The sequence below is a fragment of the Streptomyces dengpaensis genome (assembly GCF_002946835.1).
GTDB lineage: Bacteria > Actinomycetota > Actinomycetes > Streptomycetales > Streptomycetaceae > Streptomyces > Streptomyces dengpaensis.
Genome location: NZ_CP026652.1, coordinates 5,084,543 through 5,142,213, shown reverse-complemented (window position 1 = coordinate 5,142,213; position 57,671 = coordinate 5,084,543). Strand labels below are relative to the sequence as shown.

Genomic DNA, 57,671 nt, shown 5'->3' with positions numbered 1-57,671 from the left:
AGCGTGGTCATGCCGTACGAGAACCGCTCGGCCTGCCAGACGCGGCGCAGACAGGTCGCGGAGTAGCTGTCGAGCAGCTTGCTGGAACCGGTCTCCTTCTCGTGCGACAGGGCCCGCGCGAGGGTGACGACGTCGCCGACGGCGAGGTTGAGCCCCTTCGCGCCGGTCGGCGGCACGATGTGCGTGGCGTCCCCGGCGAGGAAGACCCGCCCGTGCCGCATGGGCTCGTGGACGTAACGTACCGCAGCTCGATCCCGTCGTGCCGCAGCCCTTCCCGGTCCATCCGCTCACCGGCCCCGGCGGCCCGCAGTACGTCCACGGTTCCCTGCTCCAGGATCCCGGCCCGCTGCCGCTGCTCCACATACACCCGGTCCCGGCTCTCCAGCACGACGAACGCGATCCCCGCGTTGTGCAGCAGGCGCGCCAGCAGCAGCCCGGCCGGCCCGGCCCCGATGATCCCGACGGTGGTACGCATCGGCACGCTCCTTCGCGTTCCTCTGTTCGTACGTATAGTGAAATTTACTTCACTATGTGAAAGAAGCTTCCGACCGCACGCGCTCGCTGTCAACGGTCGGCGACGAGATCTCCTGGTGTCCAACAACACCCTGAGCTGCCGCTCAAAGGCCGGGGACGACAACGGCCCGCGGCGGGCTCCCCTCATCAGGGGAGCCCGCCGCGGGCCGTGTCCGGGCCCGTCAGGGCGTCAGAGCTGTCCGCCGATCTCACACGCCTGGCACGGCGGCCGGCCGCAGGTGCACTGCATGAGCGCTTCGAGGACATCGCGATCGTGGTACAGGCATTCATCCTTGCAGGTGTGGCGCGGAATGAATCCCGCGGGGATCTCGCCGGGCCACGGCTCGTGACCGTCCCGGCAGCGGACGAACCGCTCGGGGTCGCTGGAATGCAGCTCGTGCATGCTCGAGCGCGCCTCGTCCTCCAGCTCCCGCACCCGCTGCACCAGGTTCTTGAGCTCGTCGGCAAGTCCGACGTACCGGTCGGCGCCGGTCCGCACATGCGCGGCCCGCAGGGCCATCGCTGCGTTGCCGAGAAATCTTCCGGCATCCTGAAGGTCGGTCACGTGATGCATCTGAATGCCGTTCACGCCCCGTACCCACACGGCGTCCATGCTGCTCACTGATCCACCTTCCCGTCGTACGTCGCCTTGTTTTTGCTGCAAAGCAGTATGCGCGGCGCCGGTGCCTTCGCATAATGGAAAAATCAATCTAATTAAGGACGCTAAAGCTCCCGATCGCGCCCGTCCAGCGAAATTTGGCGTGACTCGGCTCACAGCAGGGCATGGGCCTGCGGCAGGCATAGGTGGATCTTCCGCGGAATCCGCTGCGGAATCCGCTGCTGATTTATCGTCCGCGGCTGTTATTCGTTATCCGGCGACCGTGTAGGAGCGCGCTCCGGTCCCGGCGAGACCGCCGCCGTCGACGATCAGGTACTCCGGGCGGATGGGACGCCCGTCGAACCAGCACTCCAGGATCTCCCGGGTGCCGGCGGCATAGCGTGCCTGCGCCGAGAGGGTCGAACCGGACACGTGCGGCGTCATCGCCTCGTACGGCATCGTGCGCCAGGGATGGTCGGGCGGTGGCGGCTGCGGATACCAGACGTCACCGGCGTACCCGGCCAGCTGGCCGCTGTTCAGGGCCCGCACGACTGCGTCCCGGTCGACGATGAGCGCGCGTGCCGTGTTGACGATGTACGAGCCGCGTTTCATCGCCCCGATCAGCTCGTCGTCGAAGAGGTTCTTCGTCTGCGGATGCAGTGGGGTGTGGATCGAGAGCACGTCGACCGCGGAGGCCAGCGAGCGGGCGTCGGGATGGTAGGTCAGCCCCAGCTCCTCCTCGACCTCCTTGGGCAGCCGGTGCACATCGCTGTAGTGCAGCCTGACGCCGAACGGCTCGAGGCGGCGCAGCACCGCCTGGCCGATACGGCCGGCGCCGAGGACGCCGACGTCCATTCCTTCGAGGTCATAGGCGCGCGAGACGCTGTCCGCGATGTTCCAGCCCTCCTTGGTGGTCACCCACTCGTGGGCGGGCATGTAGTTGTGCACCAGGGTGAGGATCTGCATGACGGCGTGCTCGGACACGCTGATGCTGTTGCTGTAGGTCACCTCCGCCACGGTCATGCCGTGGTCGATCGCGGCCGGCAGATCGACGTGGTCCGACCCGATCCCCGCGGTGATCGCCAGCTTGAGCCGGGGCGCGGCGGCGATCCGCTCGGGAGTCAGATAGGCGGGCCAGAAGGGCTGCGAGATCACCACGTCGGCGTCGGCCAGCTCGCGGTCCAGCACAGAGTCCGGGCCTTCCTTGTCGGACGTGACGACAAACGTATGGCCCCGCTCCTCCAGGAAGCGGCGCAGTCCCAGTTCTCCCGAAACACAGCCGAGGAGCTGCCCCGGGGTGAAATCGACGGCTTGCGGGGTCGGCGCGGTCTGACCGCCCGGGTAGCCGGTGATAGCGGGAATCTCGTCGCGGGCGTACTCGGGTGGATAACCGCCCACGGGATCCGGATAGAGCACCGCAAGGATCTTTGCCATGGCCGTCCTCCATCAGTGGGCCACCGCTCCGGTAAACCGGCAGGGCACCGGCAGACCGGTCAGGCTCCGATGATCTTGAGTTTAGTCGAGTGCGCGCCGGCGCTGCAATCCTCGGGGTAATGCGGGACGCACGTCAGTGGATAGGGATGCGGATACCCGATGAGGCTTGCGGCGGGAGTTCTGTGGAATGGACTCGCCCTGGCCGGGGCTCAACTCAACGGTGGCTCCGCGTGCTTGAGACACCACATCTGTGCATCGTCCTCGGCCGCCGTGGCGGTGGAGCGCTCCCTGCGGGCAAGTCGGCGGCACGGGCAAGCAGTTCACCCGCCATGCCGAGTTGCACGGGCTCCAGAGGTGGGGCAGCGGCCACACCAAAAGGTGGGCGTGCCTTGCCCGCACGTCCACGCATAGACGCGGCCAGTTACGCTGGTGAGCAGCGGCGGGACTCCGAGTATCAGCCCGGCGCGCGGCGGTGGGGCCCGCCGCACCCGAACTGCGGCAAAGAAGCCGCCAACGGTCCCTGCTTGCGATGGTGTGCACCCTGTGTATGGGTGCCCGGCGAGTAGGAGACGTACGTTCATGAAGGGCCCTGACTCCCTGAACAGCCTTGACTCCACGATGGTTGATGGATCCATGGACCCTGAAACCGACTCCGTACCCGGACTGTGGCGTGTTCGGCTACGGACGCAGGGGCCGGTCGTGGGGGTCGTGGCACTGGGGGGCGCGCTGGGCGCGTCGGTCCGGTACGGGGCGTCGCTGGTGTGGCCGGTCGGGGACGGCGGCTTCCCGTGGACCACGCTCGGGGTCAATGTCGTGGGCTGCGCCGTGATCGGCGTATTCATGGTGGTGATCACCGACGCGTGGGCGGCGCACAGGCTCGTGAGGCCCTTCTTCGGCACCGGAGTGCTGGGCGGGTTCACCACGTTCTCGACGTACGCGGTGGATGTCCAGCGCCTGATTGCGGACGGCCGAGCCCTCGCGGGACTGGTCTGTCTTGGGCTCACGCCGCTGGCTGCGCTGGCGGCGGTATGGATCGCGGTGTGGCTGACGCGCCGCGCACTGGCGTGGAGGCATGCATGACCAGACTGACAGGTCGCGCACTTCGCGTGACCATCTTCGTCGGAGAGAACGATCTGTGGCATCGCAAGCCGCTCTACACCGAGATCGTGCACCGGGCGCGCAAGGCAGGACTGGCCGGCGCTTCCGTCTTCCGCGGGATCGAAGGGTTCGGTGCATCGTCGCTGATCCACACCATGCGTCTGCTGTCCTTGAGCGAGGACATGCCAGTGGCGGTCGTGATCGTAGACACCGAGGAGGCGGTCAGGGGCTTCCTCCCACAGCTGGACGAGCTGGTGACCGAGGGGCTGGTGATCCTCGACGACTGTGAGGTCATCCGGTACGTCGGACGGGACAGGGGCAAGGCGAAGTGAACTGGCTCCTGGTGATCGCCGGTGCGGTGGTGGGTGCCCCGCTGCGCTATCTGACCGACAGGGCGGTGCAGCAGCGGCATGACACGGTCTTTCCGTGGGGAACCTTCGCCGTGAACATCGTCGGCTGCCTGGTGCTGGGAGTGCTGACGGGCGCGGTCACGTACACGGGCGCCTCGCACGCGGTGCAGCTGCTGGTCGGCACTGGGCTGTGCGGGGCGCTGACCACCTATTCCACCTTCTCCTACGAGACGCTGCGCCTGGCCGAGTCCGGGGCGAAGTTCCTGGCCTTGGTCAATGTGATCGGCAGCGTGACGGCGGGCTTGGGGGCGGTGTTCGTCGGTGTCACGCTGGCGGAGGCACTGTGGGGCTGAGGGGGACAGGCACGGGTTACCGCGTCGCCCCATAACCGTCTGCACATTCAGTTACGCATTGGTTCGCATGCGCGAAAAAGAAGGGCGGAACTCCTCGGAGAACGGAACTCCTCGGAGAAACCGCCCCGATGAGGCACCCAGCGAACGAGCCACCGTCTCTTCCAGGGGTTGACACGCGGATTTACGAGACGTCTCCTTGAAGAGGAAGTGAACTGCGATGTGCGCCGATCGGGGCGCGCCGCACACGCTCGGGTTAGCCAGCGTCCACCGGCATCCGGAGACTGCAGATGGCAACCTATGAATATCTATGCAGCCGCTGTGGGCCTTTCGACGTGAAGTTGGCGATCGGAACAGCGCCCAAAGCTTATGGCTGCCCTGTTTGCGCAGGTGCTGCAAGACGCGTGTACACCTCGCCCGGGTTCACATCGGCCTCACCAACGGTCGCTGCTCTCCATGAACGGGAGGAGCGGTCCCGCGACGCCCCGGCAGTGGTATCCGAAGTGCCGCCAGGCAGAAGGGTGCCACGGCGCCCGCACCCCGCGCTCTCGCGACTGCCGCGTCCCTGAGGGCGGTGGTCGACAAGGCGGAACGCCTCAGGCGGGTTTCGACCATTCCGTCCCCCACGCGGACTGAGGAGGTGCGTCCCCGTGGGCAACGTGGGACTGCTCTTTGTCGGTGCGGTGCTCTTCATCAACGGCTTGCTGCTTCTCAGAGTCGTCGACGGCAAATCCGCAGCGGTGTTCAACCTTTTCATAGGCGCACTGCAGGTACTGACACCGACTTACCTCATCTTCACCGCCGGCGATGACCAGATGAAGATTCTGGCGGCGTCCGGAATCTATCTGTTCGGCTTCACCTACCTCTACGTAGGTATCAGCCTGCTCGCCGGTCTCGACAACAACGGCATCGGCTACTACTCGCTGTTCGTGGCCGTCGCAGCCCTGGGATACGCGTTCGTCAATTTCCGGCTCTTCAAGGACCAGCCCTTCGGGGTCATCTGGCTCTACTGGGCATTCCTCTGGTTCCTGTTCTTCCTGCTGCTCGGTCTCAAGATGGACGGCCTGAGGACCTATACGGGCTGGGTAACCGCGATCGAGGGCTGGGTAACCGGAGTTATTCCCGCCGGGCTGCTGCTCTCCGGCTACTGGAAACACCCCACCGAGATCGCCATCGCCCTGGCGGTGTTCGGCGTCGTGGTGTTCGCGGCGCTGTGGCCGCTCACCAGGTCCCGGCAGCCGGCCCCCGCGGCCCCTGCGGCCGGAAGCGTGAGCGCACCAACGTGACCTGATAGGAAATGAGGAACTGTCATGCCCGAAGTCATCTTCCATGTGGACCAGAGGAAGTCGATGCGTGACCAGGATGTCCCCGGACACAACAGGTGGCATCCGGACATCCCCACCGTCACCACGGTCAAGCCCGGAGCCGAGTTCCGCTTGGAAACCCGTGACTGGACCGACTGCCAGGTCGGCAACAACGACTCCGCCAACGATGTACGCGACATCGACCTGGCCATCCCTCACATGCTCAGCGGCCCGATAGGCATAGAGGGCGCGGAACCCGGCGACCTGCTCGTCGTCGACATCCTCGACCTCGGCCCCGTTCCCCAGCAGACCGGCGACGCGGCCGGCGAGGGCTGGGGCTACACCGGTATCTTCGCCAAGGCCAACGGCGGCGGCTTCCTGACCGACTACTTCCCCGACGCCTACAAGGCGATATGGGACCTCCACGGACAGCAGGCCGTCTCCCGTCACCTCCCCGGGATCCGCTACACCGGCATCACCCACCCCGGGCTGTTCGGAACGGCACCGTCCGCCGAGATGCTCACCCGGTGGAACCGCCGCGAGCAGGCTCTCATCGACACCGACCCCAACCGGGTCCCGCCCCTCGCCATCCCCCCGGACAGCAACAACGCACTCGCCGGCACGGCCACCGGAGACCTCGCCACGCGTATCAACGCGGAAGGCGCACGCACGGTGCCGGCCCGCGAGAACGGGGGCAACCAGGACATCAAGAACATGACCCGCGGCTCACGGGCCTTCTTCCCCGTGTACGTCAAGGACGCCAAACTCTCCGCGGGCGACCTGCACTTCAGCCAGGGCGACGGAGAGATCAGCTTCTGCGGCGCCATCGAGATGGGCGGCTTCATCGATTTCCACGTCGACCTGATCAAGGGCGGCATGGAGACGTACGGCATCTCCACCAACCCGGTGTTCATGCCCGGCAACGTCGAGCCGCGCTACACGGAGTTCATCAGTTTCATCGGCGTCTCCGTCGACCACGACACGGACACCAACTTCTACATGGACGCGACGCTCGCCTATCGCCGCGCCTGCCTCAACGCCGTGGAGTACTTCAAGAAGTTCGGGTACAGCGGTGAGCAGGCCTACCTGCTCCTCGGCTCCGCCCCTATCGAGGGACGCATCAGCGGCATCGTCGACATCCCCAACGCATGCTGCTCGCTGTATGTGCCGACCTCCATGTTCGACTTCGACGTCCGGCCGTCCACCGCCGGACCGGTAAAGGCCGACCGCGGCAAGTGCGCGGTAGCCACCGCCTGACCGGACCGGACGACCACGGCCCCGCAGCCGGAAGGACTGCGGGGCCGTACGCTGCGTGGGCTCGCGCTGCGCCGCAGGTGCGGTGGTGCCCGGAACCGGACTTGAACCGGTACGCCCGCGAGGGGCAGCGAGGTTTAAGCTCGCCGTGTCTGCATTCCACCATCCGGGCAGGCCATGGGCGCCGCGTCGAGGTTCCGAGCCTATCGGGACGCATCCCCCGAACAGCGGACGGGCGGCGCGATGTTGTCTTATTTTATTGACGTCTGAGGGTGCATCAGCCACCGGTACGGGCCATCCGCACTTGCCAAGAGGCTTTCGGACGGCCCACGGCGGCGCATACGGAATGACGGAATTTCACCGTCCGAGCGCATCCGAACCAGCGGAACCGGCGGCCGTCAGGGCACTGCACCGGCACCCCACCCGGAGACCACTCAGGGGAGCCCCCTCATCCCCAGGTATGACACGGCCGCTCCCGGTGCGACCGAAGTCTGCCCCCGGAACCAGAACAGCGGCTGACTCCAGCGCACGGATCGCCCGTGACGATGGAACACGACCCCAGAAGCGTCGTCGTCCCGACAAGGAGCGCCCTCCCGTGACCACCACTCCCCTCGCCGATCGATCCACCGCCGTGGCGGCCCGTGCCACGGAACTGTCGAAGGTCTACGGACAGGGCGAGACCCCGGTGGTCGCCCTCGACCGGGTCACCGTAGACTTCCGCCAGGCCGAGTTCACCGCGATCATGGGCCCCTCCGGATCCGGCAAGTCCACGCTGATGCACTGCGTGGCCGGCCTGGACACCTGCAGCAGCGGCTCCGTGCGCATCGGCGACACCGAGCTGGGCTCTCTCAAGGACAAGCAGCTCACCAAGCTGCGCCGGGACAAGATCGGCTTCATCTTCCAGGCGTTCAACCTGCTGCCGACGCTGACGGCCCTGGAGAACATCACGCTCCCGATGGACATCGCGGGCCGCAAGGCCGACAAGGAGTGGCTCGACAAGGTCATCACGATGATCGGGCTCTCCGACCGCCTCGGCCACCGGCCCTCCCAGCTCTCCGGCGGCCAGCAGCAGCGCGTCGCGGTCGCCCGCGCCCTCGCCTCCCGGCCCGCCATCATCTTCGGCGACGAGCCGACCGGAAACCTCGACTCCCGCTCCGGCGCGGAGGTACTGGGCTTCCTGCGCAACTCCGTACGGGAGTTGGGGCAGACCGTGGTGATGGTGACCCATGACCCGGTGGCTGCGGCGTACGCGGACCGGGTCGTCTTCCTCGCGGACGGACGCATCGTCGATGAGCTGTACGCACCGACGGCCGACGCCGTCCTCGACCGCATGAAGCAATTCGACGGCAAAGGCCGCACGAGCTGACGTCCGAGCACGCCTGCTCCGGCCTGACGTCCGAGCACACCCGCTCCGGCCGACCCGCGTACGACCGACGCGCGTACGACCCACCCGCGTACGACCGACCCGCGTACGACCGACCCGCATACGGCCGACCCGCGTACGACCGACCCGCATACGGCCGACCCGCGCCCGACAGGCCGCGCGCCCACCCGTCGACGTAACCCTCCTGGACTGAGAAACCCATGTTCCGTACCGCCTTGCGCAACGTACACGCGCACAAGGCCAGGCTCCTGATGACCGTGCTCGCCGTGATGCTCGGTGTGGCGTTCGTGTCGGGCACCCTGGTCTTCACCAACACCATCTCGGACGCCTACCAGAAGAGCTCCGCCAAGGGCTTCGACCAGGTCGACGTCGCCATCCAGCCGGAGAACCCGGCGGACGAGGGCGACACGGTCGGCAAAGAGCAAAAGCTCACGCATTCCCTGCTCGACAAGGCCGTCAAGGTCCCCGGCGCGGACACCGCCATCGGCGTCGTGCGCGGCTTCACCGCCATCGCCGACAAGGACGGCAAGCTCGTCGGCGGCGGCTTCCAGTCGCAGGGCGGCAACTACTGGGGCGACAAGGACCCCCGGTACCCGCTGACGAACGGTCACGCGCCCCAGGGGACGCACGAGGTCGCGATCGACTCGGAGACCGCGAAGCGGGCCGGATACAAGGTCGGCGACACCGTACGGCTGTCGGTCGACGGGCCCGTCCTCACGCCGACCATCACCGGCATCTTCACCACCGACGACGGCAACGTCGCCGCGGGCGGCAGCCTCGCCCTCTTCGAAACGGCGACCGCGCAGCGGCTCTTCCACTCGGTCGGCACCTACGACGAGATCGACGTGAAGGCGGCGCCGGGCACCAGCCAGACCGCGCTGCTGGGCGCGCTCGACGCGGTCGTACCGAAGGACGTCGCCTCCACGACGACCGGTCAGCAGCTCGCCGACGACCAGGCCGAGCAGATCTCCTCGGCGATGAGCGGCATGAAGACGGGCCTGCTGGTGTTCGCCGGCATCGCGCTGTTCGTCGGTACGTTCATCATCGCCAACACCTTCACCATGCTGGTCGCCCAGCGCACCAAGGAGCTGGCCCTGCTGCGCGCCGTCGGCGCCTCCCGCCGGCAGGTCACCCGGTCGGTGCTGATCGAGGCGTTCTTTGTCGGCACGGTCGCCGCCCTCACGGGTCTGGCCGCCGGCATCGGCATCGGTGCCGGCATGCGCTCCCTGATGAACTCCCTCGGCGCCACCGTGCCGAGCGGCCCGCTGGTCATCTCGCCCGGCACGATCGCCACGGCCCTGCTCGTCGGCATCCTCATCACCATGCTCGCCGCCTGGCTGCCAGGCCGCCGCGCCGCGAAGATCCCGCCCGTCGCCGCCATGAGCAGCGTGCACGCGAAGGCGACGACGAAGTCCCTGGTCGTACGGAACACGATCGGCGCCCTCTTCTCGGCCGCGGGCATCGCCGTGGTCCTGTACGCGACGACCATGGACGGCTCGGACGGCCAGGCCCCGATGGGTCTCGGCGCGGTCCTGCTGATCATCGGTGTCTTCGTCCTCACCCCCCTGCTGTCCCGCCCGCTGATCGCCGCCGCGGCGCCCTTGCTGCGCGTCTTCGGGGTCTCCGGCAAGCTGGCCCGCCAGAACTCGGTACGCAATCCGCGCCGTACGGCCGCCACCGCCTCCGCCCTGATGATCGGCCTCACCCTGATCACCGGCATGACGGTGATGGCGGGCAGCCTGCAGAAGTCGATCGACAAGATGGCCAGTTCCGCGATCAAGGCGGACTACGTCGTCTCGATGGCCAACGGCTACGAACTCTCCCCGGACGTCGAGAAGAAGCTCGCGGGCGTCGACGGAGTCACGGACACCAGCTCCCTGCGCAACGCGCCCTCGCGCATCGACCAGCAGACCGAGTACCTGACCGGCGTCAACGGCGCGTCCATCGCCAAGCTCACCGACCTCACGATCACCGACGGCGCCTTCGAGGTCGGCGGCGCGCGGGTGGTCGTCGACAAGGACACCGCCACCGCGCACGGCTGGAAAGCCGGTTCGGACCTCCAGGTCTCGTACGAGGACGGGAAGAAGGGGAAGCTGACGGTCGGCGGTGTGTACGAGGGCAACGAGATGATCCACGGCATCATCCTCGACAACGCCACACTCGCGCCCCACCAGAGCGACGCCTCCGACTTCCAGGTCATGGTGAAGACGTCGAGCGGTAGGTCCGACGCGACCAAGGACCGGCTGGAGAAGGCCCTCGGCGACAACCCGGCCATCCAGGTCCAGGACAAGAAGGACATCTCCGACGGCATCGCGCAGATGTTCACTCTGATGCTGAACATGCTCTACGGCCTGCTCGCGATGGCGGTCATCGTCGCCGTCCTCGGCGTCATCAACACCCTCGCCATGTCGGTCTTCGAGCGCTCGCAGGAGATCGGGATGCTGCGCGCGATCGGCCTCGACCGCAAGGGCATCAAGCGGATGGTCCGCCTGGAGTCCCTGGTCATCTCGCTCTTCGGCGGCGTGCTCGGCATCGGCCTGGGCGTGTTCTTCGGCTGGGCGGCCGGTGAGCTGCTGGCCAGCAAGATGACGACGTACGAACTCGTCCTGCCCTGGGGCCGGATGGGCGTCTTCCTCCTCCTCGCGGCGACGGTCGGCGTCCTGGCGGCGCTGTGGCCGGCGCGCCGGGCGGCCCGTCTGAACATGCTGACGGCGATCAAGTCGGAGTAGCCACAGCCGCGAAGGGGCCCGTTCCGGAGGGAGCGGGCCCCTTCGTCGTACGTACGAGTCCCATCCGTACGAACGTGCCGTCAGGTACCCCAGGTACGCGCCCGCAGAGGCATCCCGGAGGCGCCGGACGGTTCGGGCGTCCTGACCGCGAGGACCTGGTTGACGCCGATGCGGTTGCGTTCGAAGGCGAGGGCGGAGGCCGCCATGTACAGCCGCCAGACGCGGGCCCGGCCGGGGCTGGAGAGCTGGACGGCCCGCGCCCACCGCGCCTCCAGGTTGGCGACCCAGCGGCGCAGGGTGAGCGCGTAGTGTTCGCGGAGGGACTCGACGTCGCGGACCTCGAACCCGGCGCGCTCCAGCTGCGTCACGGTGGTGCCGATGGGCGCGAGCTCGCCGTCCGGGAAGACGTAGGCGTCGATGAACTCGTCCACGGAGTAGGTGGATTCGTCCCGCTGCGGCCGCCGGGCGATCTGATGGTTGAGCAGCCGTCCGCCGGGCTTGAGGAGGGCGTACAGCGTGCGGGCGTACTCCAGATAGCGTTCCGCGCCGACGTGTTCGGCCATCCCGATGGAGGAGATCGCGTCGTACGGCCCGTCGGCGACGTCCCGGTAGTCCTGCACGCGGATCTCGACCTTGTCGGTCAGCCCCTCGTCGGCGACGCGCTTACGGGCGTACGCGGCCTGCTCCTGCGACAGCGTGACGCCGACGACGTTCGCGCCGTGCTCGCGGGCGGCATGGATGGCCATCGAACCCCAGCCGCAGCCGACGTCGAGGAGCCGCTGACCGGGCTTCAGGCCGAGCTTGCTGGCGATGAGTTCGAGCTTGTCGCGCTGGGCGTCCTCGAGAGTGCCCTCGGGGGATGCGTTCTGGGGCGCGTCGTGGTGTGCGTCGTGGAATGCCCAATAGGCGCACGAGTAGACCATGGACGGCCCGAGGACGGTCTCGTAGAAGTCGTTGCCCACGTCGTAGTGGTGGCTGATCGCTCGTTTGTCGCTGCGCTTGGTGTGCAGATGGTGGCGCCTGCGGACCTCCTCGCGGGGCGGGGCGGGGGGCAGCGGGGGCCCGGCCATCTTCACCAGCCCGCGCACGGCGGCGCGCACCTGGGGATCACGCAGCGCTTCCCCGAGCCCCCTGGCGTCCTCGCCGCGCTCCCACACGAGCCCGGACATCAGCCCCAGGGCGGTGTAGAGGTCGCCCTCCACGCCGAGGTCCCCGGCGACCCAGGCCCGGGCCAGGCCCAACTCGCCGGGTTTCCACAGAAGTCGGCGGATGGCCTTCCGGTTGCGTACGACGAGGGCGGGGGCGTCGGGTGGGCCGGCTTCCGTGCCGTCCCAGGCGCGGATGCGCAACGGGAGCGGGGCCCCCAGCAACTGTTCGACAAGGCTCTTCAGCCGCGGCGCGGCGTCCTGCATGACGTACACCTCCGAGACGGACTCCCGAACGCTTCAACAACACGTAAACACCAACCTGCCCCTCGCGCAGTCCCCCTTCCGCGTTACACATTGGCCAAATACGTGTACTCCCCATGTAAGTTCAGCCCCTCCGGCGTTTGAGGATCGGGGTCTGGGGCGCTGCATCCAGCGGCTTCGCCGCGGGCCCAGGACGGGACGGGCAGGGGCGGAGGGGGCGAAAAAACTTCGCACGCACCCCCACACGAATACGCCGAAGGGACCCCCCGCACCACGGATGGCGGGAGGCCCCTTCGGGCAGATCAGCGACCGGAGGTCAGGAGGCCTTGGCCTTCTCCCCGGTCTTGGCGGCCGCAGGCGCCGCGGCCGCGGCCGGCGCCGGCTTGGCAGCCTCGTAGAACTCCTCGCGAGGAGACTCCATGGCCCCCAGCGAGACGACCTCACGCTTGAGGAACATCGCGAGCGTCCAGTCGGCGAAGACCCGGATCTTCCGGTTCCACGTCGGCATCGCCATACCGTGGTAGCCACGGTGCATGTACCAGGCGAGACGGCCCTTGACCTTGATCTTCACCTTGCCCATGACGATCATCGCAACGCCCTTGTGGAGGCCGAGCCCGGCCACCGCACCCTTGTTGGAGTGCGCGTACTCCTTCTGCGGGAAGCCCCGCATACCGGAGACCACGTTGTCGCCGAGCACCTTCGCCTGCCGCAGCGCGTGCTGCGCGTTCGGCGGGCACCAGGCGTTCTCGACACCGGCCTTGCGGGCGGCGACGTCGGGCACCTGGGCGTTGTCACCGGCGGCCCAGATGTAGTCCGTGCCCTGCACCTGGAGGGTGGCCTGGGTGTCCACGTGACCGCGCGGGCCGAGCGGCAGACCGAAGCGGGAGAGAGCGGGGTTCGGCTTGACGCCGGCCGTCCACACGATGGTGCTGGAGTCGACCTCCAGGCCGTTCTTCAGAACGACGTGGCCGTCCACGCAGGAGTCCATCGACGTCGAGAGGTAGATCTCGACCCCGCGGCTCTCCAGGTGCTCCTTGCCGTACTGACCGAGCTTCGGACCGACCTCGGGGAGGATCTTGTCCGCTGCGTCGACGAGGATGAAGCGCATGTCCTCACGGGACACGTTCGTGTAGTACTTGGCCGCGTCGCGGGCCATGTCCTCGACCTCGCCGATGGTCTCCGCACCGGCGAAGCCGCCGCCGATGAAGACGAAGGTCAGTGCCTTGCGGCGGACATCCTCGTCCGTCGTGGAGTCGGCCTTGTCGAGCTGCTCAAGTACGTGGTTGCGCAGGCCGATGGACTCCTCGATGCCCTTCATGCCGATGCCCTGCTCGGCGAGGCCGGGGATCGGGAAGGTGCGGGAGACCGCGCCCATCGCGATGACGAGGTAGTCGAAAGGCAGCTCGTACGCCTCACCCACGAGGGGGGCGATCGTGGCGACCTTGCGGTCCTGGTCGATGGTGGTGACCCGGCCGGTGAGGACCTCCGCCTTGGGGAGCACGCGTCGCAGGGGAACGACGACGTGCCGCGGGGAGATGCTGCCGGCGGCGGCTTCGGGGAGGAAGGGCTGGTAGGTCATGTACGAACGGGGGTCGACGACCGTGACGGTCGCCTCTCCGTAGCGCATCTTCTTGAGGATGCGCCGAGCCGCGTACAGGCCTACGTACCCACCGCCTACTACGAGGATCCTGGGACGCTCCGTGGTGCTCATGCATTCGAGTATCCACCTGCCCCTGGGGGGTCGCTCGTGCGCCCCTTCACAAGCTTTTGCAGGGTCTCTGCTACACTGCGCGGCCCACGTGACGCAGGTCATGCCGGTCCAGGGGAACCGCTGTCCGGTGCGGACCGTTGTCAAGGCCTCGTGAGCTGCCGCTCCGGCCTTTCGGGCCGACTGGACCAGACCCCCGATTCACCCGCAGGCGCCGGCCTCGGGCCGCTCCTGCGAGCACGCTCCTGGACCACCTCAACCCTTCCGGGTGACCCCTGGCGAGAATTCCTCGCCCAGCAGGGCCCTTTTCCTTGTGAAGAACTTCACGAAGTTTCCCGACGACACGTCACCAAGAGGCTCTTCGGCGCCCTGCAGGTGCGCTCATACGGTTTCCGACCTGCTCAGTCGAGGTGTCCGAGCCGTGGCCTAGGCCACGGACCAGGCAATCCCGTCGAGGATGTCGTGCTCGCTGACCACGACCTCCTGGGCGTCGATCCGCTCCATGATCGAGAGGAGGACGAGGGCACCCGCGGCGATGACGTCCACGCGGCCCGGGTGCATCGAGGGAATCGTGGCGCGCTCGGCGTGCGTCGAGGCCAGCAGCCACTCGGTGATCTCGCGGACCCGGTCGTAGGAAATGCGGGAGTGGTGGATCGCGGCCGAGTCGTACTCGGGGAGGTTCTGGGCGATCGCCGAGACGGTGGTCACCGAGCCGGCGAGCCCGACCAGCGTGTGCGCCTCGCGCAGCGGCACCGTCTGCTCGGCGAGGTCCAGGGCGTCCTCGATGTCCGCCCGGATCGCCTCGACCTGAGCGGGCGTCGGCGGATCGCTGACGACCCCCTCGCGCACCAGGTGCCGCTCCGTCATCCGTACGCAGCCGATGTCCACCGACCGGGCGGCGCGCACATGCTCCTCGCCCACGACGAGTTCGGTCGAACCGCCGCCGATGTCCACGACGAGGTAGGGCTTGGTCAGGTCGTCCCTGCCCTTCAGCTCCTTGGTCGCGCCGATGAAGGAGAACTCCGCCTCCTCGTCACCGGAGATGACCTCCGGCTCGACGCCGAGGATGTCCAGCACGCCCCGTACGAACTCGTCGCGGTTCTCGGCGTCACGGGAGGCCGAGGTGGCGACGAACCGGAGCCGCTCGGCCCCGTGCTCCTTGATGACCGCCGCGTACTCACGACACGCCGCGAACGTCCGCTCCAGCGCTTCCGGGGCCAGCCGTCCGGTCCGGTCGACGCCCTGCCCGAGCCGGACGATGATCATCCGCCGGTCCAGCTCGACGAGTTCCCCGGTGTCCGGGTCCGCGTCGGCGACGAGCAGCCGGATGGAGTTGGTGCCGCAGTCGATGGCAGCGACCCTGGTCATGGTGTCTGGTCTCCTGTGGGGCTGGAAATCTTCAGCCCGTCCGGCGTTCGAGGACGAGCGCGAAGCGCGATACGGGGGTCTGGGGGCGGAGCCCCCAGTACGGGACGGGTAGGGGCGGCGGGGGCGAAAGAAGTCAGTCCCCGGTCTCCGGGACCACGCACGCCCCCTTGGCCCACCACTCCGGCAGCATCGCGATCGCCTCGTCGCCGAGGGGGTTCACGCCCGGGCCCGCGGCCAGCGAGTGGGCCACCAGCACGTGCAGGCACTTCACGCGGTCCGGCATGCCGCCCGCGCTCGGGAAGCCCTCCAGCACCTCGATGGAGTCGCGGCGCGCGATGTAGTCCTCGTGGGCGGCCCGGTACGCGGCGGCCAGCTCGGGGTCGGTCGCCAGCCGCTCCGTCATCTCCTTCATGACGCCGTTGGCCTCGAGCGTGCCGATCGCGGACGCGGCCCGCGGACACGTCAGGTAGTACGTCGTCGGGAACGGCGTCCCGTCGGGAAGACGCGGCGCCGTCTCGACGACGTCCGGCTGCCCGCACGGGCACCGGTGCGCGATCGCGCGCAACCCGCGCGGCGGCCGGCCGAGCTGCTGCTTGAAGGCCTCGACGTCCGCGTCGGTCGGCTCGGTGCGCGGGGTGGGCGGCGGTGGCGTTTCCATGCCGTGAGTCACATGTCTTTCTGGTCAGTTCACGTTCAGTGGCCGACGGTGTCCCAGGGTGCGCCGGCCATCGGTCAGGCCATCGGTCAGGCCATCGGTCACCGGTCGGCGGCGTCGGCCTTGTCCACGCCGTCCCAGAGGTTGGCGTACCAGGGACGGTCGGCCGCCCCCAGGTCGGTGCGGGACTGCTTCGCCGCGTCCGGGTCGATCACGACGTAGCCGGTCTCGCCCGGCATTACATAGTGCAGCCGCTCCCGGATCCGCTGCTCGGCGTAGGCATCGTCCTGCCAGCGTGCCTTGAGGTCGCGCAGCTGCTCGACCCGCTCGCGGGCCTGCTCCCGCTGCCGCTCCTGATCGGCGATCTCGGCGCGCTGGGACACGTACTGCCTTATCGGGTACGCGAGGGCCACGATCAGGGAGCAGAGGACGAGGGCCAGAAGCGCTGCCCGTCCCGTGAGCCGCGAACGGCGGGCCTGGCGTTTGGTCTGGGAGCGGTAGACCCGGGCCGCCGTCTGCTCGCCGAGCAGCCGCAGCCTGGTCGCGGTGGAGAACCGGTCCCGGTCCTTCACGGCCATGTCCCCGCCTCCCCTTCACACGTACGTACGTCCCCGCACACGGTACGGGACCGAGTACGGGGACGTACGTACGACGCTTCCTACTGCCTTTCTCCTGCTCTTCTACGAAGCTGAAGCTCAGCCCTTGAATCGCGGGAAGGCGCTGCGGCCGGCGTACACCGCGGCGTCGTCGAGGATCTCCTCGATGCGCAGCAGCTGGTTGTACTTGGCGACGCGCTCGGAGCGGGCCGGTGCGCCGGTCTTGATCTGGCCGCAGTTGGTGGCGACGGCCAGGTCGGCGATCGTGACGTCCTCGGTCTCGCCGGAGCGGTGGGACATCATGCACTTGAAGCCGTTGCGCTGGGCCAGCTCGACGGCGTCCAGGGTCTCGGTCAGCGAACCGATCTGGTTCACCTTGACCAGCAGGGCGTTGGCCGCGCCGTCCTCGATGCCGCGGGCCAGGCGCTCCGGGTTGGTGACGAACAGGTCGTCGCCGACGAGCTGGACCTTGTCGCCGAGCTTGTCGGTGATGACCTTCCAGCCGGCCCAGTCGTCCTCGAACAGCGGGTCCTCGATGGAGACGAGCGGGTACGCGTCGACGAGCTCGGCGTAGTACTCGGTCATCTCGGCGGCGGAGCGCTCCTTGCCCTCGAAGAGGTAGGAACCGTCCTTGTAGAACTCGGACGCGGCGACGTCGAGCGCCAGGGCGATCTGCTCGCCGGGGGTGTAACCGGCCTCCTTGATCGCCTCGAGGATGAGGTCGAGGGCCTCGCGGTTGGAGCCGAGGTTCGGGGCGAAGCCGCCCTCGTCGCCGAGGCCGGTGGACAGGCCCTTGCTCTTCAGGACCTTCTTGAGGGTGTGGTAGACCTCGGTGCCCCAGCGCAGCGCCTCGGAGAAGGACTCCGCGCCGATCGGGGCGATCATGAACTCCTGGATGTCCACGTTGGAGTCGGCGTGCGAGCCGCCGTTCAGGATGTTCATCATCGGAACGGGCAGCAGGTGCGCGTTCGGGCCGCCCAGGTAGCGGAAGAGGGGGAGGTCGGACGCCTCGGAGGCGGCGTGGGCGACGGCGAGCGAGACGCCGAGGATGGCGTTGGCGCCGAGCGAGCCCTTGTTGTCGGTGGCGTCCAGGTCGAACATCGCCTGGTCGATCAGGCGCTGCTCGGTGGCGTCGTAACCGACGAGCTCCGGGCCGATCTGCTCGATGACCGCGAGGACGGCCTTCTCGACACCCTTGCCCTGGTAGCGGTTGGGGTCACCGTCGCGGAGCTCGATGGCCTCGAAGGCGCCGGTGGAGGCGCCGGACGGGACGGCGGCACGACCCGTGCTGCCGTCGTCGAGGCCGACCTCGACCTCGACGGTGGGGTTGCCTCGCGAGTCGAGGATTTCCCGGGCTACGACGACGTCGATGGACGGCACGAGCATCTCCTTCTGGGATGTGACGCGGGGTACGCCGGGCGTGGGCCCGGCAGGGTGCTGCACGGTGAGAGTTCTGCGAGATGAGCCTAACCGGCTCGGGGCGATCGGCCAGCCGCTCACCCACCCTGTGGACGGAACACGGGCAGAACCGAGGGTAAACATTGTTTCATTCGGGAACAAAAAGCCCCGCTCCGGTGCGCGCGGGGGAACACGCACCGGAGCGGGGAGTCCGCATGGACGGGGGGAGTCCGCGCGGACGGAGGGCGGGTCGTCAGCTGAGGTGCAGCTGCTGACCCGGGTAGATGACGTCCGCGTCGTCGATGATGTCCTTGTTCAGCTCGAACAGCTTCTGCCAGCCGCCCTTGACGTTCTTCTTCTCCGCGATCGCGCCGAGGGTGTCGCCCTCGACGACCTTGTACTCGCCGTCACCCTTCTTGACCTTCTCACCGGTCGGGGTGGTGACGGTCGCCTCGGCGGCCGGGCGCTCGGCCGAACGGGAGGCCGGCTGCTCCGTCGTACGGGTGTCGGTGGTGCCGGCCGGCGCGCTGGAGCCGCTGCTCGTACCCCCGTCGTACGGGGTGCTGGACAGGCTCGTGCCGCAGTTCGGCCAGGCGCCCTTGCCCTGCCCGGCGAGGACCTTCTCGCCGATGGCGATCTGCTCGGACTTGGAGGCCTGGTCGGCGGTGGGGGCGTAGGCGGTGCCGCCGTACGCGGCCCAGGTGGAGGGCGAGAACTGCAGGCCGCCGTAGAAGCCGTTGCCCGTGTTGATGGACCAGTTGCCGCCGGCCTCGCACTGGGCGACGGCGTCCCACTCGGAGGCGGTGGCGGCGGAAGCGGTGCCGGACGCCACCAGCGGGGCGCTGATGGCGACACCGGCGAGCGCGGCGACACGGGTGGTCCGGTGGAAGACGGACGGGCGGCGGCGCTTGACCTTGCTGGAAAACAGCATGGAGTGATCCCCTCACCGACGCCTGCGAGGTGAGCTGTCGGGTTCGGGCGGGTGAGTGCCCGGCCGCGCGCCCCTGGCGCACGACTTCACCCCAAGCCACTCCCGGTCAACTACCGGGCGCGGCACTTACCTTGGGTCCCCCGCTCCTGCCTACGGCGCTTGACGCGACGACTGTTCCCGTACGGCCGTTGGCAGGACTCGGCGTTGCGACCGTCGGGGCCCGCTGTGGCGAGCGGTGATGACCGTAGGCAGGCAATCGGCCGAATTCCAAAGACGATCAGGGCCTTTGAGATCCATCTCTCACTCGCGCCAAACCGGACATTCCACGGCGAACCAGGACGCGAACTCCCGCTACTTTTCGTCCGGTTCGACACCAACTGCAAGGCTCTGACCGGGGAGGATGAGGTCGGGATCGGCGCCGACCGTCTCCTTGTTCTCGGCGTACAGCTCGGTCCATCCGCCCTCGAGGTCAAGGGTGTCGGCAATCGCCCAGAGGTTGTCCCCGGCGCGCACGGTGTACGAGCCGTCGGCGGCGTCACGGGAGGCGCCGGAGCCACGTGAGGCGTGCCGCCCGGAAGACCCGTCCGTACGGCCGTCGGTCACGTCGTCCGTCGCGGCCTCGTCGGCAGTGCCGCCACGGTGGCGCCCGGCGCCGGTCGACGTACCCGAAGAGTCGCCGTTCTGGCCGTACTTGTCCGACTCGTCACTCTCACCCGTCACCGTGTCCGAGCCGCCGGAATCCCGCGAGGCACCGGAGGAGCCGTCGGACTTCGTCGCTTTCCAGCTCTCATTCGAGGAGGAGCCGGCCGAGGAGTCGGAGCCCTCCGCTCCGGACGAACCGGACGCAGCGGGTGAACCAGACGACTCAGACGACTCGGATGAATCCGAGGAACCAGAGGAATACGAAGAACCGGATGAGCTCGGCGAATCGCCCACAACCCCCGTGTCGACCTCGACGTCGCCCGAGTGTCTGCTGAGCCCGTTGAGCGGTCCGCACGTCGGCCATGCGACGAGGCCCTGGTCGTCGAGGATCTTCTCGGCGACGGCTATCTGCTGCGAGCGGCTGGCCTGGTCGGCGCTCGGGGCGTAGACGAGGCCGCCGTACGACTCCCACTTCTCCTGGGTCAACTGCAGCCCGCCGTAATACCCGTTGCCGCTGTTCGCACTCCAGGCGCCACCGCTCTCGCACTCCGCGACCCGGTCCCAGGTGGTGCCGTCGGCCGCGCTCGCACTGGTGGCGCCGAGCAACGGGATCGCGATGGCCGATCCGGTCACCCCTGCGGCAACGATGAGGGCCGGGGCCTGACGGGGGCGACGATGACGGCCGTTCCCGGAGAGCATGCGGAAGCCTTTCGCGTGACAGCAGGTGACTACAGCGACGGATGGGCCGCGTTGACGGTTGAACGTATCCGCACTCGAACGCTTGTCACAAGTCGATGCAGCAGAGATCACGTGAAGATCACAGAGTTGAGGGAATGTCACTTTTGGGAGGATAGGCGACCGTTCTCCGACATTCCTGCCGAGGTTCTTCTGTGCGCTTACCAAGGTTTTCCGGTGCGCTTCGCGAGGCTCTCGGCCGCGCCTGCCGAGGTTCTCGGCGCACCTACCGAGTGGGCGTGACCTCCACAGGAAGCGTGCGCAAACCACGCTGGCCGGTGCCGTTTTTGGGAACCTTACCTGTCACTCTGTGCAGTTGAAGGGGAATTGCGCAGATCGGCGTCCTCACCCACACGACGCGACTCCAGGTAACGTCACCCCGTGAACGCCCCACATATCGAACCCGAACTCTTTACCTGGGAGTTCGCCACCGATCCGTACCCCGCCTACGCGTGGCTCCGCGAGCATTCCCCCGTACACCGCACCACCCTTCCCAGCGGTGTCGAGGCGTGGCTTGTGACCCGGTACGCGGACGCCAAGCAGGCGCTCGCCGACCAGCGGCTCTCCAAGAATCCCGTCCACCATTCCGAAGACGCCCAGGGCAAGAGCAAGACGGGCATCCCCGGCGAGCGCAGCGCCAACCTCATGACTCATCTGCTCAACATCGATCCGCCGGACCACACGCGGCTTCGCCGGCTGGTCTCCAAGGCGTTCACACCCCGCCGAGTAGCCGAATTCGCGCCCCGCGTCCAAGAGCTGACCGACCATCTCATCGACCAATTCGCGCCCACCGGAAGCGCCGACCTCATTCACGAGTTCGCGTTCCCCCTCCCCATCTACGCCATCTGTGACCTGCTCGGCGTCCCCAGCGAGGACCAGGACGACTTCCGGGACTGGGCAGGAATGATGATCCGCCACGGCAGAGGACCGAGAGGCGGCGTCGCCCGATCGGTCAAGAAGATGCGCGGGTATCTCGCGGAGCTGATCCACCGCAAGCGGGAGGCCCTCCCGGAGAGGCCCAGCCCCGGCGAAGACCTCATCTCCGGGCTCATCCGCGCCTCCGACCACGGCGAGCACCTCACCGAGAACGAAGCCGCGGCCATGTGCTTCGTACTACTGTTCGCCGGTTTCGAAACGACCATCAATCTGATCGGCAACGGCACGTACGCACTGCTTCGCAACCCAAAGCAGCGGCTGCGACTACAGAAGTCGATCGAGCGTGGTGAACATGAGCTACTCGACACCGGTATCGAAGAACTTCTCCGTTACGACGGCCCTGTCGAACTGGCCACCTGGCGCTACGCAACCGAGTCCCTCGACATGGGCGGACAGCGAATCGCTTCCGGTGATCCCGTGCTCGTGGTTCTCGCCGCTGCCGACCGTGATCCCGCCCGTTTCGAGAAGCCGGACACACTCGACCTCTCCCGCCGAGACAACCAGCACCTCGGCTACGGCCATGGCATCCACTACTGCATCGGCGCCCCGCTGGCCCGTCTCGAAGGCCGCACCGCTCTGGCCACCTTGCTGCGCCGTCTACCCGACCTACGGCTTGCTGCTGATCCCGCGGACTTGCGATGGCGAGGCGGCCTGATCATGCGCGGGTTGCGGAACCTCCCTGTGGAGTTCACGGCACGTTGACAGGCGTGGAGCGGCGCGCTTCGAACCGTGGATCAGCTCGCTGAGGCACGAGTGACCAGAGGTGGTCCCTGGCCTGCTCCCAGTCCGCCCGTTCCATCGTCTCGATCGACGCCCTTCGCCCCTGGGCTGCCAGCCTCGCCAACTCCCCGCCCAGCCAATGCCCCTTGCTCCCCCTTGTCGACCGGATGCCCTGGAGCCGGGCACTCGGCCGCGCCCCCTCCCCGCCGCCACCCCCTTCGCCCGAGGCTGTCCCTAAATCGCCAACTGTTTGACCCTGTGACTCGACAACTCTCTACATTCACGCGGTGGACCCCGACATACTCAGATCCAGCTTCGCGGTGGTCGAACGACGCGCCGAGTTCGCGGTCAAGTACTTCTATTCGCATCTGTTCCGCCACCACCCGGACGTCCGCGGGCTGTTCCCGTTGGACTTCCCGGAGGACATGGAGCGGCAGCGGGACAGACTGTTCGCGGCGCTCACCCATGTGATGGAGCGGCTGGAGGACCCGAAGCTGCCGGGGTATCTACGGGAACTGGGCCGGGACCACCGCAAGTATCTGGCGCAGCCGGACCACTACGCCGCCGTGGGCGCGAGTCTGATCGCCGCGTTCGCCGTCGCGGCGGGGTCGGCGTGGAGTGCGGAGGCCGAGAAGGCCTGGGGCGAGGCCTATGGGGCGATCACGAACGTCATGCTCCAGGGCGCGTGGGAGTCGCAGCACGAAGGCGAACCGCCCTGGTGGGACGCCGAGGTCACCGCCCGCACCCGGTACGGCGACGATCTCGTCGTCCTCACCCTGCGACCGCACCAGCGCCTGCGCTACTCCGCCGGCCAGTACGTCAGCCTCAACGCCCCCCACCTGCCGGGCATTTGGCGCCCCTACTCCCTGGCCAACGCACCCCGCGTCGACCACACCGTCGATCTGCACATCAGCCGCGTCGAGAACGGGGTGCTCTCCACCGCCCTCGTCCGGGAGACCCGGGAGGGCGACGTCCTGCGGCTGGGCGCGCCCGGCGGCGGACTGATCATGCGCACACCCAGGGAACAGCCCCTCACCTTCATCGCGGCCGGCACGGGATGGGCCCCCGTGAAGGCCCTGCTGCAGCAGCTCGACGCGACACGCGAGGCCCGGCTGTTCCTCGTCGCCCGCGACACGTCCTACCTGTACGACCGAGACGCCGTCGAACGGTTGCAGGCCCGGCTTCCCCGGCTCGCCGTCACCTTCATCACCCCCGCGCCCGGCCGCCCCAAGGCCCAGGCGACCGAACGGCTCCTGACCGCGCTGGGCAACCGTGCCGGCTGGACCCTGCACGACGTCTATCTGGCCGGTCCCCCCAAACTCGTCGAAGAGATCAGCGCGACCCTGCCCGCGCTCGGCACACCGCCCGAGCGGATCTTCCACGACGTCCTGCCGCCGACCGGACAGGGGCACCCCCGACCGCTGGGCACGGCGGAGTGGCTCCTCAACCGCCCCCAACCGGCCTGGCACAACCCGTCGAGCCGCACCCCGCAGACGTAACGAAGGCCCCAGCCCGCCGGCTCCTCCCCTTGCCCGCCAGGCCTCCTCTTTGGGATCCATCGGCCCTCCTCCGGGCCGTCAGGAAGCGAACCAGCGACCCTCAGTACTCCTCGCCCATCTCCTCGCCCATCTCCTCGTCCGTCTCCTCTTCCTCCACCGCCTCCGGAGCGCCTTCCGCCATGCGGATCGCGTCCCGGTACGCCCGTGCCGCCGCCCGCAGTGCCGCCTCCGGGTCCACGCCCTCGGCCTCGGCGCGCGCGGCTATCGCCAGGAGCTCGTACCCGACGCTCTCGCCCGCCGGGAGAGCCACCTCAAGTCCCGCCGCACGCACCCGCGATGCCAGCTTCGCCGCCAGGGCGAGGCCCGGCTGACCGAGCGGGACGCCCTCCGTGACGGACGTCCGCCGCTTCTCCTCGGCCTTGGTTCGCAGCCAGTGCTCCTTGACCTCCTCGGGGGTGGTGGCTGTCTCTTCGCCGAAGACGTGCGGGTGGCGGTGGATCAGCTTGGTGACGATGCCGCCCGCCACGTCGTCGATGGAGAAGGGGGCGTCCTCGTCCTCCTCGGCGATGCGGGCGTGGAAGACGACCTGGAGCAGCACGTCGCCGAGTTCCTCGCGCAGCTCGTCCCGGTCGCCCTCCTCGATCGCCTCGACCAGTTCGTACGCCTCCTCGATGCCGTACTTCGCCAGGCCCTTGTGGGTCTGCTGGGACGACCAGGGGCACTCGGCGCGGATGCGGTCCATGACCTGGACGAGGTCGAGGAGGCGGGCGCCCGGCAGGTCGTACGAAGCGGGGAGCAGCTCCAGGTCCGGCATCTGTATGCGGCCGGAGCCGGCCAGGCGGGCCAGGCCGTCGGTGATCCGCGGCTCACCCTCGCCGGTGGCGACGACGACCAGCGTGCGGCCGCCCGCGCAGGCATCGACCAGCTCCTGGGCGGTCGGGGACGCCTCGTCGACGGTGATGCCGGCCTCGCGCAGATAGGGCAGCTGCGGGTGCGCGCCGTCCGCGCACAGGACCTGGTCGGCGCCGCGGAGCGCCTGCCAGGCGGGCCAGGACAGCAGCCCGGGCGCCACTCGGTGGCTGGTGGTGAGCAGGACGATACGGCCGGGGGCGGTCGGGTCGCCGTCGGTGCCGGTCGGGTTGAGGTCGCCGTCGAAGCTGCTGGTTGCGTTCACCCCTCGAACGTAACCCACGCCGCCGACAGCCCCGGAAGTTATCCACAGCCCCCGTCACAGCCCCAGTCGCAGCCCGCCCCGCCTCCCCGCTTCCGCCCTGCGGAAACCGTTACGCCGGCTGCTGTGTCTGCGCCGCGGTGATCTCCCGCAGCCACGGCGTCTTCGCGTCGACGCGGCTGCTCTTCTGGACGTCCCAGGCGCCGTAGCGCGGGTTCAGGTCGACGTGGAGCTGCCGGGAGGCGGTGGACAACGCCTTCCAGAATGTGGCCTTGCCCTCGGTGGTGTTCATGTTGGCGCCGAGCGCGGCGGCCAGCTTCTGGGCCTCGATCTCGGTGCGGAGGCTGTCGTCGAGCCGGGCCGGCGCCACCCCGTAGTTCTGCAGCCAGGCCGCTTCCAGCGCCTTCGCGCCGCCCGCCTGCTGTTCGAGGGCCGTCCGCATCTGCTGGGTGTCCTTGCGGGTCACGGTCACGCCCGCGTCCTTCGCGGCCCGGTCCAGGACCTTGTCGAGGACCATGCCGTGCAGGGTGTCGCGGGTGAGACCGCCGGTCCTGGCGATGGCCTGCTCGTACTGGGCCTCGTCCTTCATGGCGGCCCGTTGTGCCGCGCGCACCTCGTTCACCCGGCTCTCCAGCTGCTCGACGGTGATCCGCTGACCGCCGACGACGGCCGCGGCGCCTGGATGCGCCTGGCTGCCGCACGCGGTGAGGAGAGGAGCCGCGGCGGCGATCGCGGCGGAGAGGACGAGCACGGTGCGACGGCGGCGGTGCAAGGAAGCCTCCCGAGGAGAGATTGTGCGACGGTGCACAAAGTCTTGCGGTGATCGATGTTAGGCAGTGGCCCAGCTCTCGGCCACCCTTTCGACCAACGATTCGCCCAGCCTTCAGGCACCGTCGCGCCACCACATCGGCATCACATGGCGCATCGGCCCCTCACCAAGGCGGCGCATGACCTACGGCCGCACCGCCCACGGGTGCAACACGTACGGGCGCGAAGCCCATGGACGCGAAGCCCACGAGCGCGAAACCCATGGACGCCAAGCCCACGAGCGCGAAACCCATGGACGCCAAGCCCACGAGCGCGAAACCCATGGGCGCACGCCCCGCGCACTCCCCCCGGTCAGCCCCGCACCTGTCCCAGCCATTGCAGCGTCCGCCGGATCTCCGTCGCCATCGGGTGCCCGGGGCCGCGCAGTCGTTCCACGTCGTGCAGCAGCCGGGCCAGCGTGTCATGGGCGGCGCCGCGGTCGCCGAGGGCGAGCAGCAAGTGGCCTATGCGGCGGCGGACTTCGAGGGAGATCTCGGGGTCTCCGGCGACGTACTGGTTCTCGTAGTACGGCAGCAGCGCGCGGTACTCCGCGAGCGCCGCGGCGGGTTCGCCGAGCTGCTCCAGGCACTGGGCGGCGTCGTAGCGGAAGCGCAGGGACTGCGGGTCGGCCTGGCCGGCCTCGGCGGCGCGTTCGTCGGCGAGACGGCGCAGTTCGGGCAGCGCGCGCCGGTACTGTCCGTCGTCCATGAGCGTGGCCGCGTACTGCTTGCGCAGCGTGCGTACAACGGGCGAGTGGTCCCCGTGCTCGGCGGCGGCCGCCGGGAGGATCGAACCGAGGATGTCGACGGCCTGCGTGATGCGCCCCTCGCCGAGCAGTCGCTTGACCTCGTCGACGGCGCCCGCGACATCGGCCTTCTCCACGGCGGGCACGGCCTGCGGCTGGGGGGCCGGCGTACGCGCCCGGTCCGGCCACGGGGCGTGCGGACGCAGGAAGGGGCGCGTGGGGTCCAAGGGTGCGCCCGTGGGCATGCCGCGCGCCGGCAGCAGCGGGAGCAGTTGCTCGTACGTCTCCTGCGCGGACGCGGGCCGGTGCTGCGGATCCTTGGAGAGCAGCCGCAGGACGAGGCTCTCCAGCGCGGGCGGCACCTCGGGGCGCAGTCGGCGCACCGGGAGCGGCGGCTCGTAGAGGTGGCGGTGCAGCACGCCGAGCGCCGTCGAGCCGGAGAACGGCACGTCTCCGCTGAGCAGTTCATGCAGCAGTACGCCCAGTGCGTACAGGTCGGTGTACGGGCCGACCGCGCCGCCCATCGCCTGCTCGGGAGCCATGTAGGCGGGGCTGCCGATGGGGGAGCCGGTGTGGGTCAGGCGCGTGGTGTCGGTATCCATCACGGAGGCGACGCCCAGGTCGAGGACGGTGACCGTGCCGTCCTGCTTGACCATCACGTTCCGCGGTTTCAGGTCGCGGTGGATGATCGGGACGGCGTGCACGGCGCTCAGTACGGCGCACAGTTGCGCGGCGACCGCGACCGCCCACTGCCATGGGTACGGGTCGTGTTCGGCGAGGTGGTCGGAGAGGTCGGCCCCGTCGACGTACTGCATGACGAGGAACAGTTCCTCGCCCTCGCTGCCCGCGTCATGGACCGTGACCAGGCCGGGGTGGTCGACCTGCGCGGTGACCCGGCACTCGCGCACGAAGCGGCGGCGCAGCTCATCGGCCTCCTGGCCCGCGACCTTGTCGGGGCGCAGCAGCTTGACCGCGACACGCCGGTCGAGGCGCTGGTCGTAGGCCGTCCAGACCTGGCCCATGCCGCCCTGTCCGATCAGCGTGGACAGTTCGTAGCGATTCGCTACCACGCGGCCCGTCGCCACGCTCACCTGCCGTCCCTGCCGTTGTCGTGAGGACCGTCGTGATGACCGTCGTGATGACCGTCGTTCTTGCGGAGATAGTCACTGAGCTCGTCGAGCTCGGCGCGCACCTGGTCGATCCGGGCGGGCGCGGGCCGCTGCGGGGGCGGCGGAACGGGGGCGTGAGGAGCGGGGGTGTGGGGCACGGGAGCGGGCGGGGGTGTCACCGGCGTCTGGGGGAGCGTGGCCGCGTACGGCGACGGGGGCTGCGGGTAGCCGTAGTTCATGGCCGGGGGCGGCAGATAGCGGGTGGGGTACAGCTGGTGGTAGTGGCGTATGTCCGCGTACAGGAAGTGGCCGACACAGGCCACGAGGTTCAGCAGCAGGATGATCATGCCCACGTTGCCGTTCGGGCTGCTGAAGTCGTCGGTGTGGTCGGTGCTGAGGAAGGCGAAGCTGGTGCCGAGGACCGCGAGCGATGCCACGAAGATCCACCAGTCGGCGGGCCGGCGGGTCACGATCGCCGCCCTGAGCGGCGCCACCCATGCCAGGAATCCGATGCTGAGGATCGGCACTGCCACGAAGATCACGCGCAGCACGACCAACACCCCGGTCGAGGGTCGCTGCGGCGGAGGCGGCGCGTAGCCGTGGCCGTGCATGGCTGCTCCTGGAGGCCTGATGGGGACGGACGTACGAGTTCGGAGTCCGAGCGTATAGGCCGACAAGGACAACTGGTCCCGGGTTGTACCGAACCGTTGTCGTGCTGATCACTTCGCTCGCCCCGGAAGGCTGCGGAAGCCCTCAGAGGAGGCTCCCGTTCCGTCAGTCCTGCGCGACCGCCCGCCCGTCAGTCCTGCGCGACCGCCCGCCCGTCAGTCCGGCGCGCCCGCCCGTCAGTCCGGCGCGACCGCCCGTCAGTCCGGCGCGACCGCCCGTCAGTCCGGCGCGACCGTCCGTCAGTCCGGCGCGACCGTCCCGTCCGTCAGCCCGTCGTACATCCCGCGCACGAGCTGCTCGCCGAGCCGCCCCGCGCGCCGGAGCGCGTCCTCGAACTCCGCCAGCGCGCGGAAGCGTGCGCCGTAGCGGCGCTGCTCGTCGAGCGCCAGCCGGGGCAACTGCAGGCGGCGGACGTCCAGCCGGGTGGCGGTGGACGCGTAGCTGCTGGCCTGGCGGTTGTTGGCGGTGCCGCGCAGGAAACCGGCCAGGAACCACGGGTCGAGGGCGGCGGGATCGGGGCGCAGGAGCGTGAGGTTGCGCCCCAGGGCGGCGCCCGCGGTGTTCTCGTCGACCACGCGCGCGGTGGAGCCGCCGCCGAGCACGGGGACGACGACATCGCCGGTCTCGACCAGGACGGCTTCCTCCTCCCCTTCGGGGAGGGTCCCGGACGGCTCGGTTCCGGCGAGCACGTCGTGGTCGGTGAGTACCGGCATGCGCGCGGGGGCCCCATGTCCGCCCGTACGGAGCAACAGTGCGCCTCCCCGCGCGAGTTCACCCACGGTGATCAGCGGCCAGCGCGTGGGCTGCGCGCGCTGGACCTCGGGAGGCGTGAGGTCGCCGGTCAGGCGCAGCGTGTCGCCGAGCCGCTCGCGCACGCTCGCGAGCTGCTCGCTGCCGCCCCCCGCGGCGGACGGCGGCAGATGGCGGGCGGGGGCCAGATCGACGTCGTCGTCGAGGAGTTCGATGACGGGGACGGCACGGCTGAACCCCGGCTCCTCCCGCGCGCTCCCGGTGCGCTCGAAGGGCCGCCAGGCGTCGAGGACCGCGGTGCGCACGGCCTGCCAGTCGAGGCCGCCCCGGCTGTCGGTGTCGAGCGCACCGGCGTCGATGAGCAACAACTCCGGCTGCGCGGGCGCCTTCTCGGGACGGCGCAGCACCCACACGTGCAGCGGGATGTTGTACGGGGGCGCCGCGCCGACCGGCAGGGCGATCACGGCGCGCAGGGCACCGCGGCGCAACAGGTCGGCGCGGATACGCCGGCCGGAACGGCGGGAGGCGGCGGCCGGGGGCATCAGCATGACCGCGGTGCCGCCGTCCTTGAGGTGGGCCAAAGCGTGCTGCACCCACGCCAGCTCGGACTCCGTGCGGGCCGGGAAGCCGTACTCCCAGCGGGCGTCGTAGGCGAGTTCGTCGTGGCCCCAGTTGCGCTCGTTGAACGGCGGGTGGCACACGACGACGTCGGCTTCGAACGTGGGGTACGCGTCGGCGCGCAGGGTGTCCCCGGCGGCGGTGCGGATGGCGGCCTTGCTCTGGAGGGCGAGCCGCAGCCCGGAAAGGGCCGCCAGTTCGGGCGCGCTGTCCTGGCCGTACAGCTCCTGGTCCGGCCTGGGCGCCACCGCCCGCAGGAGCGCGCCGGTACCGCACGCGGGATCGAGCGCCGTGCCCGCCGGTCCCGCGAGTTCGGCCATCAGCGCGGCGAGGTCGCCCGGGGTGAGCGTGTACTGGCGCGGGTTGTTGTCGAGGTACCGCCCCAGCAGGAACTCGTACGTCTGCCGCGCGCCCAGCTCGGCGGCGAGCTCGGCGGCGCCGCGCAGGAGCGGGGCGGAGGGGAGGAGTTGGGGGCCGGTCGGGGTGTTCACGGCGCGCTCGCGGGGCGCGCCGAAACGGGGAGTGATCACCTGGTCGAGCGCGGCGGGCAGCAGGGCGGCCATTCGTTCGTCGGAGCCCGCGCTCAACTCCAGCCAGTCGGTGGGGCGGTCGTGGATGAGCAGAAGGGCGCAGCCGGCGTGCACGAGGGCGGTGACGGGGCCCTCGGGGTGTCCGGCGAGCTGCTGCCAGACGCGTTCGCGCAGCGGGACCTCGGCGAGTTTGCCCTGGTCGCGCAGCCATGTCTCTACTTCGGCGAGCGCGAAGGAGGGACTGGTCTCGGTGCCGCCGACCGGCTTGGGGAAGTCGGCGTGGCGGCGGCGCCAGTTGCTGACGGCGGCGCGGCCGACTCCAGCGAGCCGCGCGATCCCGGCAGCGGTCACCTCTGTCGCGTTGTCCTGCACCGACCGGCTCCCCTCGTCCCTGACCTGTGACGCCTTGTGGCGCCGTCCTGGCCTGTGACGTCGAGCATACCGACGTACGCAAGATCTAACGCTTCACAGTCGTGTACAGAATCTTTCTTGTGAACCGTGTTGACTCGGTTCACACGCTCTGCTGTTATTGACCCATCGAACGGGCAGCTGCCAGAAAGAGGCGGTCGCCGCTTTGGGAGGGGACAGTCATGGGCATGAAGGCCAAGGTCGCGCTGGGCGCCGTGGTGGGGATCGCCGTCATCGGCGCGGTGTCGGCCAACGCCGGTAACGGCGAGGACGGCAAGGGGTCCGGCGGACAGCAGAGCTCCGCCAGAGCCGACGAGTCGGGTGGGAACGCGAAGTCCGAGGCGAAGCCCGCCGAGGACAAGGCCCCCGAAAAGGCCTCCCAGGCCGAGCAGTTCAAGGCCTTCGTGAACAAGAACGGCACGCCGAAGGAGAAGGCCGCCGTCGCCCACGTCACCAAGGTCCAGGGCGCCGACGAACAGAACGACATTCTCGACGCCGCCGACGTCTACACCGACTTCACCGGCGGCATCATGGGCGAGGGGACGGCCCCGGCCAAGCTCATCGCGTCCGCCTTCGCCGACTGGAAGGACAGCGAGAACGGCCTCGTCACGGTCTACGACGCCGACGGCGAGCTGCTCGGCAACGGCAACTTCTGATCCACGTACACCTCACCGCGCACCGCGCACCGCGCACCGCTCACCGCTCGCCGCGCACCACGCACCGCGCACCTCACCTCACCTCACCGCTCACCAAAATCCTGGGGAACCCTCATGCGTCGCACCGCACTTGCCGCTCTCTGCCTCGCCGCCGCGGCCACCGCGGGCCTCACCGGCTGTCTTCCCGACGAGAACAAGGCGGACAGCAAGCCGAAGGGGCCCTTCGCCGGGCTGACCGGGGGCGAGATCGCCGACCGCACCGTGAAGGCCACCACGGGCGCCGCCTCGCTCCGGATGAAGGGCGACATCCCCGACGAGGAGGCCGGCGGCATCATCAGCGTCGACCTGGCCCTCAACAAGAAGGGCGAGTGCGCCGGCACGATGAGCATGTCCGGCGAGGGCAAGGCCGACCTCATCAAGACCGGCGACACCATGTACCTGAAGTACGACGAGGCGTTCCTGCGCGCCCAGGGCAAGGGCGAGGACCCGGCCGAGATCGACGGGGTCGTGGAACTGCTGGCCGACAAGTGGACCAAGATGTCCGCCACCGGCGCCGACGCCAAGGACATCGCGAGTTTCTGCGACCTCGACACCGTGCTCGGCGGCGCGGACGACGTGAACTCCGATGCCACCCGCGGCAAGACCACCACGGTCGACGGCACGCCGGCGATCATCCTGCACGAGAAGGAGGGCAAGGACCGCTACACCCTCTACGTCGCCACCGAGGGCAAGCCCTACCTGCTGCGGGTCGACAGCACCGCCGCCGCGGACCCGGACACGATCACCTTCAGCGAGTACGACAAGCCGGTCCCGGCCAAGGCCCCCACCGGCAAAGTCCTCGACCTGGACGAGCTGGGGAGCTGACCACTCACCGGTCGCAAGCCACAACTCACCGGTCACAAGCCATACGTCGAGCTCAAAGGGTGTGCCGCACCCACACATTGGGCTCGACGTATACGGCGTATCCGCGCCCCGGTTCGCAGTGCACCGGCACCAGCGCGCCGGGCACCTCGACAAGGCCCTCCGTGTCGAAGGGCAGCCCCGTCCAGCCGCGCCACTCCTCCAGCGAGGCGGACACCGTCATGGACGCCGGCGCCACCGCCTCGATGACGCCGCCCGCCCGGACGTGGACGCGCAGCCACGGGTCGTGCGGCAGCCCGTCGGCGCGCTCCCGGAAGGCGTACTCCTCCATCGGCGTGCGCGGTTCCAGGTGCTTGGCGCTGGGGCGGACGGGGGCGACAACCTCGTCGAAGCCGCGCGCCCTGGCGTTGTCCCGCATCGCGGAGAGCATCCGGGCCGACAGGCCGGTGCCCTGGGCGCGCGGGGCGACGACGATCGAGATGGCGCTCACCGTGTCGGGCGATGTCCCGCGGCGCCGGTCGGCGAACGCCCAGCACAGCACCTCGTCCCAGCCCCGCGCGGGCAGTTCACCCCGGACCTCGACCCCGCCCGCGCTCTCATCCGTGGGCGCGAGCGCGAACGGCACGCTGTACGCATGGGCGACCACATGTCCTTGCTCGTCCTCGGCGAACAGCACGTACTCCGGAAGCTCGGTGGCGATCCGGCCGTAGTGCGTGTCCCCCACCGGATCGTGGAGCAGGAACTCCGGCCAGCTGTTGGCCATCCGGACCACCTGCCCCAGCATCTCGGGACGCTCGGCGAGACTCGACACCATCAGCAACATGTCGGACACGGTAGGCGCCGACTCGGCCGGGGTGAAACGGTTTGAACGCGCGGGACCACACGACGTCCGGCGGCCGGCATCCGACGGCCGGGGGCTGGCGTCCGACGGCCGGGGGGCCGGCGTCCGGCGGCCGGCGTCCGGCGGCCGGCGGCCGGCGTCCGGCCGAGGCCCGTCGCCCGCTACGGCGCCTCGAACCGCTCCGGCGCCCGCGTCGGGCTACCACCCGAGGGAAGCTTCTGACCGGGGCAGCCGGAGAGCACCTTCTTCATGGCCGCCTTCTCGGAGGCGGTGACCCACAGCTCGTACTTCTTCTTCACGGCGACCTGCGCGGCGACATACGTACAGCGGTACGCCATGTTGGGCGGGAGCCAGGTCGCCGTGTCGCCGTCGCCCTTGCTGCGGTTGGCGCTGGCGCCGACGGCACGGAGGTTGAGCGAATCGTTGGCCAGGGCTATCCGCTTGCTCGGGTCCCAGTACTTGGCGCCCTTCTGCCAGGCGTCCGAGAGCGCGACGATGTGATCGATGTCCACCAGGCTGCGCCCGCGCGTGAACGTCACGTCCTTACTGCCGTACGGGTCCGGGGAAAGCAGCCCGGAAACGACCTTGCACTTCCCGTCGCCGAACTTCACCTCCTTCAGGTCCCGCTTGAGGATGTCGTCGCGAGTCCCACACCGGTTCGAGTCCGTGTCGGCCCAGGCCGAGCCGAACCGTTCCCGGCTGTAGCCCGTCTTGGGCGCGCGGCCCTTGACGGTCAGCGAGTCCACGGCGGCGAGGGCGGCGCCGCCGGCCGCCGTCTCCTCCGGGCCCGCGGAACCGGTGGTCCCCTTCGTGCAGCCACTGACACCGGCGCCGACGGCGAACAGCACCAGCGCGGCCGCGGCCGCCCCACCCCTCCGACGCAGCACGGCGCCCTCCCCTTGCCTCCCCGGGTCCGCCCTGTACGGGCGCGTTTCCCCAGGTACCCACGGTAGCGGCCGGGGACCCTCGGTCATACCCGCATCCAACGGGCAATCGGCGCACGCCGGGCGTATCGTCGGTGGTGAGTCATCTCCGGAAGGAGCTCTGGATGGGCATCTTCGACAAATTCAAGGGCCACGGGCAGCACAAGGCCAAGAACGTGTCCGACACAGCGGAGCGGCAAGTCAACGAGAAGACGGGCGACAAGTACACGGACAAGGTCGACGACGCGCAGCAGAGGACCGAACGCGCGACGGGCGTGGACCGGCCCGACCGGCCCGAGCGCCCCGACCAGCCGTAAGCGACCTGCCCAGCTTGCCCGACCAGCCGTAAACCGGAGACGCACGGAGGCGAGGCCTGCGCCCAGCCGAATCACCCTGAATCAGAGGCCGTCCGCGGAAAACCAGGTTCCGCGGGCGGTTTCCCTTGTCGAACAGCCCTGGGCCCCTCTCCCGAACCCTCGCGGGGGAGCGCCTGCGCGCCGCGGTCGCCGCCGTACCGGCCGAGGGCCGCGGCCCCGGCCCCCGCCTCGCCGGGGTCGCGGCCTGGTCCCTCGCCCACGGCATCGCCACGCTGCTCCTCAGCCACAACCTGGACGACCCAGTGGGCGACCAGGACCCCGCCGAGGTCTTCCGCGCGCTGAGGGAAATGCTGTTCCAGTCCGGATCGGCTTCGTGAAGCGCATCCCTGGCGGCCCGGCCCGGAGTGCCGGGCTTTCGCCGCGATGCAGGCTCACGCGGGGCGCTGCTGCTCCTCGGAGAGCACTTCAAGACCCCAGAACCGAAGCCAAGAACTCCCCGGTCCACCCCAGCAACTCCCGCCCGATCAAAGGCTTCCCGCCCACCTTCGCGGTCTTCGGGCGCGGTACCAGCACCTGGTGCACGGCCGGCTTGATGACAGTCCCCGGGTACAGCCGCTTGAGGCGCAGCTCCTGCGACTCCCGCAACTCCACCGGCGCGAAGCGGATGTTGTTCCCCTGAAGCACGATCTCGCCGACGCCGCACGCGCGCGCGAGCATGCGCAGGCCCGCCACGAGGAGCAGGTTCTCCACCGGTTCGGGCAACTTGCCGTAACGGTCGACGAGTTCTTCGCGTACGGACTTGATGTCCTCCTCCGTGTTGGCGGAGGCGATGGAACGGTAGGCCTGCAACCTGAGCCGCTCGCCCGGGGCGTAGTCGTGCGGGACGTGCGCGTCGACCGGCACCTCGATCTTGACCTCCAGCGGCGGCTCCTCCTCGACACCGCCCTCCAGCGAGGCGCGGTAGTCCGCGACCGCCTCGCCGACCATCCGCACGTACAGGTCGAAGCCGACGCCCGCGATGTGGCCGGACTGCTCGCCGCCCAGGAGATTTCCGGCTCCCCGGATCTCCAGGTCCTTCATCGCCACGTACATGCCCGCGCCCATCTCCGTGTGCTGGGCGATCGTCGCGAGGCGTTCGTGCGCGGTCTCCGTCAGCGGCTTCTCCGGCGGGTACAGGAAGTACGCGTATCCGCGCTCACGCCCGCGCCCGACCCGGCCGCGCAGCTGGTGCAGCTGCGAGAGGCCGAAGTTGTCGCCGCGCTCCACGATCAGGGTGTTGGCATTGGAGATGTCGATGCCGGACTCCACGATCGTCGTCGACACCAGCACGTCGTACCGCTTCTCCCAGAAGTCGACGACCACCTGTTCCAGGGACTGTTCCGACATCTGGCCGTGGGCGGTGGCGATCCGCGCCTCGGGGACGATCTCGCGCAGCCGCGCCGCCGCCCGGTCGATCGACTCCACCCGGTTGTGGATGTAGAAGACCTGGCCCTCGCGCAGCAGTTCACGGCGGATGGCCGCGCCGATCTGCTTCTCCTCGTACGGGCCGACGAAGGTGAGCACCGGGTGGCGCTCCTCGGGCGGGGTGGTGATCGTCGACATCTCGCGGATGCCGGTCACCGCCATCTCCAGGGTGCGCGGGATGGGTGTCGCAGACATCGTCAGCACGTCCACGTTCGCGCGCAGCTTCTTCAGCTGCTCCTTGTGCTCGACGCCGAACCGCTGCTCCTCGTCGACGATGACCAGGCCCAGGTCCTTGAACTTCGTCTCCGACGAGAACAGCCGGTGCGTGCCGATGACCAGGTCGACCGAGCCCTCCCGCAGCCCCTCCAGGACCGCCTTCGCCTCCGTGTCCGTCTGGAAGCGGGACAGGGCCCTTACGTTCACCGGGAATTGCGAGTAGCGCTCGGAGAACGTGCCGAAGTGCTGCTGCACCAGGAGGGTCGTGGGCACCAGCACGGCCACCTGCTTGCCGTCCTGTACCGCCTTGAAGGCCGCGCGGACCGCGATCTCCGTCTTGCCGTAGCCGACGTCGCCGCAGATCAGGCGGTCCATGGGGACCGTCTTCTCCATGTCGTCCTTGACTTCGGCGATCGTCGTCAGCTGATCGGGGGTCTCCGCGTACGGGAACGCGTCCTCCAGCTCGCGCTGCCACGGGGTGTCCGAGCCGAAGGCGTGTCCGGGCGCCGCCATACGGGCGCTGTACAGCTTGATCAGGTCCGCCGCGATCTCCTTGACGGCCTTCTTGGCGCGCGCCTTGGTCTTCGTCCAGTCGGCGCCGCCCAGGCGGTGCAGGGTCGGGGCCTCTCCGCCCACGTACTTGGTGATCTGCTCCAGTTGGTCGGTGGGGATGTAGAGGCGGTCGCCGGGCTGGCCGCGCTTGGCGGGGGCGTACTCCACCACCAGGTACTCGCGGGTCGCGCCCTGGACCGTGCGCTGCACCATCTCGATGTAGCGGCCGACGCCGTGCTGCTCGTGCACGATGTAGTCGCCGGTCTCCAGCGTCAGGGGGTCGATCGTCTTGCGGCGGCGGGCCGGCATCCGGGCGCCGTCCTTGCCGGCCGCCTTCTGGCCGGAGAGGTCGGTCTCGGTCAGGACGGCCAGCTTCAGGGACGTATCGACGAATCCGTAGTCGATCGAGCCGCACGCGACCTGGACGACGGACGGGCTCAGGGACGCGAGATCCGTTTCGAGGCGCGCCGCGATGCCCTCGCCGCCCAGCACCTCGACCGTACGGGCCGCGGGGCCGTGGGCCTCGGTGACGTACACCGTGCGCCAGCCGTCGGCCAGCCAGCCCTTGGTGTCGGCGAGCGCTCTGGCGGTGTCGCCACGGTAGCTCTCGGGGGCGTGCATGCCCAGCTTGAGGGTGTCCGCGTCCAGCTCCTCGTCGGCGGCGAACGGCGAGACGGACCACCACATCATGTCCAGCTCGCGCGCCCGGTCCCGTACATCCGCGATGGACCACAGGGAAGCGGCGTCCACGTCGATGGGGGCCTCGCCACCCCCGGCGGTCGCCGCCCACGACGCCTGCAGGAACTCCCGCGACGTCGCCACCAGGTCCGTGGCCCGCGTCCGCACCCGCTCCGGATCGCATACGACGGCCATCGAGCCCTTGGGCAGGACGTCGAGCAGCAGCTCCATGTCGTCGACCAGGACCGGAGCCAGGGATTCCATGCCCTCCACGGCGATGCCCTCGGCGATCTTGCCGAGCAGCTCGCCCAGCTCCGGGTGCTCCTCGGCCAGCCGGGCCGCCCGCTGTCGTACGTCGTCCGTGAGCAGCAGCTCGCGGCAGGGCGGCGCCCACAGGCCGTGCTCGGCGACCTCGAGGGAGCGCTGGTCGGCGACCTTGAAGTAACGGATCTCCTCGACGTCGTCGCCCCAGAACTCCACGCGGAGCGGGTGCTCCTCGGTGGGCGGGAAGACGTCCAGGATGCCGCCGCGGACCGCGAACTCGCCGCGCTTCTCGACGAGCTCGACCCGGGAGTACGCGGCTGCCGCGAGCGCCTCCACGATCTCGCCCAGGTCGGCGGTCTGGCCCGTGCGCAGCGCCACCGGTTCCAGGTCGCCCAGGCCCTTGACCTGCGGCTGGAGTACGGAGCGGACCGGGGCGACGACGACGGAGACCGGGCCGGTCTCCGGGTCGTCCAGGCGCGGATGTGCCAGGCGCCGCAGGACGGCGAGGCGGCGGCCCACGGTGTCGCTGCGCGGGGACAGCCGCTCGTGCGGGAGCGTCTCCCAGGAGGGGTACTCGACGATGCCCTCCGGCGGGAGGAGGGACCTCAGCGCGGCGGCCAGGTCCTCGGCCTCACGGCCCGTCGCCGTCACCGCGAGGACGGGGCGGCCGGTCTCGCGGGCCAGGGCCGCCACCGCGAAGGGGCGGGCCGCGGGCGGGCCGACGAGGTCGACATGCATCCGGTTGCCGTCGGTGGCGGCCTTCACCGCTTCCGCGAGAGCGGCGTCCTTGACGACGGCGTCGAGCAGACCGTGCAGGCTCATGAAGGGCTTCCATCCCGGGGAGTGGGCAACGCGAACCGCCCGACACGTTTTACGGGCCGGGGGCCTCCAGCGTACGACGGCGCGCTCTCGTCCGTCGGGCCCGGCGGAATGCGGGCGCCCCTGGGGGCTCCGCCCCCAGACCCCCCGTATCGGCCTGGACGGCCTCGTCCTCAAACGCCGGACGGGCTGAAACCCTGCCCCCGGCCGAGTCCGAGGCGGAGCCCTGAACCTGGCTGGAACCCTGCCCCTGGCCGAGTCCGGGGCGGAACCCTGGAAGATGGGACGGGCAGGGGCGGGGGCGAAACACCCACCCGCGTGCACCCCCGCGCCGCCCAGCCGTCCGCCGCCCAAGGACCCCCGTGCCCGACGCACTCGCCGCCCAGCCCGACCCCACCACCGTCCCCTCGATACCCGCGCCGGTCACGCCCGCGCCCACCCATGACGGGCGCCCCGACGGGCCCGACGAGCGGCCCCCTGGCAGGCCCCGTGACCGGCGTCCCCGCGACCGCGCCCCCCAGATCCTGGCGGCTCTCCTGTTCGTCGCGTACGCGAGTCTCTCCCTCTCCCGCTACCGGCATCTCGCGACGAAATCCTGGGACCTCGGCATCTTCGAGCAGGCGGTCCGCGCGTACGCCCGCCTCCAGGCCCCGATCGCCGACCTCAAGGGCCCCGGCACCCACATCCTCGGCGACCACTTCAGCCCCGTCACCGCCCTCCTCGCGCCCGTCTACCGGCTCTTCCCCACGCCCGTCACGCTCCTCGTCACGCAGGCCGCGCTGCTGGCGCTGTCGGCCGTGCCGGTCACCCGTGCCGCGGCCGGGCTGCTCGGGCACCGCCGGGGACTCGCGCTCGGGGTCGCGTACGGGCTGTCGTGGGGCATCCAGCGCGCCGTCGACTTCGACTTCCACGAGATCTGCTTCGCCGTGCCCCTCATCGCCTTCGCGCTCGAAGCCGTACTGGCGCGGCGATGGCGGCGGGCCCTGCTCTGGGCGCTGCCCCTGGTGCTGGTCAAGGAGGACCTCGGGCTGACGGTGGCCGCGATCGGGCTGGTCGTCGCGGTGCGCGCCCGGCGCTCGTCCCGGCGTGCGGCGTGGTGCGGGCTCGCCGTCGCGGTCTTCGGCGTCGTGGCCGCGGCGGTCACCCTCACCCTGGTGATACCGGCCTTCAACTCCGCGGACAGCTACGTCTATTGGGACAAGCTCGGCGAGTCGGGCGGCAGCCCGTTCGACGGCATCGGCACCAAACTCCGCACCCTCGCCTGGCTGTTGGTCCCCACCACCGGCCTGCTCGCCCTGCGCTCCCCGCTCCTCCTGGTCGCCCTGCCGACCCTCGGCTGGCGGTTCGTCTCCTCCGACCAGCACTACTGGGGTACGGACTGGCACTACAGCGCGGTCCTGATGCCGGTCGTCACGCTCGCCCTGGCCGACGCGCTGTCCCGCGCCCGCTACAGCACGCGCCCGTGGCTGCGTTCGTACGCGTTCCACCTCCCCACCGCCGTCGTCGCGGCCTCGCTCGCGCTGACGACCTCGCTCCCGCTGTCCCAGCTGACCGAGCCCGACGCCTATCGCAAACCCGCGCGCGTGGCGGCCGTCGAGCGGATGCTGAACCTCATTCCGGACGGCGCGAGCGTCGAGGCGAACACGGGCCCGAGCAGCCGGCTCACCTCACGCTGCCGGGTCTTCTGGGTCGGCTCCACCCGCGGCGTCACACCGGACTTCATCGCCGTGGACAACACCTCGCGCTCGATCCGAGACGTCAGGGCGTACGCACGCCAGCTGCACCCGCGCGCCGAGTACGACGTCACGGGCGCCGCTCAGGGCTACGTACTCCTGAAGCGGCAGCGGCGGTAGATGCCGCTAGGCGACATGCCACAGGCCCGGCCCGAGGAGATCGACTCTCCCCGGACCGGGCCCGTCCCCCGCAACCCCCGTACGCGGTGGCTATGCGCGGGCGGCCATCAGGCGACCACCCGTCAGTCGGTGGCGATCGCGTTCAGCACATTCATCCGGCCCGCCCGGAACGCCGGGATCAGCGCGGCGAACAGGCCCACGAACGCCGACCCGATGAACACCCCGATGATCGTCGGCCAGGGGATGTCGAGGACGCCCAGGCCCTCCAGGGCGAGCAGCTTCTGCGCGGTCGCGCCCCAGCTCATCCCGAGCCCCAGGCCCAGCAGGGCACCGAAGAGGGCGATGACCACCGACTCCATGCGGATCATGCGGCGCAGCTGGCGGCGCGAGAGGCCGATCGCCCGCATGAGGCCGATCTCCCGGGTCCGCTCGACCACCGACAGGGCCAGGGTGTTGATGACACCGAGCACCGCCACGATGATCGCCAGGGCGAGGAGGCCGTAGACCATGTTCAGGAGCTGGCCGACCTGGTCCTTCAGCTCTTCCTTGTAGTCGGTCTGGTCGCGGACCTGGTACTGCGGATACGGCTCCATGGACTTCTTCAGGGCCGCGTACGCCTTCTTCTCCTGGCCCTCCTCGGCCTTGGCGAACATGATCACGTTCGGCGGGATCTTGTCCGCGGGCAGGTACTTCTCCATGGTCGCGATGCTCATGTAGTGCGCGCCCTGGTCGATGGCGGCGGCGTCGTCCGTGATGGCCGCCACCTTGAGCTTCGCCGTGTCGCCGCCCTTGAAGGCGACGGTGATGGAGTCGCCGAGGTGGACGCCGTACTTCTTGGCGTAGTCGGTACCGACGGACATGGCGTCCTCGCCGTAGGCGGCCGAGAGCGTGCCCTGCGTGGTCTCGCGGCGCAGGTCCTGGGCGTACGACGGGTCGGCGGCCGTGACCCCCCAGTCGTTGCTCTTGCCGTTCGGAGCGGTCAGCGTGGCGTCGATCTGCTTGTAGCGCGTGACGTGGTCCAGACCCGGCGTCTGCTGCATCGCCTTCTCGGCCTGCGGCACGATCCGCTGGTTGCCCTGGACGATGAAGTCCGCGCCGACCGACTTGTCGAGCTCGCTGGTGGCCGAGGCGACCATCGAGGAGCCGACCACCGACAGACAGGCGACCAGCGCCAGGCCGATCATCAGCGCCGCGCCCGTGGCACCCGTACGACGCGGGTTGCGCAGGGCGTTGCGCTCCGCCATGCGGCCCACCGGGCCGAAGGCCCGCAGCAGCACGGCGCTGATCACCCGCACGACCCCGCCCGCAAGGAGCGGACCGATAACAACAAAGCCGATCAGGGTCAGAACGATGCCCGCGCCCAGCACCAGCGAGCCGTCGGTCGCCTTCTTCGCGGTGGCCGCCGCGTACAGGGAGGCGGCGCCCGCGCCCGTGAGGACGAGCCCGACGAGGCCTCGCACCAGGCCCGCCTTGCCGTCGGCCGGCGTACCGGCGTCGCGCAGCGCGGCCATCGGGGAGACCTTACCGGCGCGGCGGGCCGGCACGTAGGCGGCCAGGACGGTGACGATGACGCCGAGCACGAGGCCCGCCACCGGGGTGGTCGCCTTCACCGTCAGGTCGGCGGTGGACAGGTTCATGCCCGCCATCGACATCAGCTTCATCAGGCCGACCGCGATGCCGACGCCCGCGCCGACGCCCAGGATCGAGCCGATGACGCCGAGGAAGGTCGCCTCGATCAGTACGGACCGGTTGACCTGCTTGCGGGACGAGCCGATCGCCCGCATCAGGCCGATCTCGCGGGTCCGCTGAGCGACCAGCATCGAGAACGTGTTGATGATCAGGAAGATGCCCACCAGGAACGCGATCCCGGCGAAGCCGAGCATGGCGTACTTGATGACGCTCATGAACTCGCCGACGCCCTCGCGGTTCTCGTCGGCCAGCTCCTTCTGCGTCTGGACCTTGTACGGCCCGTCGAGCGCCTGGGAGACGTCCTGCTTGAGCTGGGCGTGGGTCACGCCGGACTCCGCCGTGAGGTTGAACTGCGTGAACCGGCCGGTGGCGCCGAGCAGTTCGCGCTGTGCGGTGGCGGTGTCGAAGTAGACGACGGTGGCACCGGGGTTGGTCACCTTGAAGGTGGCGACGCCGACGATCTTCGCCTGGAAGTCACCGGTCTGCGCGATGGTGCGCAGCTCGTCGCCCATCTTCAGGTCGTGCTTGTCGGCGGTGTCGGCGTCGACCATCACCTCGGTCGGCCCGCGCGGGGCGTGCCCGGAGGTGATCTCCATCGAACGCAGTTCGTTCCTGGTCCAGTTGCCGGCGATGGTCGGAGCGCCGGTGGTGGAGCCCATGTTCTTGTTGTCGCTGTCGACGAGGGTCACGTTCATCGAACTGACCGCGCCCTCGGCGGACTTGACGCCTTCCACCTTCTGCACCTGCTCCAGCACGGAGGCGGGCAGCGACTCGGGCACGCCGTTCTGCGGCGTCTCGTCGCTCTTGGCGTCCTTCGGCGCGACCGTGACGTCGGACGAGGTGGCGGCGAAGAGCTTGTCGAACGTCGTGTTCATGGTGTCGGCGAACACCAGCGTGCCGCACACGAAGGCCACCGACAGCAGGACCGCGACCGCCGACAGGGCCATCCGACCCTTGTGCGCCAAGAAGTTGCGCATCGAGGTCTTCAGGACGGTCATGACGTACGCCCCCGGGCGTCGAAGTCCTTCATACGGTCGAGGACGGCGTCCGCGGTCGGCCGCTGCATCTCGTCGACGATCCGGCCGTCGGCGAGGTACAGCACACGGTCCGCGTACGAGGCGGCCACCGGGTCGTGCGTGACCATCACGATGGTCTGGCCGAGCTCGTCCACGGAGCGGCGCAGGAAGCCCAGCACCTCGGCGCCCGCACGGGAGTCCAGGTTTCCGGTCGGCTCGTCGCCGAAGATGATCTCGGGGCGGGCGGCCAGCGCGCGGGCCACGGCGACGCGCTGCTGCTGACCGCCGGAGAGCTGGTTCGGGCGGTGCTTGAGCCGTTCGGCGAGCCCGACGGTCTCCACGACCTGGTCCAGCCAGCCCTTGTTCGGCTTACGGCCCGCGATGTCCATCGGCAGCGTGATGTTCTCGATCGCGTTCAGCGTCGGCAGCAGGTTGAACGCCTGGAAGATGAAGCCGATCCGGTCCCGGCGCAGCTGCGTGAGCTTCTTGTCCTTGAGCCCGGTGATCTCGGTCTCGTCCAGGTAGATCTGACCGCTCGTCACGGTGTCGAGCCCGGCGAGGCAGTGCATCAGCGTGGACTTGCCAGACCCCGAGGGGCCCATGATCGCGGTGAACTGGCCCCGCGCGATGTCCACGTCGATCTGGTCCAGGGCGACGACGCGGGTCTCCCCGGAGCCGTACGCCTTGACGACCTGCCGCGCCCGCGCGGCAACGGCCGTACGCCCTCCAGTACCCCCGTGCCTGGGAATGGTCACAGCCGATGTCACGGTATGTCTCCTATGTCGGTCAGCGGATAGGTCGTGTTGGTCAGCGAATGATGCGTGAGAAGCGGTACGTCGATGAGTCTGGCGGCGGGAGGGGGTCCGGCGCGCTGGTGCCCAGCCCCGTCTTTCCCTGGGGAAAACCCCACCCCCCGCGGGTTCGGTACAGCGCCCCCGTCGGCGTAAAGCCAGGTTAAGGACGACCCCGTCCCCGTCTCGTCCTCCGCCGGCACGAACCCACCCCGAGCCCTAGTACGGAGGTACCCCTAGGGGCAGTCCACCCTCCGGTGGAGCGCGCCTCGGGGTTCTCTCCACCCTCGGACTCACCCAGGCTCCACCCTCCCGCGGCGTGAGGGGCAAGTGGGAAGCTGTGCACGGCGGATAGGTGTATGGGGAAGGAATCCGATCCTGTGGGCCGTACGAGACCTGCGATACGCGACACCGCACAGCGCACCGGAACCGACAGACGGGGAGCCGTCGTCGCGGCCCTCATGCTCACGATGGCGCTGGCGGCCCTCGACTCCACCATCATCTCCACCGCCGTACCGCAGATCGTCGGCGACCTCGGCGGCTTCTCCGTGTTCTCCTGGCTGTTCTCGGGCTACCTGCTCGCCGTGACCGTCACGCTGCCGGTATACGGCAAGCTCTCCGACACCTTCGGCCGCAAGCCGGTGCTGATCGCGGGCGCGGCGGTGTTCCTGCTGGGCTCCCTGCTCTGCGCCCTGGCCTGGAACATGGCCGCGCTCATCGCCTTCCGCATCGTGCAGGGCCTGGGCGGCGGTGCCCTCCAGGGCACGGTGCAGACGATCGCCGCCGACCTCTACCCGCTCAAGGAACGCCCCAAGATCCAGGCCAAGCTGTCCACCGTGTGGGCGACTTCGTCGGTCGCCGGTCCCGCACTGGGCGGAGTCCTCGCGGCGTACACCGACTGGCGGTGGATCTTCCTCGTCAACCTGCCGATCGGCGCGCTCGCCCTGTGGCTGATCGCGCGTCACCTGCACGAGCCCGTACGGGAGACGACCCCGCGTCCGCGCATCGACTGGGCGGGCGCCCTCGCCGTCTTCGCCTGCGGCGGCGTCCTGCTCACCGCGCTCGTGCAGGGAGGCGTCGCCTGGGACTGGCTGTCGGCCCCCTCGATCGCCCTGCTCGGTACGGGACTCGCCCTGGTCGCGGTCGTCGTCGCCGTCGAGCGGCGGGCCGCCGAGCCGATCATCCCCGGCTGGGTGTGGCGCCGGCGCACCATCGCCGCGGTGAACCTGGCGCTCGGCGCGCTGGGCCTGGTCATGGTCGCGCCCACGGTCTTCCTGCCCACCTACGCACAGGCCGTCCTGGGCCTGGCCCCCATCGCCGCCGGATTCGTGCTCTCCGTCTGGACCTTGAGCTGGCCGGTGTCGGCGGCACTCAGCCAGCACGTCTACCGGCGCATCGGCTTCCGCAACACCGCGATGCTGGGCATCGGCACGGCGACCCTCCTTCTGCTCGCCTTCCCCTTCCTCCCCTACCCGGGCGAGCCGTGGCAGCCGGCGCTCCTCATGCTGCTCCTCGGCGGCGCCCTCGGCCTGTTCCAACTCCCTCTGCTCATCGGCGTCCAGTCGACCGTCGACTGGGACGAACGCGGCACGACCACCGCGTCCGTCCTCTTCTGCCGCCAGACCGGACAGACCGTGGGCGCGGCCCTGTTCGGCGCGGTCGCCAACGGGGTGCTGGCCGCACGGCTCGGCGGCGCGGGCGACCTCGACTCGGTGACCCGCGCCCTGGACTCGGGCGCCCCCGCCGAACACCTGCGCCACGCGGTCGCCGACGCCGTCCACGCCGTCTACCTGGGCGCGGCCTGCGCCGCCGCACTCTCCTTCCTGGTCGTGCTGTTCGTCGCACCACGCCGCTTCCCGGTGCTGAAGAACACCGGGGAGTGAGGGCACCCCCGCTCAAGGAGGCTCACTTGGCGCCGCCTGGCCATCGGCCCCCGCTGCCGGGCGTTCACCGAATCCGGCGTTGACCGGGCCTGTCGCGGTGCCCCGGTCATCGCCGACGGCGGCTACCGGGGCACCGGTTTGCTCATCCCGCACCGCAGACGGCGAGGCCAACAGCACCTGAGTGCCGAGCAGGAGGCCGAGAACAAGATTCACCGCAAAGCACGCGCCCGCGTCGAGCACGCCCTGTCCCGACTGAAGAACTGGAAGATCCTGCGGGACTGCCGGCCCAAGGACAACGGCGTCCAGCAGGCCACGCTCGGCATCGCGCCCATGGCGCTTGCGCCTGGAGCGGAGCCGCCCTCTCGCCCGAATGCGAGACCGCGGTCGTGGCCGAGGAAATCGCCCGACGTGGTAAGAAATGCCCCACTAGGCGTTGTCTCCTGCTGAACGCCGGACCGCCCGCGCCACCGGCCGGCGACGCGATGGGGGTGCCCCCGCGTGAGCGCATTCGAGCGTGGGGGAGTCGGCAACCGACGACAACGCCGCAGATGGGCGTGCCAAGCCGCGCGTCTGCGGCATGATCCGCCGGACAGGCCCTAGAAGCACCCCTGCCCACGGCGGTCCGTGACGCCGGTTCAGCTCAAGCGGCCCCAACGCGCGGGCCAAAAAACCTGAGTTAACGGGGGTAACACCCGAGGTCAGCGTAGTAAGCGCATACCGACTGGCCAGTTTGGGGAAAACCCTGTCACGCCCCGGTTACGTGCGGGTAGCGTGCGTGACTCACTCACCCCCCCACCTCCCTGCGGTCCGCCGCCACGGACCCGAGCCACGCAAGGAGAACCGGGATGTCCTACGACCCGTTCGCGCCGTACCCCGCTCCACCGCCCGACCCCTCCCCGCCATATCCCTCCCCGCCGTACCCCGCTCCACCGCACGACTCCTCCCCGCCCTACCTCACCTACCCCTGGGCGCCCCGGCCGCCCGAGCCCGAGCCCGAGCGGCGCCGGCAGCCACGCCGTGCCCCGCTCGGGCACCACCGCGACCTGCGGATCCTGCGCACCGCCTACCGCTGGCAGCGGCGCACGGCCACGCTCACCGCACTCGGCTACTTCACCCTCTTCCTCATCCTGTCCGCGTTCGCGCCGTCGCTGATGACGAGCACGGTGTCCGGCGGGCTGTCGACCGGGCTGCTGCTCGGGCTGCTTCAAGTGCCGGTCACCTGCCTGGCGATCTGGCTGTACGAGTACACGGCGCGCCGGCGCGTCGACCCGATCGCGGACCGGATCCGCAAACACGCCGAACTGGACGCGAGGCGGGAGGCGACGCGATGACGGGGTTCAGCAGTTCAGCGCAGACCATGTCGCTGGTGGCGTTCACGACGGTGGCCACGGTCACGCTCCTGCTGTGCGTGATGACCGGCCCCGACCGTGACGACCTTGACGAGTTCTACACGGGGTACGGAACGCTGTCGCCGATGCGCAACGGCCTGGCCATCGCCGGGGACTACATCTCCGCGGCGACCGTGCTCGGCACGGGCGGGGTGATCGCGCTGGCCGGCTACGACGGCGTCGTACTGGCCCTGAGCGGCGCCCTCTCCCTCATGCTGCTGATGTTCCTGCTGGCCGAACCGCTGCGCAACGCGGGCCGGTTCACCATGGGAGACGCGCTCGCGCGAAGAATGCCGGGCCGCGCGGTCCGCATCACCGCGTGCGCGGTGACGCTGATAGCTCTGATGCCGATGATGCTGGTCCAACTGGCCGGTACGGGCGACCTCCTGGCCTTCCTCCTCGGCTTCTCCAGCGACGCCCTCAAGACCGGGTGCATCATCGGGCTCGGCGCGCTGATGATCAGTTACGCGGCGATCGGCGGCATGAAGGGCACCGCCCTCATCCAGATCCTGAAGATCGTGATGCTGCTCGGATCGGGCGCCGTGATCGCCGTACTCATCCTGAACCGCTTCGACTGGAACCCGGGCGCGCTGCTCGACGCGGCGGCGGAGAACAGCGGCGTGGGAGGGGCCTTCCTCCAGTCGGGCCTGCAGTTCGCGGACGGCCCCAACCCCCGCCTGGACATGATCAGTTCACAACTGACCGTCGTCCTCGGCGTGGCCTGCCTCCCCCACGTCACCATGCGCATGTACACGGCGGGCAGTGCCCGGCAGGTGCGCCGCTCGATGTCCTGGGCGGTGTGGTGCGTGGCGGTGTTCGTACTGGTCATCACCGTCGTCGGGTTCGGCGCGACGGCGCTGATCGGGCGCGCGGAGATCGCGGGCGCCGACCCGCAGGGCAACACGGCGTATCTGCTGGGCTCGCGCGCGGCGTTCGGCCCGTCCGTCTCCACGCCCGAGACCCTCCTGTTCACCACGGTCACCACGGCACTGTTCCTGACGCTCCTCGCCTCGGTCGCCGGGATGATCCTGGCCTGCGCCAACTCCCTGGCCCACGACGTGTTCGCGCACGGCGGGCTACTGCGCCGCCGCGCCGGCGCCGAACTGTCGCCGCGCCGCGAGATGCTCCTGGCCCGCGCCTCCGCCCTGGCGGTCGGCGCAACGGCCATCCTCCTGGCCACCCACGTCCAGCACCGCAGCCTGCAACCCCTGGTCACCCTCTCCTTCTGCCTGGGCGCCTCCGCGATAGCGCCCGCACTGGTCTACAGCCTCTTCTGGCGCCGCTACACCCGCACCGGCCTCCTGGCCACCCTCATCGGCGGCACCCTCACGGTCCTGTTGCTGATGCCGGGCACGAATCTCGTCTCCGGCTCCCCCATCTCCGCCTTCCCCGACGCCGACTTCAACTGGTTCCCCTTCACCACCACAGGCCTCGTCTCCATCCCACTGGGCTTCGCCTACGGCTGGCTGGGGACGGTGGCATCCGGGAGGAAGAAGGCGGAGGAGCAGAGGAGGCAGTACGAGGCGGTGGAGGGGTGGATTCTGGCGGGGGCGGTGAGGAAGGAGGACTGAGGGAGACGGGGACGCGAGCGGCATTACGGCACCTCCCAACCACCCGAGACGGGTGGGCGGGCGGGAAACCCGCCGCGGAGCGGCGAAGAGAGGCCCGCGGAGCGGGCGGAGAAACGCCGCGGAGCGGCGAAGCAAGGCGCCCGCGGAGCGGCGAGGAGGCGCAGGCGCCCGCGGAGCGGGCGGAACAGGCGCCGCGGAGCGGCAAGGCACGCCCGGTCACTACTCCGCAGGAGCCCGCCCCGTCAGCGTCGTAAGACTCGACCGTACGTGGTCCATATGGGCCCGTACGTCATCCCACCGCTCCCCGTGCTCACGCAGCACCCGCTCGGTCTCCCGCGCGATCCGGTCCTCCCGCACCCGCGCCTCCGCGAGCACCTCCCCGGCACGCGCCACGGCATCCTCCTGCTGCTGCCGAGCGGCCTCCTCGGCCTCGGTGAAGGCCCGCTTGGCATCGGACAGCGCGGCCTCCGCGCGCGCGACGCGTTCGAGGTGGTGTGCGTCGAGCGCGGCCTCCCGCTCGGCGGCCTCGCGCTCGGCCTCCGCCCAGCGCTCGGCGAACTCCTTCTCCTGCTCGGCGAGCAGCCCTTCCGTGCGCTGCCGCATCTCACGCAGCGCGGCGAGCGCCTCACCGCGGTTCTCCTTGATGTCGCGGCGGGCGGAGATGCGCATCTCGTCGGCCTCGGCGCGGGCGGCGAGGAGCCGCTGCCGGGTGCGTTCCTCGGCGTCGGCGCGCACCTCGTCGGCGTACGCCTGCGCCGCCTCGCGCGCCGCGCGCCCCGCCGCCTCGGCCTCGTCGACGACGCGCTGGGCCTCACGGCGCGCGGTGTCGCGTACGGCCGCGGCCTCCTCCTCGCCGAGTTCGAAGATCCGCCGGGCCCGTTCCCCAAGCGTCTCGTACGTCTGCGGGGCGAGCTGTGCCACGACGTCCCGCAGCCGCTGTGCCTCCGCGTCCATCTCCTTGGCCAGCACGGTCAGCCGGGCGGCCCGCTCCCAGGCGGCGTCGCGGTCCCGCGAGAGCGCCGCGGCGTACGCGTCGACCTGCTCGGGACGGTAACCACGCCCCCGTACGGCCATGAAGCCGTGCGGCGATACCGGTGCGCTGCTCATCCTTGGACCCCTCTCCGCTGCCACAACCGAACGGCGAACCGACGCTGCCGAAATGAAGATTTCGCGCATATCTTGATCGATCACACGGAAGTGTTCATAACGCGACACTCCGCCCACCCATTCGGCGTGGAATGAGTCATTTGGCGTCGGAGTTCCCTGATAGGGCGTCAGGGAACGGTGTGATGACCACACGAACGAGGCGCCCGACCCATCCCACAGGTCGAGCGCCTCGTCGGTACGTGCCTAAGTCCGCGGCCTTACAACAGGCCGTCCCACATCTGCTCCAGCAGCACCGACCACCAGCTCTCCGGCGAGCCGAGCGCCGCCGGGTCCAGGGAGGCGAGCTGGGCCTGGAAGTCGACAGTCCAGCGGCCCGCCTGCTCCTGGTTGAGCCCGAAGCGCAGCCGCCACATACGGCCGAGAAGCGCGAGGCAGCGCGCGAACTCGGGCAGCCCGGTGTTCACGAACTGCGGCGGTACGGGGGCTCCCCCCGGACCGGCCTCCACAGGCACCGCGACGATGTTCGCCGTGCCGTACTGGACACAGATCGCCTTGCCGAAGTCGCTGCCCATGACGAGGTACGAGCCCGCGTCCGAGGCCGGCTGCACCCCGCGCTCCTGCGCCAGCTCGGCGAGCGTCGGCACCGGACGGCCCGGCTGGGCCTGCGCCCAGAAGAACGGGCCCATGTCGACCGGAAGTCCGGCCACCACCAGCGTGTGCGCCACGACGTTCGGCACGCCCTGACGGGAGACCGCCGCCTGGTCGAACCGGAACACCCCCGGCCCGAACGCCGCCGCCAGCTCCTGCCCGACCGCCTCCGGCGGGATCGGCGGCGCGGGCTGCACCGGCGGGATCGGCGCCCGCACCGGCGCCGGGCGCGCCGGCCCGTCCGCCACCTGGTGCAACTCGCCTTGGTGCGCGAGCAGCTGATGCATGCCCTGCTGACGGCTCGCGTGATCCGTGCCGTACGGCGCGATGCTCGTGATCCGCGCCTGCGGCCACGTCTCCCGGATCATCCGCGCGCAGTACGCACCCGGCAGCTCACACGACTCCAACTCCGTGTGCAGCTCCAGCACTTGCTGCGGCGGCACGTTCATCGCCCGCAACTCGTGCAGCATCTGCCACTCCGGGTGCGGCGTACCCGGCGCGGAACGCCGGATCAGCTGCTGCTCGGAACCGTCCTGCGCGCGAAACCGCAGTACGGCCTGATAGCCGGGGCCGACGGTCGGCTGCCCCGCCTGCGGATAGCCGTACGCCGGCGGCTGCTGACCGGGCGGCATCGGCTGACCCGGCAGGGGCTGTCCGGGCAACGGCTGGGGAGCGCCCGGTGGCATACCGGGGGCTTGCGGGGGCGGCGGCACGCCGGGGCCACCGACCGCAGGCCCGGCCAGCATCGTCGCCGCATGGTGAACACCACCCGGAGGCGTACCCCCCGGAGGCTGCGGCGCACCAGGCGCACCAGGCGCACCGGGAGCGCCGGGGGCACCCGGCGGCTGCGGCGCACCAGGACCACCCACCGCAGGCCCGGCCAGCATCGTCGCGGCATGGTGAACACCACCCGGAGGCGTACCCCCCGGAGGCTGCGGCGCACCAGGCGCGGCAGGCTGCCCCGGACCACCCGGCGCACCGGGAACACCAGGAGCACCCGGCGGCTGCGGCGCACCAGGACCACCCACCGCAGGCCCGGCCAGCATCGTCGCCGCATGGTGAACACCACCCGGAGGCGTACCCCCCGGAGGCTGCGGCACACCAGGCGCGGCAGGCTGCCCCGGACCACCCGGCGCACCGGGAACACCAGGAGCACCCGGCGGCTGCGGCGCACCAAGACCACCCACCGCAGGCCCGGCCAGCATCGTCGCCGCATGGTGAACACCACCCGGAGGCGTACCCCCCGGAGGCTGCGGCGCACCCGCAGGGCCCGCAAGCCCCTCGGCCCCCTCAGGACCGAGCTGCGACACGAGCTGCGTCGGCACGTACCCGCCCGCAGGGGTGCCCGGAGCACCGGGCCCGGATGCCGGAGGCGGCGTGCTCCCCGGCCGCGCGCCCGGTACACCGGGGGCGCTCGGCGGAGGCGGCGTGCTCGCTCCACCACCACGCGCCCCGCGCGGCGGCGCCTGCGCCTTGCTGGTCGCGGCGTCGGCGATGTCACCGGCGTTGGGAGCCAGCGGGCGCGAGGGCGCGGCGGGCGGAGGCGTGCCAGGGGCGCCCGGGGGCTGCGGTGCGCCGGGCGGCGGCGTACTCGGGACTCCGCCCGGACCCTGCGGGAACCCATACGCGGGCGCGCCCGGAGGAGGCGTGCCCTGCGGACCACCCTGAACCGGCGCGCCGGGCGGCGGCGTACTACCGGGAACGGCCGAACCCTGCGGCACACCAGGCGGCGGCGTACCCGGGACTCCGCCCTGCCCCTGCGCGGGGCCGGACGCCGGCGGCGAGTTGGGGTCGTCGACCGCGGGTGCCAGCGCCGTGCGCGGGAGTTGGCTGCCCCCGGCCATCAGGGCGGTCTTGGCGTCCGGAGTCGCGACGGGCGGCGGGGTGTCGGCGTCGCCGACATCGGTCAGCTGCGGCGCGAACACGGTCGCCGGCAGCGGTACGGAACGGTCGTCACCGGCATCGGCGTTCGTGTCGGTCCCCGCCCATGGGGTTGCCGCGGAGGGCGCACCCGGCGTCACGGCGTCCTGCGGACCCGAGCCCGGCCCGTCGGCGGTCGCGGCCGCGGGCCACGGCGTGCCCCCACCGGGCGCGGAAGGCACACCCGGAGCGGAAGGCGCCCCGTGCGCACCCGGAGCCGAACCACCGCCCACGGAGGCCCCATTGGCGGACCCACCGCCCAAGGACGCATCCCCGGCAGCAACGGCAGGACGACCCCCCGCCCCATCGGACCCACTGGCCCCACCGGACGCACCGGCCCGCCGATCCGGAATCCCCAGCTTGTCCGCGGCGTCCTGCAGCCACTCCGGAGGAGTCAACAGGAACGACGTCTGGTTCAGGTCGACACGGGCAGGAGGCGCCGGCGCCGGTTCCTGGGACGCGTTCTGAACCCCGTAGTCCTCCTCGTACCGGCGAATCACCTCGCCCACCGGCAGCCCGGGCCACAGCGTGGCCTCACCGCTGTCCCGCGCGATGACGAGCCGCTGCGCGCCCCCGTCGGAACGCGGCCCGTCGACACGGTCCTCGGCCCACACCACGAATCCGAGTTCGAACTCCCGTACCCGCACCTCACGATGCTGGTACGAGGCCACATCCCCGTTGATCCACTCTTCCGCGCGCTCCTGCGCCTGCGCGAAGGTCACCATCGGAAGCTCACTCCCCCACGGAAGACGCCGACGGCGCCGAAGACGCCGACGGCACTGAAGAGACGGGTACGGCGCGCGCGAAACCGCCGTCCACCATAAGGTTCGCCACCGTCTCCAACTCGGGCGGATTGCCGGCGAGTCGGGACAGGAACTGGTCGAAGTCGTCGCCGCAGGGCAGCAGCAGCCGCTGTACGCGCTCGGCCGGCGCCCATGCGTCCTGGTCGCGGGCATCGTCGTACGCGCAGAACCAGACCGAACCGAGCGCGTCGCCCTTCACCTTCACGGCCAGCAGACCACCCTGCACAAAACCAACACCCAAGTAGTCCTTGGTCAGATGGTCGCGCAGACACTTGTTGACATAAACCAGGTCATTGACGGCGGCCTCGTCGCGCACCGTGAAGAACGGCTGGTCCACCAGCAGACCCAGCTCGGCATCGAGCGCGGCGCCGACGGGCGCACACCCGCCCGCCGCCTTCAGGAACGACCGATAGGCGCCCGGCAGCCGGTAGCCGAGATCTTCCTCGACTCCCAGCACCTGATGCTCGGTCACCGCGAGCGACGTCTTCGGCAGCCCGAAGTGCGCGGGCCGCGTCTCCTGCAACGGCCGCGTACCCCGCTTGTTCTGGTCCACGGCCGCCGTCGCGATACCGCCGTGATGCCGCAGCAACGCCTTGACCTCGACGGGAACCAACTCGAGCCGCCGGGTGCCCGGCACGTGGTGCCAGGTCCAGCCGTGCGGAGTGGCCACCGACGGGATCGTGTCCCACAGCTCGTGACCGGTGGCGGCCAGCGCGGCGTTCGCGGAGACGTAGTCCGTCAGCCGCAACTCGTCGACGCCGAAACCCTCCGGGGGCTCGGCGATCTCCGCGGCGGCACGCGCGTAGAGCGAGAAGTCGGGGTAGCCGCGCTCGTCCACCCGTACACCTCTGGGGTGACGGGAGGCCCGGACCGGGTCCGGGAAATGCACGACCTGCCCTGCGTAGGCCGCGTTCGGCGGCGCGGCTTGCTGCCCGAGCCGACCTGTCGTCATGGCGGTTGCCCCCTGCGGCGTTCTCAAGAGCGGTATGGACCGTGGATGTCGACAGCCTATGCGGTTGTACGACACCGGTCACCGGGCCTCCGGTTCCGTGACCTGCCGTCACCCCGCCGTGACCGTACGACAAAGACCGGGCGTGTCGCGCCGCCCCAGCTTCCGCACCCGCCACGGCATTTGGCAGTCTGTCTCCGCACCGGGGGATGCATGAGAGGGAAAAACGATCATGAACGCGACGCATACGAGCACGTCCGGGGATCCTCGGGTCGGCTGGAGCAGCGCCGAGGGTCCCCAGGCACCCACCCTCCTGCACCGCCGCGACGGAATACTTCCCACCGTCGCCGCCGCCCTCTCCGTACGCGGCGCGACCCTCACCGGCACGGCGGCGCGCGGCGACCAGCCGCCCGCCCTGCACCCCCTCGTCCAGGACTTCCTCGACACTCTCACCAGCGCGCAGCGCGACCGTTTCACCGGCCGCTGCGCCGAGGCGATCCTCATCTCGCGCCACATCGCCGCCGTCGACGCGGCCCGCAGCAAGCGCGCCGCGCGCAAGCCGATGACGAACGGCGAGGCCCGCAGAGCCCTCAAGCAGGCCAAACTCACCGCCCGCCGCATCCGCGAGGACGGCGACCCGCTGCACGGCAGCTTCGCCGCGCCCTGCCGCTCCTGCACGGCGCTCAGCGAACACTTCGGCGTGAGCATCGTCGACCCGTCAGCGCCGGACGCCTGAACTCCACCACCCCCCGCATACGTACGTACGACGGCGCCCACCCGCGCCGATGTCCCTAACCCTCGACGAACCAAGGGCAGATGCACGCCGACCGCTCCTCCACCACACGCTTCTCCGTCTCCGTGGACGCCGCGCTGCGCTCCGCGGGGTGGCAGCCCGGGCGCTGGGACATAAAGCAGGCCGAGTACTGGGCCGACGCGCTGCGCGGACACGTGTCGCCTGCCGGGCATCGGCATGCCGTGTTTCCGGCGGCCGTGGAAGCGTGGGCGGAGTTCGGGGGCCTGCGCGTCACCGCGCCCGGGCCCGGGCGGCAGCTTGCCCCTTCCACCCTCCACCTCGACCCCCTGCACGGCCTGCACATGGCCCGTACCCTCGGCGACCTCGGCCGCGCGCTGGACACGGAGATCTGCCCCCTCGGCGAGGAGGCCGATAGCCGGGCACTCCTCGCCGTCGACGTGGAGGGCCGCGTCTACACCCTCGACCACACCGGCGACTGGTACCTAGGCCCCACCCTCGACACAGCCCTCACCACCCTCCTCTCCGGCATCCCCCCCATCCGCCTCACCGCCGCCTGACCCCCAGCCCTTCCTTCGCCCCCGCCGCGCCTACCCATCCCATACCTGAGGGCTGCCGCCCCCAGACCCCCGCATCGGCCTCAAACTCCCCCAGAGGGGGTACCCCCAGACGGGCTGAAAACCGGGATCACCGCCGACACCCGAAACCCCCCCACATCCGTGGGCCCGGACACAAACACACCCCCCAGCGCAGCCACCCGCTCCTTCATCCCCAGCAACCCATTCCCCCCACTGGGCAACCGCACGGCCGCCCCCACCCCCACCTCAGGCGGACACCCGTTCTCCACCTGCATCGCGATCTCCGACACCCGATGGGCGAGCCGCACATGCGTCTTCGCCCCCGCCGCATGCTTGTGGACATTGGTCAGCGCCTCCTGGACGACGCGATACGCGGTCTGCTCGACCTCCGCCGCGTACACCCGCACATCGCCCTCCACCGACAGCTCCACGACCATTCCCGCAGCCGCCGACTGCCCGACAAGCTCGTCCAGCTCGGCGAGGGACGGCCCGTCCGCGGGCCCGTGCGCAGACCCGTTCGCAGGCCGGTCCGCAGGATCGTCCGCCGCCCGCGACGCCGCCGCGGCGGCCGCCGCCCCCACCGCCGCCAGCGGGACCGCCGGCACCGGCTGCGCCTGAGCCCGCAGACCGTCCCCCGTACGCAGCACCCCGAGCATCTCGCGCAACTCGGTCAGCGCCTGCCGCCCCATGTCTCCCACGAGCGCCGCGTTCTTCACGGCCTTCTCGGGATCCTTCCGGGCAACGGCCTGCAAGGCAGCCGCGTGCACCACCATCAACGACACCCGATGCGCGACCACGTCGTGCATCTCACGAGCGATCCGCGTCCGCTCCTCGTTGCGCGCCCACTCCGCCCGCTCCTCGGCCCGCTCCGCGAGCAGCTGCAGCTCCCGCTCCAGCGAATCGGCCCGCTCCCGCAAGCTCTCCATCAGCCGCCGCCGCGCGCCCACGTACAACCCGAGCAGTACGGGCGGAGCCGTCATCCCGATAGCGGTCGTAATGGAAAGGAAGGGGACGAACCAGTCCCCCATCGTCACATCGCCCCGCACCACACCCTGGTGCGCCCGCACGAACGTCACGATGAGCGTCCCGGCGAAGGACATCCCCGCCAGCGCCCCGATGATCCGCCGCGGCAGCTCGGACGCGGCGAGGGTGTACAGCCCGACGAGCCCCATGAGGAACCCCATCTGGGCGGGCGTGATGGCGATGGACACGAGCACGACCGCGATCGGCCACTTGCGTCGCAGCAACAACACGGCTCCGGCGACAAGACCGAACCCCACCCCCACCGGAACGGGCAACCCCGCATCGTGGGCGAACCGGATCCCCTCACCCGCGCACTCGGCCGCCGACGCCAGCGCCAGGCTCGCGTCGAGCACCGCACTACGCCACCTGACCCACCACCACGGCCCGGTACCGGCCTCGGTGTGCTCTTCCCCCGTCGTGGTCATGCCCCCAGCCTACGGTCGCCACCCGTCCCTTTCCGGTGAGTTTCGGCTACTGGCCTACACCACACCCCGCAATCGAACAGAAGCGAAACCTGCCGGTATCCCTCGAACTGCTGAATCGATCACCGTTCGACCCCGGAATTCCACATTCCGCACAGACGGTATGCCCATGGCACACACACATGGCAAGTACGCCGATTTCGAGGGGCTGCGGGAACGGGCGGTAGCGCTCCGGCGGGCAGGACTCAGCCGCCCCAGATCCGCGACCGCCTCCACGTCGACAACAACGACATCCTCAACCGACTCCTGGAAGGCGAGCCGCCCCCGGACCGCCGACGTAACAGCCGCCGAAAAGTTCTGGGCGAAGCACATCGGCATCAAGACGGCCCATCTCCGCAAGACCACGCTCAAGAAGCACAACCCGAGCACGAACCGCAAGAACACCGACGAGAGCTACTACGGCTGCCTCCGCATCGACGTGCGAGGTGGAGCTGACTTGTACCGTCGCATCGAAGGCTGGTGGTCTGGCATCGTGGTGGAGGCCGAGCGGCGAACCGCGTAGGCTGCTCTCCGTAATCCCCCGTGGTGTAATCGGCAACACGCGTCGCTTTGGACGATGTATTTCAGGTTCGAGTCCTGGCGGGGGAGCCATGCTCGGTTCGGGTCCTGACGGCAATGTCAGGACCCGCTCTCATCTCCCCCCTGAAACCCCCCGGTATCCTGCGGATGTCCACACCCCAGCCATCCGAAGCCGAAGGGCATCCCCGTGAGCGCCAACCGCCCGGCAGCCGTCGTCGTCCTCGCAGCGGGTGAGGGCACCCGTATGAAGTCGGCCACACCGAAGGTCCTGCACGACATCTGTGGCCGTTCCCTCGTCGGCCATGTACTCGCCGCCGCGCGCGAGTTGGAGCCCGAGAACCTGGTCGTCGTCGTGGGCCACGCCCGCGAGAAGGTCACCGCGCATCTCGCCGAGATCGACCCCGGAGTGCGTACGGCCGTGCAGGCCGAGCAGAACGGCACCGGGCACGCCGTGCGGATGGCCCTGGAGGAGCTGGGCGAGCAGACCGACGGCACCGTCGTCGTGGTCTGCGGCGACACCCCGCTCCTCAGCGGCGAGACCCTGCGGACGCTCGCCGCGACGCACAGCGCGGACGGCAACGCCGTCACCGTGCTCACCGCCGAGGTCCCCGACGCCACCGGCTACGGCCGCATCGTGCGGGACGGGGCGAGCGGCGCCGTCACGGCGATCGTCGAGCACAAGGACGCCAGC

45 protein-coding genes, 2 tRNA genes, 3 pseudogenes and 1 riboswitch (2 of these 51 running past the window's edge) are annotated in these 57,671 nt (G+C 70.1%); of the genes and pseudogenes, 24 read left to right on the top strand and 26 right to left on the bottom strand.

Annotation, left to right across the window (positions count from 1 at the left end; genetic code table 11):
• The 3 genes and pseudogenes from C4B68_RS23815 to C4B68_RS23805 all read right to left on the bottom strand — a co-directional run.
• Positions 1-475: pseudogene (locus C4B68_RS23815) on the bottom strand (FAD-dependent monooxygenase); it reaches 142 nt to the left of the window's first position.
• A gap of 228 nt (positions 476-703) precedes the next feature.
• Positions 704-1,126, bottom strand: coding sequence for a hypothetical protein (locus C4B68_RS23810; RefSeq protein ID WP_099501763.1), 423 nt, complete (start codon positions 1,124-1,126; stop codon positions 704-706).
• A 255-nt stretch (positions 1,127-1,381) separates the two neighbouring features.
• Entirely contained in the window at positions 1,382-2,545 is a 1,164-nt protein-coding gene (locus tag C4B68_RS23805; RefSeq protein ID WP_099501765.1) for an NAD-dependent formate dehydrogenase, read from the bottom strand.
• A gap of 633 nt (positions 2,546-3,178) precedes the next feature.
• Between C4B68_RS23805 and C4B68_RS23800 the strand changes: the two genes are divergently transcribed.
• The 6 genes from C4B68_RS23800 (at position 3,179) to fmdA (ending at position 6,904) form a co-directional block, all read left to right on the top strand.
• Entirely contained in the window at positions 3,179-3,625 is a 447-nt protein-coding gene (locus C4B68_RS23800) for a fluoride efflux transporter FluC (protein WP_240634449.1), read from the top strand.
• Positions 3,622-3,975: a DUF190 domain-containing protein gene (locus tag C4B68_RS23795; protein WP_099501767.1), complete on the top strand. Its 354-nt coding sequence runs from the start codon at positions 3,622-3,624 to the stop codon at positions 3,973-3,975. The genes C4B68_RS23800 and C4B68_RS23795 overlap by 4 nt, the downstream gene beginning before the upstream one ends.
• Complete coding sequence (crcB, locus tag C4B68_RS23790) at positions 3,972-4,346, top strand: fluoride efflux transporter CrcB (RefSeq protein WP_099501769.1); 375 nt, start codon at positions 3,972-3,974, stop codon at positions 4,344-4,346. The genes C4B68_RS23795 and crcB overlap by 4 nt, the downstream gene beginning before the upstream one ends.
• Positions 4,347-4,633: 287 nt before the next feature.
• Positions 4,634-4,912, top strand: a complete 279-nt coding sequence (locus tag C4B68_RS44800; protein WP_099501770.1) for an FmdB family zinc ribbon protein — start codon at positions 4,634-4,636, stop codon at positions 4,910-4,912.
• A gap of 81 nt (positions 4,913-4,993) precedes the next feature.
• Positions 4,994-5,629, top strand: a complete 636-nt coding sequence (locus C4B68_RS23780; protein ID WP_099501772.1) for an AmiS/UreI family transporter — start codon at positions 4,994-4,996, stop codon at positions 5,627-5,629.
• A 24-nt stretch (positions 5,630-5,653) separates the two neighbouring features.
• Entirely contained in the window at positions 5,654-6,904 is a 1,251-nt protein-coding gene (fmdA, locus tag C4B68_RS23775) for a formamidase (RefSeq protein ID WP_099501774.1), read from the top strand.
• An 83-nt stretch (positions 6,905-6,987) separates the two neighbouring features.
• On the opposite strand, the gene C4B68_RS23770 is transcribed toward fmdA, so the two are convergent.
• A tRNA-Leu gene (locus C4B68_RS23770) sits at positions 6,988-7,073 on the bottom strand.
• A 423-nt stretch (positions 7,074-7,496) separates the two neighbouring features.
• On the opposite strand from C4B68_RS23770, the gene C4B68_RS23760 reads away from it, so the two are divergent.
• Positions 7,497-8,267 carry an ABC transporter ATP-binding protein gene (locus tag C4B68_RS23760; protein ID WP_099501775.1) on the top strand — a complete coding sequence of 257 codons (771 nt, stop codon included), beginning with the start codon at positions 7,497-7,499 and terminating at the stop codon, positions 8,265-8,267.
• 218 nt (positions 8,268-8,485) lie between these two features.
• Positions 8,486-11,014 carry an ABC transporter permease gene (locus C4B68_RS23755; RefSeq protein ID WP_099501777.1) on the top strand — a complete coding sequence of 843 codons (2,529 nt, stop codon included), beginning with the start codon at positions 8,486-8,488 and terminating at the stop codon, positions 11,012-11,014.
• Between the two features lie 80 nt (positions 11,015-11,094).
• Here C4B68_RS23755 and C4B68_RS23750 read toward each other — a convergent pair whose 3' ends face one another.
• The 8 genes from C4B68_RS23750 to C4B68_RS23715 form a co-directional block, all read right to left on the bottom strand.
• Positions 11,095-12,426 carry an SAM-dependent methyltransferase gene (locus C4B68_RS23750; RefSeq protein ID WP_099501941.1) on the bottom strand — a complete coding sequence of 444 codons (1,332 nt, stop codon included), beginning with the start codon at positions 12,424-12,426 and terminating at the stop codon, positions 11,095-11,097.
• Positions 12,427-12,739: 313 nt separating this feature from the next.
• Positions 12,740-14,134: an NAD(P)/FAD-dependent oxidoreductase gene (locus C4B68_RS23745; protein WP_099501779.1), complete on the bottom strand. Its 1,395-nt coding sequence runs from the start codon at positions 14,132-14,134 to the stop codon at positions 12,740-12,742.
• A gap of 423 nt (positions 14,135-14,557) precedes the next feature.
• Complete coding sequence (locus tag C4B68_RS23740) at positions 14,558-15,499, bottom strand: Ppx/GppA phosphatase family protein (protein WP_099501781.1); 942 nt, start codon at positions 15,497-15,499, stop codon at positions 14,558-14,560.
• A 133-nt stretch (positions 15,500-15,632) separates the two neighbouring features.
• Positions 15,633-16,157, bottom strand: coding sequence for a DUF501 domain-containing protein (locus C4B68_RS23735; protein ID WP_099501783.1), 525 nt, complete (start codon positions 16,155-16,157; stop codon positions 15,633-15,635).
• Positions 16,158-16,255: 98 nt separating this feature from the next.
• A complete protein-coding gene (locus C4B68_RS23730) occupies positions 16,256-16,732 on the bottom strand; it encodes an FtsB family cell division protein (protein WP_099501784.1) in 477 nt (158 codons plus the stop codon).
• Between the two features lie 117 nt (positions 16,733-16,849).
• Positions 16,850-18,130 carry a phosphopyruvate hydratase gene (gene eno / locus C4B68_RS23725; protein WP_099501942.1) on the bottom strand — a complete coding sequence of 427 codons (1,281 nt, stop codon included), beginning with the start codon at positions 18,128-18,130 and terminating at the stop codon, positions 16,850-16,852.
• A 271-nt stretch (positions 18,131-18,401) separates the two neighbouring features.
• Positions 18,402-19,079 carry a LysM peptidoglycan-binding domain-containing protein gene (locus C4B68_RS23720; protein ID WP_099501786.1) on the bottom strand — a complete coding sequence of 226 codons (678 nt, stop codon included), beginning with the start codon at positions 19,077-19,079 and terminating at the stop codon, positions 18,402-18,404.
• Between the two features lie 4 nt (positions 19,080-19,083).
• Positions 19,084-19,247: riboswitch (cyclic di-AMP (ydaO/yuaA leader) on the bottom strand.
• Between the two features lie 183 nt (positions 19,248-19,430).
• Positions 19,431-20,354: a transglycosylase family protein gene (locus C4B68_RS23715; protein ID WP_476715116.1), complete on the bottom strand. Its 924-nt coding sequence runs from the start codon at positions 20,352-20,354 to the stop codon at positions 19,431-19,433.
• Positions 20,355-20,837: 483 nt separating this feature from the next.
• Between C4B68_RS23715 and C4B68_RS23710 the strand changes: the two genes are divergently transcribed.
• Positions 20,838-22,094 (top strand): cytochrome P450 family protein, encoded by a 1,257-nt coding sequence (locus C4B68_RS23710; protein ID WP_099501788.1) that lies wholly within the window; start codon positions 20,838-20,840, stop codon positions 22,092-22,094.
• Positions 22,095-22,399: 305 nt separating this feature from the next.
• A complete protein-coding gene (locus C4B68_RS23705; RefSeq protein WP_099501790.1) occupies positions 22,400-23,611 on the top strand; it encodes a globin domain-containing protein in 1,212 nt (403 codons plus the stop codon).
• Between the two features lie 100 nt (positions 23,612-23,711).
• Here C4B68_RS23705 and C4B68_RS23700 read toward each other — a convergent pair whose 3' ends face one another.
• The 5 genes from C4B68_RS23700 to C4B68_RS23680 form a co-directional block, all read right to left on the bottom strand.
• The gene (locus C4B68_RS23700) at positions 23,712-24,785 is read right to left on the bottom strand and encodes a nucleoside triphosphate pyrophosphohydrolase (RefSeq protein ID WP_276311591.1); all 1,074 of its coding nucleotides are present in this window, start codon (positions 24,783-24,785) and stop codon (positions 23,712-23,714) included.
• A gap of 109 nt (positions 24,786-24,894) precedes the next feature.
• Positions 24,895-25,554 (bottom strand): SurA N-terminal domain-containing protein, encoded by a 660-nt coding sequence (locus C4B68_RS23695; protein WP_099501792.1) that lies wholly within the window; start codon positions 25,552-25,554, stop codon positions 24,895-24,897.
• A 347-nt stretch (positions 25,555-25,901) separates the two neighbouring features.
• Positions 25,902-27,383, bottom strand: coding sequence for a serine/threonine-protein kinase (locus tag C4B68_RS23690; protein WP_257217313.1), 1,482 nt, complete (start codon positions 27,381-27,383; stop codon positions 25,902-25,904).
• Between the two features lie 38 nt (positions 27,384-27,421).
• Positions 27,422-28,054, bottom strand: a complete 633-nt coding sequence (locus C4B68_RS23685; protein WP_099501795.1) for a hypothetical protein — start codon at positions 28,052-28,054, stop codon at positions 27,422-27,424.
• A gap of 297 nt (positions 28,055-28,351) precedes the next feature.
• Positions 28,352-30,382 carry an N-6 DNA methylase gene (locus C4B68_RS23680; RefSeq protein ID WP_099501797.1) on the bottom strand — a complete coding sequence of 677 codons (2,031 nt, stop codon included), beginning with the start codon at positions 30,380-30,382 and terminating at the stop codon, positions 28,352-28,354.
• A gap of 218 nt (positions 30,383-30,600) precedes the next feature.
• Between C4B68_RS23680 and C4B68_RS23675 the strand changes: the two genes are divergently transcribed.
• A complete protein-coding gene (locus tag C4B68_RS23675) occupies positions 30,601-31,074 on the top strand; it encodes a hypothetical protein (protein WP_099501799.1) in 474 nt (157 codons plus the stop codon).
• Positions 31,075-31,188: 114 nt separating this feature from the next.
• Positions 31,189-31,938 carry a hypothetical protein gene (locus C4B68_RS23670; protein WP_099501801.1) on the top strand — a complete coding sequence of 250 codons (750 nt, stop codon included), beginning with the start codon at positions 31,189-31,191 and terminating at the stop codon, positions 31,936-31,938.
• Positions 31,939-31,990: 52 nt separating this feature from the next.
• Here the strand turns inward: C4B68_RS23670 and C4B68_RS23665 are convergent, their stop codons facing one another.
• Together C4B68_RS23665 and C4B68_RS23660 are read right to left on the bottom strand one after the other, a co-directional pair.
• Positions 31,991-32,758: a GNAT family N-acetyltransferase gene (locus C4B68_RS23665; protein ID WP_099501943.1), complete on the bottom strand. Its 768-nt coding sequence runs from the start codon at positions 32,756-32,758 to the stop codon at positions 31,991-31,993.
• A gap of 179 nt (positions 32,759-32,937) precedes the next feature.
• Positions 32,938-33,660 carry an HNH endonuclease family protein gene (locus C4B68_RS23660; RefSeq protein WP_373682221.1) on the bottom strand — a complete coding sequence of 241 codons (723 nt, stop codon included), beginning with the start codon at positions 33,658-33,660 and terminating at the stop codon, positions 32,938-32,940.
• 164 nt (positions 33,661-33,824) lie between these two features.
• Here C4B68_RS23660 and C4B68_RS23655 point away from each other — a divergent pair, with 164 nt between their 5' ends.
• Both C4B68_RS23655 and C4B68_RS23650 read left to right on the top strand, forming a co-directional pair.
• Positions 33,825-34,016 (top strand): Rv0909 family putative TA system antitoxin, encoded by a 192-nt coding sequence (locus C4B68_RS23655; protein ID WP_099501804.1) that lies wholly within the window; start codon positions 33,825-33,827, stop codon positions 34,014-34,016.
• Positions 34,017-34,141: 125 nt separating this feature from the next.
• Positions 34,142-34,393, top strand: a complete 252-nt coding sequence (locus tag C4B68_RS23650) for a TetR-like C-terminal domain-containing protein (protein ID WP_373682217.1) — start codon at positions 34,142-34,144, stop codon at positions 34,391-34,393.
• A gap of 88 nt (positions 34,394-34,481) precedes the next feature.
• On the opposite strand, the gene mfd is transcribed toward C4B68_RS23650, so the two are convergent.
• On the bottom strand, positions 34,482-38,012 hold the full coding sequence (mfd, locus tag C4B68_RS23645; protein ID WP_099501806.1) for a transcription-repair coupling factor: 3,531 nt from the start codon (positions 38,010-38,012) through the stop codon (positions 34,482-34,484).
• Between the two features lie 359 nt (positions 38,013-38,371).
• Between mfd and C4B68_RS23640 the strand changes: the two genes are divergently transcribed.
• Complete coding sequence (locus C4B68_RS23640; RefSeq protein ID WP_099501808.1) at positions 38,372-39,862, top strand: DUF2079 domain-containing protein; 1,491 nt, start codon at positions 38,372-38,374, stop codon at positions 39,860-39,862.
• 122 nt (positions 39,863-39,984) lie between these two features.
• Here the strand turns inward: C4B68_RS23640 and C4B68_RS23635 are convergent, their stop codons facing one another.
• Both C4B68_RS23635 and C4B68_RS23630 read right to left on the bottom strand, forming a co-directional pair.
• Positions 39,985-42,549, bottom strand: a complete 2,565-nt coding sequence (locus C4B68_RS23635; RefSeq protein WP_099501809.1) for an ABC transporter permease — start codon at positions 42,547-42,549, stop codon at positions 39,985-39,987.
• A complete protein-coding gene (locus C4B68_RS23630; protein ID WP_099501811.1) occupies positions 42,546-43,334 on the bottom strand; it encodes an ABC transporter ATP-binding protein in 789 nt (262 codons plus the stop codon). Before C4B68_RS23630 ends, C4B68_RS23635 begins: the two co-directional genes overlap by 4 nt.
• A 383-nt stretch (positions 43,335-43,717) precedes the next feature.
• Between C4B68_RS23630 and C4B68_RS23625 the strand changes: the two genes are divergently transcribed.
• The 4 genes and pseudogenes from C4B68_RS23625 (at position 43,718) to C4B68_RS23610 (ending at position 48,200) form a co-directional block, all read left to right on the top strand.
• Positions 43,718-45,241, top strand: coding sequence for an MFS transporter (locus tag C4B68_RS23625; protein ID WP_240634448.1), 1,524 nt, complete (start codon positions 43,718-43,720; stop codon positions 45,239-45,241).
• A gap of 54 nt (positions 45,242-45,295) precedes the next feature.
• Positions 45,296-45,568: pseudogene (locus C4B68_RS23620) on the top strand (transposase family protein); the annotation flags it as partial.
• Positions 45,569-46,086: 518 nt separating this feature from the next.
• Positions 46,087-46,572: a DUF485 domain-containing protein gene (locus tag C4B68_RS23615; protein ID WP_099501815.1), complete on the top strand. Its 486-nt coding sequence runs from the start codon at positions 46,087-46,089 to the stop codon at positions 46,570-46,572.
• On the top strand, positions 46,569-48,200 hold the full coding sequence (locus tag C4B68_RS23610) for a sodium/solute symporter (RefSeq protein ID WP_099501817.1): 1,632 nt from the start codon (positions 46,569-46,571) through the stop codon (positions 48,198-48,200). The genes C4B68_RS23615 and C4B68_RS23610 overlap by 4 nt, the downstream gene beginning before the upstream one ends.
• 219 nt (positions 48,201-48,419) lie before the next feature.
• Here C4B68_RS23610 and C4B68_RS23605 read toward each other — a convergent pair whose 3' ends face one another.
• From C4B68_RS23605 to C4B68_RS23595, 3 genes are all read right to left on the bottom strand, one after another.
• Positions 48,420-49,307, bottom strand: a complete 888-nt coding sequence (locus tag C4B68_RS23605; RefSeq protein ID WP_099501819.1) for a coiled-coil domain-containing protein — start codon at positions 49,305-49,307, stop codon at positions 48,420-48,422.
• A gap of 257 nt (positions 49,308-49,564) precedes the next feature.
• Entirely contained in the window at positions 49,565-52,600 is a 3,036-nt protein-coding gene (locus tag C4B68_RS23600) for an SUKH-4 family immunity protein (RefSeq protein WP_099501821.1), read from the bottom strand.
• A gap of 7 nt (positions 52,601-52,607) precedes the next feature.
• Positions 52,608-53,630: an SMI1/KNR4 family protein gene (locus C4B68_RS23595; protein ID WP_099501822.1), complete on the bottom strand. Its 1,023-nt coding sequence runs from the start codon at positions 53,628-53,630 to the stop codon at positions 52,608-52,610.
• Between the two features lie 229 nt (positions 53,631-53,859).
• On the opposite strand from C4B68_RS23595, the gene C4B68_RS23590 reads away from it, so the two are divergent.
• Positions 53,860-54,363 (top strand): YwqJ-related putative deaminase, encoded by a 504-nt coding sequence (locus tag C4B68_RS23590; protein ID WP_099501824.1) that lies wholly within the window; start codon positions 53,860-53,862, stop codon positions 54,361-54,363.
• A gap of 80 nt (positions 54,364-54,443) precedes the next feature.
• Positions 54,444-54,938 carry an SUKH-3 domain-containing protein gene (locus tag C4B68_RS23585; RefSeq protein WP_099501826.1) on the top strand — a complete coding sequence of 165 codons (495 nt, stop codon included), beginning with the start codon at positions 54,444-54,446 and terminating at the stop codon, positions 54,936-54,938.
• A gap of 80 nt (positions 54,939-55,018) precedes the next feature.
• On the opposite strand, the gene C4B68_RS23580 is transcribed toward C4B68_RS23585, so the two are convergent.
• Positions 55,019-56,404 (bottom strand): sensor histidine kinase, encoded by a 1,386-nt coding sequence (locus C4B68_RS23580; RefSeq protein WP_099501827.1) that lies wholly within the window; start codon positions 56,402-56,404, stop codon positions 55,019-55,021.
• A gap of 166 nt (positions 56,405-56,570) precedes the next feature.
• On the opposite strand from C4B68_RS23580, the pseudogene C4B68_RS23575 reads away from it, so the two are divergent.
• From C4B68_RS23575 to glmU, 3 genes and pseudogenes are all read left to right on the top strand, one after another.
• A pseudogene (locus C4B68_RS23575) lies at positions 56,571-56,963 on the top strand (hypothetical protein).
• Positions 56,964-56,977: 14 nt separating this feature from the next.
• Positions 56,978-57,052 (top strand) — tRNA-Gln (locus C4B68_RS23570).
• Between the two features lie 115 nt (positions 57,053-57,167).
• Positions 57,168-57,671, top strand: the beginning of a protein-coding gene (glmU, locus tag C4B68_RS23565) for a bifunctional UDP-N-acetylglucosamine diphosphorylase/glucosamine-1-phosphate N-acetyltransferase GlmU (protein ID WP_099501829.1). Its footprint extends 945 nt past the window's final position; 504 of the gene's 1,449 nt are visible here — the first part of the coding sequence; it begins with the start codon at positions 57,168-57,170; the stop codon falls past the right edge of the window.

Coding starts and splice junctions, on each gene's coding strand:
- C4B68_RS23810 (WP_099501763.1), bottom strand. CDS start 1,126: ATGGACGCCGTGTGGGTACGGGGCGTGAACGGCATTCAGATGCATCAC.
- C4B68_RS23805 (WP_099501765.1), bottom strand. CDS start 2,545: ATGGCAAAGATCCTTGCGGTGCTCTATCCGGATCCCGTGGGCGGTTAT.
- C4B68_RS23800 (WP_240634449.1), top strand. CDS start 3,179: ATGGACCCTGAAACCGACTCCGTACCCGGACTGTGGCGTGTTCGGCTA.
- C4B68_RS23795 (WP_099501767.1), top strand. CDS start 3,622: ATGACCAGACTGACAGGTCGCGCACTTCGCGTGACCATCTTCGTCGGA.
- C4B68_RS44800 (WP_099501770.1), top strand. CDS start 4,634: ATGGCAACCTATGAATATCTATGCAGCCGCTGTGGGCCTTTCGACGTG.
- fmdA (WP_099501774.1), top strand. CDS start 5,654: ATGCCCGAAGTCATCTTCCATGTGGACCAGAGGAAGTCGATGCGTGAC.
- C4B68_RS23755 (WP_099501777.1), top strand. CDS start 8,486: ATGTTCCGTACCGCCTTGCGCAACGTACACGCGCACAAGGCCAGGCTC.
- C4B68_RS23750 (WP_099501941.1), bottom strand. CDS start 12,426: ATGCAGGACGCCGCGCCGCGGCTGAAGAGCCTTGTCGAACAGTTGCTG.
- C4B68_RS23745 (WP_099501779.1), bottom strand. CDS start 14,134: ATGAGCACCACGGAGCGTCCCAGGATCCTCGTAGTAGGCGGTGGGTAC.
- C4B68_RS23740 (WP_099501781.1), bottom strand. CDS start 15,499: ATGACCAGGGTCGCTGCCATCGACTGCGGCACCAACTCCATCCGGCTG.
- C4B68_RS23735 (WP_099501783.1), bottom strand. CDS start 16,157: ATGGAAACGCCACCGCCGCCCACCCCGCGCACCGAGCCGACCGACGCG.
- C4B68_RS23730 (WP_099501784.1), bottom strand. CDS start 16,732: ATGGCCGTGAAGGACCGGGACCGGTTCTCCACCGCGACCAGGCTGCGG.
- C4B68_RS23720 (WP_099501786.1), bottom strand. CDS start 19,079: ATGCTGTTTTCCAGCAAGGTCAAGCGCCGCCGCCCGTCCGTCTTCCAC.
- C4B68_RS23685 (WP_099501795.1), bottom strand. CDS start 28,054: ATGCACGGCCACGGCTACGCGCCGCCTCCGCCGCAGCGACCCTCGACC.
- C4B68_RS23675 (WP_099501799.1), top strand. CDS start 30,601: ATGGGCATGAAGGCCAAGGTCGCGCTGGGCGCCGTGGTGGGGATCGCC.
- C4B68_RS23670 (WP_099501801.1), top strand. CDS start 31,189: ATGCGTCGCACCGCACTTGCCGCTCTCTGCCTCGCCGCCGCGGCCACC.
- C4B68_RS23665 (WP_099501943.1), bottom strand. CDS start 32,758: ATGTTGCTGATGGTGTCGAGTCTCGCCGAGCGTCCCGAGATGCTGGGG.
- C4B68_RS23655 (WP_099501804.1), top strand. CDS start 33,825: ATGGGCATCTTCGACAAATTCAAGGGCCACGGGCAGCACAAGGCCAAG.
- mfd (WP_099501806.1), bottom strand. CDS start 38,012: ATGAGCCTGCACGGTCTGCTCGACGCCGTCGTCAAGGACGCCGCTCTC.
- C4B68_RS23635 (WP_099501809.1), bottom strand. CDS start 42,549: ATGACCGTCCTGAAGACCTCGATGCGCAACTTCTTGGCGCACAAGGGT.
- C4B68_RS23625 (WP_240634448.1), top strand. CDS start 43,718: ATGGGGAAGGAATCCGATCCTGTGGGCCGTACGAGACCTGCGATACGC.
- C4B68_RS23615 (WP_099501815.1), top strand. CDS start 46,087: ATGTCCTACGACCCGTTCGCGCCGTACCCCGCTCCACCGCCCGACCCC.
- C4B68_RS23610 (WP_099501817.1), top strand. CDS start 46,569: ATGACGGGGTTCAGCAGTTCAGCGCAGACCATGTCGCTGGTGGCGTTC.
- C4B68_RS23605 (WP_099501819.1), bottom strand. CDS start 49,307: ATGAGCAGCGCACCGGTATCGCCGCACGGCTTCATGGCCGTACGGGGG.
- C4B68_RS23600 (WP_099501821.1), bottom strand. CDS start 52,600: ATGGTGACCTTCGCGCAGGCGCAGGAGCGCGCGGAAGAGTGGATCAAC.
- C4B68_RS23595 (WP_099501822.1), bottom strand. CDS start 53,630: ATGACGACAGGTCGGCTCGGGCAGCAAGCCGCGCCGCCGAACGCGGCC.
- C4B68_RS23590 (WP_099501824.1), top strand. CDS start 53,860: ATGAACGCGACGCATACGAGCACGTCCGGGGATCCTCGGGTCGGCTGG.
- C4B68_RS23585 (WP_099501826.1), top strand. CDS start 54,444: ATGCACGCCGACCGCTCCTCCACCACACGCTTCTCCGTCTCCGTGGAC.
- C4B68_RS23580 (WP_099501827.1), bottom strand. CDS start 56,404: ATGACCACGACGGGGGAAGAGCACACCGAGGCCGGTACCGGGCCGTGG.